The sequence below is a fragment of the Streptomyces sp. NPDC091682 genome, assembly GCF_044756625.1.
Lineage (GTDB): Bacteria > Actinomycetota > Actinomycetes > Streptomycetales > Streptomycetaceae > Streptomyces.
On sequence record NZ_JBIVTH010000018.1, the window covers coordinates 111,418 to 165,128 of the forward strand.

General features: G+C 71.7%; 47 protein-coding genes and 2 pseudogenes (1 of these 49 running past the window's edge). 18 read left to right on the plus strand and 31 right to left on the minus strand.

Translation table 11 applies throughout. The annotated features are described in order from the left end of the window. The 6 genes from efeU to ACIQK6_RS33170 all read right to left on the minus strand — a co-directional run. On the minus strand, positions 1–551 hold the 5' portion of the coding sequence (efeU, locus tag ACIQK6_RS33145; protein ID WP_329102567.1) for an iron uptake transporter permease EfeU. 307 nt of this gene lie to the left of the window's left edge; only the first 551 of its 858 coding nucleotides appear in the window; it begins with the start codon at positions 549–551; the stop codon falls past the left edge of the window. 26 nt (positions 552–577) lie between these two features. Next, the gene (efeB, locus tag ACIQK6_RS33150) at positions 578–1,891 is read right to left on the minus strand and encodes an iron uptake transporter deferrochelatase/peroxidase subunit (protein ID WP_402696323.1); all 1,314 of its coding nucleotides are present in this window, start codon (positions 1,889–1,891) and stop codon (positions 578–580) included. A gap of 32 nt (positions 1,892–1,923) precedes the next feature. After that, a complete protein-coding gene (efeO, locus tag ACIQK6_RS33155; protein ID WP_329102572.1) occupies positions 1,924–3,078 on the minus strand; it encodes an iron uptake system protein EfeO in 1,155 nt (384 codons plus the stop codon). 249 nt (positions 3,079–3,327) lie between these two features. Continuing rightward, positions 3,328–4,167 carry a heme ABC transporter ATP-binding protein gene (locus ACIQK6_RS33160; protein WP_402696353.1) on the minus strand — a complete coding sequence of 280 codons (840 nt, stop codon included), beginning with the start codon at positions 4,165–4,167 and terminating at the stop codon, positions 3,328–3,330. 8 nt (positions 4,168–4,175) lie between these two features. Continuing rightward, a complete protein-coding gene (locus ACIQK6_RS33165; protein WP_402696325.1) occupies positions 4,176–5,390 on the minus strand; it encodes a FecCD family ABC transporter permease in 1,215 nt (404 codons plus the stop codon). Positions 5,391–5,490: 100 nt separating this feature from the next. Next, on the minus strand, positions 5,491–6,504 hold the full coding sequence (locus tag ACIQK6_RS33170; protein WP_329102576.1) for an ABC transporter substrate-binding protein: 1,014 nt from the start codon (positions 6,502–6,504) through the stop codon (positions 5,491–5,493). Positions 6,505–6,619: 115 nt separating this feature from the next. Here ACIQK6_RS33170 and ACIQK6_RS33175 point away from each other — a divergent pair, with 115 nt between their 5' ends. The 5 genes from ACIQK6_RS33175 to ACIQK6_RS33195 all read left to right on the plus strand — a co-directional run bounded on the left by ACIQK6_RS33175 (position 6,620) and on the right by ACIQK6_RS33195 (position 11,443). Next, complete coding sequence (locus tag ACIQK6_RS33175) at positions 6,620–8,038, plus strand: HtaA domain-containing protein (protein ID WP_329102577.1); 1,419 nt, start codon at positions 6,620–6,622, stop codon at positions 8,036–8,038. 51 nt (positions 8,039–8,089) lie between these two features. Continuing rightward, a complete protein-coding gene (locus ACIQK6_RS33180; RefSeq protein WP_402696328.1) occupies positions 8,090–9,568 on the plus strand; it encodes an HtaA domain-containing protein in 1,479 nt (492 codons plus the stop codon). A 20-nt stretch (positions 9,569–9,588) separates the two neighbouring features. Beyond that, positions 9,589–10,254 (plus strand): PhzF family phenazine biosynthesis protein, encoded by a 666-nt coding sequence (locus tag ACIQK6_RS33185; RefSeq protein WP_329102579.1) that lies wholly within the window; start codon positions 9,589–9,591, stop codon positions 10,252–10,254. 86 nt (positions 10,255–10,340) lie between these two features. Next, on the plus strand, positions 10,341–10,667 hold the full coding sequence (locus ACIQK6_RS33190; RefSeq protein ID WP_329102581.1) for a hypothetical protein: 327 nt from the start codon (positions 10,341–10,343) through the stop codon (positions 10,665–10,667). Between the two features lie 128 nt (positions 10,668–10,795). Then, a complete protein-coding gene (locus ACIQK6_RS33195) occupies positions 10,796–11,443 on the plus strand; it encodes a heme oxygenase (biliverdin-producing) (protein ID WP_402696329.1) in 648 nt (215 codons plus the stop codon). A gap of 96 nt (positions 11,444–11,539) precedes the next feature. On the opposite strand, the gene map is transcribed toward ACIQK6_RS33195, so the two are convergent. Then, on the minus strand, positions 11,540–12,397 hold the full coding sequence (gene map, locus ACIQK6_RS33200) for a type I methionyl aminopeptidase (protein ID WP_329102586.1): 858 nt from the start codon (positions 12,395–12,397) through the stop codon (positions 11,540–11,542). Positions 12,398–12,468: 71 nt separating this feature from the next. On the opposite strand from map, the gene ACIQK6_RS33205 reads away from it, so the two are divergent. Continuing rightward, positions 12,469–12,717 carry a hypothetical protein gene (locus tag ACIQK6_RS33205; protein ID WP_329102587.1) on the plus strand — a complete coding sequence of 83 codons (249 nt, stop codon included), beginning with the start codon at positions 12,469–12,471 and terminating at the stop codon, positions 12,715–12,717. A gap of 15 nt (positions 12,718–12,732) precedes the next feature. On the opposite strand, the gene ACIQK6_RS33210 is transcribed toward ACIQK6_RS33205, so the two are convergent. Beyond that, positions 12,733–13,344: a hypothetical protein gene (locus ACIQK6_RS33210; RefSeq protein ID WP_329102589.1), complete on the minus strand. Its 612-nt coding sequence runs from the start codon at positions 13,342–13,344 to the stop codon at positions 12,733–12,735. A gap of 94 nt (positions 13,345–13,438) precedes the next feature. On the opposite strand from ACIQK6_RS33210, the gene npdG reads away from it, so the two are divergent. Further along, entirely contained in the window at positions 13,439–14,143 is a 705-nt protein-coding gene (npdG, locus tag ACIQK6_RS33215) for an NADPH-dependent F420 reductase (protein ID WP_329102591.1), read from the plus strand. 91 nt (positions 14,144–14,234) lie between these two features. Next, on the plus strand, positions 14,235–14,426 hold the full coding sequence (locus ACIQK6_RS33220) for a hypothetical protein (RefSeq protein WP_329102592.1): 192 nt from the start codon (positions 14,235–14,237) through the stop codon (positions 14,424–14,426). A gap of 46 nt (positions 14,427–14,472) precedes the next feature. On the opposite strand, the gene ACIQK6_RS33225 is transcribed toward ACIQK6_RS33220, so the two are convergent. Further along, positions 14,473–16,140, minus strand: a complete 1,668-nt coding sequence (locus tag ACIQK6_RS33225; protein ID WP_402696330.1) for a hypothetical protein — start codon at positions 16,138–16,140, stop codon at positions 14,473–14,475. A 129-nt stretch (positions 16,141–16,269) separates the two neighbouring features. Next, entirely contained in the window at positions 16,270–17,070 is an 801-nt protein-coding gene (locus ACIQK6_RS33230) for a site-2 protease family protein (RefSeq protein WP_329102597.1), read from the minus strand. Positions 17,071–17,142: 72 nt separating this feature from the next. Here ACIQK6_RS33230 and ACIQK6_RS33235 point away from each other — a divergent pair, with 72 nt between their 5' ends. Further along, positions 17,143–20,550, plus strand: coding sequence for an AfsR/SARP family transcriptional regulator (locus ACIQK6_RS33235; RefSeq protein WP_402696331.1), 3,408 nt, complete (start codon positions 17,143–17,145; stop codon positions 20,548–20,550). Between the two features lie 56 nt (positions 20,551–20,606). On the opposite strand, the gene ACIQK6_RS33240 is transcribed toward ACIQK6_RS33235, so the two are convergent. The 3 genes from ACIQK6_RS33240 to panB form a co-directional block, all read right to left on the minus strand. After that, positions 20,607–21,458 carry an ABC transporter permease gene (locus ACIQK6_RS33240; protein ID WP_329102600.1) on the minus strand — a complete coding sequence of 284 codons (852 nt, stop codon included), beginning with the start codon at positions 21,456–21,458 and terminating at the stop codon, positions 20,607–20,609. Further along, a complete protein-coding gene (locus ACIQK6_RS33245) occupies positions 21,455–22,480 on the minus strand; it encodes an ATP-binding cassette domain-containing protein (RefSeq protein ID WP_402696332.1) in 1,026 nt (341 codons plus the stop codon). Before ACIQK6_RS33245 ends, ACIQK6_RS33240 begins: the two co-directional genes overlap by 4 nt. A gap of 120 nt (positions 22,481–22,600) precedes the next feature. Next, positions 22,601–23,470, minus strand: coding sequence for a 3-methyl-2-oxobutanoate hydroxymethyltransferase (gene panB / locus ACIQK6_RS33250; RefSeq protein WP_329102603.1), 870 nt, complete (start codon positions 23,468–23,470; stop codon positions 22,601–22,603). A gap of 288 nt (positions 23,471–23,758) precedes the next feature. Here panB and ACIQK6_RS33255 point away from each other — a divergent pair, with 288 nt between their 5' ends. Then, positions 23,759–24,787 carry an endonuclease/exonuclease/phosphatase family protein gene (locus ACIQK6_RS33255; protein ID WP_329102605.1) on the plus strand — a complete coding sequence of 343 codons (1,029 nt, stop codon included), beginning with the start codon at positions 23,759–23,761 and terminating at the stop codon, positions 24,785–24,787. Between the two features lie 106 nt (positions 24,788–24,893). On the opposite strand, the gene ACIQK6_RS33260 is transcribed toward ACIQK6_RS33255, so the two are convergent. From ACIQK6_RS33260 to ACIQK6_RS33275, 4 genes are all read right to left on the minus strand, one after another. Then, on the minus strand, positions 24,894–26,648 hold the full coding sequence (locus tag ACIQK6_RS33260) for an NAD+ synthase (protein ID WP_402696334.1): 1,755 nt from the start codon (positions 26,646–26,648) through the stop codon (positions 24,894–24,896). Between the two features lie 71 nt (positions 26,649–26,719). Further along, on the minus strand, positions 26,720–28,129 hold the full coding sequence (locus ACIQK6_RS33265; protein WP_402696336.1) for a hypothetical protein: 1,410 nt from the start codon (positions 28,127–28,129) through the stop codon (positions 26,720–26,722). A 157-nt stretch (positions 28,130–28,286) separates the two neighbouring features. After that, a complete protein-coding gene (locus ACIQK6_RS33270; RefSeq protein WP_329102611.1) occupies positions 28,287–29,909 on the minus strand; it encodes a multicopper oxidase family protein in 1,623 nt (540 codons plus the stop codon). A 92-nt stretch (positions 29,910–30,001) separates the two neighbouring features. Next, on the minus strand, positions 30,002–30,460 hold the full coding sequence (locus ACIQK6_RS33275) for a hypothetical protein (RefSeq protein WP_329102613.1): 459 nt from the start codon (positions 30,458–30,460) through the stop codon (positions 30,002–30,004). Between the two features lie 72 nt (positions 30,461–30,532). Here ACIQK6_RS33275 and ACIQK6_RS33280 point away from each other — a divergent pair, with 72 nt between their 5' ends. Beyond that, complete coding sequence (locus tag ACIQK6_RS33280; protein WP_329102615.1) at positions 30,533–31,234, plus strand: DUF998 domain-containing protein; 702 nt, start codon at positions 30,533–30,535, stop codon at positions 31,232–31,234. A gap of 23 nt (positions 31,235–31,257) precedes the next feature. Next, positions 31,258–32,157 (plus strand): alpha/beta hydrolase, encoded by a 900-nt coding sequence (locus tag ACIQK6_RS33285; RefSeq protein ID WP_329107983.1) that lies wholly within the window; start codon positions 31,258–31,260, stop codon positions 32,155–32,157. Here ACIQK6_RS33285 and ACIQK6_RS33290 read toward each other — a convergent pair. The 4 genes from ACIQK6_RS33290 to ACIQK6_RS33305 all read right to left on the minus strand — a co-directional run bounded on the left by ACIQK6_RS33290 (position 32,142) and on the right by ACIQK6_RS33305 (position 34,706). Continuing rightward, entirely contained in the window at positions 32,142–32,561 is a 420-nt protein-coding gene (locus ACIQK6_RS33290; RefSeq protein WP_329102617.1) for a CBS domain-containing protein, read from the minus strand. The genes ACIQK6_RS33285 and ACIQK6_RS33290 overlap by 16 nt on opposite strands. A 252-nt stretch (positions 32,562–32,813) precedes the next feature. After that, positions 32,814–33,545 carry a DUF305 domain-containing protein gene (locus tag ACIQK6_RS33295; protein WP_329102620.1) on the minus strand — a complete coding sequence of 244 codons (732 nt, stop codon included), beginning with the start codon at positions 33,543–33,545 and terminating at the stop codon, positions 32,814–32,816. Further along, entirely contained in the window at positions 33,542–34,243 is a 702-nt protein-coding gene (locus ACIQK6_RS33300; protein WP_402696338.1) for a DUF3105 domain-containing protein, read from the minus strand. Before ACIQK6_RS33300 ends, ACIQK6_RS33295 begins: the two co-directional genes overlap by 4 nt. Positions 34,244–34,301: 58 nt before the next feature. Continuing rightward, positions 34,302–34,706 carry a hypothetical protein gene (locus tag ACIQK6_RS33305; RefSeq protein ID WP_402696340.1) on the minus strand — a complete coding sequence of 135 codons (405 nt, stop codon included), beginning with the start codon at positions 34,704–34,706 and terminating at the stop codon, positions 34,302–34,304. 172 nt (positions 34,707–34,878) lie between these two features. On the opposite strand from ACIQK6_RS33305, the gene ACIQK6_RS33310 reads away from it, so the two are divergent. From ACIQK6_RS33310 to ACIQK6_RS33320, 3 genes are all read left to right on the plus strand, one after another. Then, positions 34,879–36,240 (plus strand): glutamine synthetase family protein, encoded by a 1,362-nt coding sequence (locus ACIQK6_RS33310; protein WP_030717411.1) that lies wholly within the window; start codon positions 34,879–34,881, stop codon positions 36,238–36,240. Between the two features lie 175 nt (positions 36,241–36,415). Continuing rightward, positions 36,416–37,417: a hypothetical protein gene (locus ACIQK6_RS33315; RefSeq protein WP_329102624.1), complete on the plus strand. Its 1,002-nt coding sequence runs from the start codon at positions 36,416–36,418 to the stop codon at positions 37,415–37,417. Between the two features lie 157 nt (positions 37,418–37,574). Next, a complete protein-coding gene (locus ACIQK6_RS33320; protein WP_329102626.1) occupies positions 37,575–38,114 on the plus strand; it encodes a hypothetical protein in 540 nt (179 codons plus the stop codon). Between the two features lie 78 nt (positions 38,115–38,192). Here ACIQK6_RS33320 and ACIQK6_RS33325 read toward each other — a convergent pair whose 3' ends face one another. Together ACIQK6_RS33325 and ACIQK6_RS33330 are read right to left on the minus strand one after the other, a co-directional pair. After that, a complete protein-coding gene (locus ACIQK6_RS33325; RefSeq protein WP_402696341.1) occupies positions 38,193–40,268 on the minus strand; it encodes a PIG-L family deacetylase in 2,076 nt (691 codons plus the stop codon). Between the two features lie 163 nt (positions 40,269–40,431). After that, positions 40,432–43,038 (minus strand): PIG-L family deacetylase, encoded by a 2,607-nt coding sequence (locus ACIQK6_RS33330; RefSeq protein ID WP_402696342.1) that lies wholly within the window; start codon positions 43,036–43,038, stop codon positions 40,432–40,434. A 275-nt stretch (positions 43,039–43,313) separates the two neighbouring features. Here ACIQK6_RS33330 and ACIQK6_RS33335 point away from each other — a divergent pair, with 275 nt between their 5' ends. Then, positions 43,314–46,301 (plus strand): bifunctional [glutamine synthetase] adenylyltransferase/[glutamine synthetase]-adenylyl-L-tyrosine phosphorylase, encoded by a 2,988-nt coding sequence (locus tag ACIQK6_RS33335; RefSeq protein WP_329102634.1) that lies wholly within the window; start codon positions 43,314–43,316, stop codon positions 46,299–46,301. A 66-nt stretch (positions 46,302–46,367) separates the two neighbouring features. On the opposite strand, the gene ACIQK6_RS33340 is transcribed toward ACIQK6_RS33335, so the two are convergent. The 4 genes from ACIQK6_RS33340 to ACIQK6_RS33355 form a co-directional block, all read right to left on the minus strand. Continuing rightward, positions 46,368–47,159, minus strand: coding sequence for a CAP domain-containing protein (locus ACIQK6_RS33340; protein WP_402696343.1), 792 nt, complete (start codon positions 47,157–47,159; stop codon positions 46,368–46,370). A gap of 537 nt (positions 47,160–47,696) precedes the next feature. After that, positions 47,697–47,978, minus strand: a complete 282-nt coding sequence (locus tag ACIQK6_RS33345; RefSeq protein WP_329102637.1) for a hypothetical protein — start codon at positions 47,976–47,978, stop codon at positions 47,697–47,699. 39 nt (positions 47,979–48,017) lie between these two features. After that, complete coding sequence (locus ACIQK6_RS33350; protein WP_329102639.1) at positions 48,018–48,284, minus strand: hypothetical protein; 267 nt, start codon at positions 48,282–48,284, stop codon at positions 48,018–48,020. A 111-nt stretch (positions 48,285–48,395) separates the two neighbouring features. Continuing rightward, a complete protein-coding gene (locus tag ACIQK6_RS33355) occupies positions 48,396–48,923 on the minus strand; it encodes a CAP domain-containing protein (protein ID WP_329102641.1) in 528 nt (175 codons plus the stop codon). A 435-nt stretch (positions 48,924–49,358) separates the two neighbouring features. On the opposite strand from ACIQK6_RS33355, the gene ACIQK6_RS33360 reads away from it, so the two are divergent. After that, positions 49,359–49,832 carry a heavy metal-binding domain-containing protein gene (locus ACIQK6_RS33360; RefSeq protein ID WP_402696345.1) on the plus strand — a complete coding sequence of 158 codons (474 nt, stop codon included), beginning with the start codon at positions 49,359–49,361 and terminating at the stop codon, positions 49,830–49,832. A gap of 295 nt (positions 49,833–50,127) precedes the next feature. Here the strand turns inward: ACIQK6_RS33360 and ACIQK6_RS33365 are convergent, their stop codons facing one another. The 3 genes from ACIQK6_RS33365 to ACIQK6_RS33375 form a co-directional block, all read right to left on the minus strand. Continuing rightward, on the minus strand, positions 50,128–50,853 hold the full coding sequence (locus ACIQK6_RS33365; RefSeq protein WP_402696354.1) for a leucine-rich repeat domain-containing protein: 726 nt from the start codon (positions 50,851–50,853) through the stop codon (positions 50,128–50,130). Positions 50,854–51,197: 344 nt separating this feature from the next. Continuing rightward, positions 51,198–52,097 (minus strand): helix-turn-helix domain-containing protein, encoded by a 900-nt coding sequence (locus ACIQK6_RS33370; protein WP_329102644.1) that lies wholly within the window; start codon positions 52,095–52,097, stop codon positions 51,198–51,200. A 204-nt stretch (positions 52,098–52,301) separates the two neighbouring features. Next, on the minus strand, positions 52,302–52,778 hold the full coding sequence (locus tag ACIQK6_RS33375) for an ATP-binding protein (protein ID WP_402696347.1): 477 nt from the start codon (positions 52,776–52,778) through the stop codon (positions 52,302–52,304). A 115-nt stretch (positions 52,779–52,893) separates the two neighbouring features. On the opposite strand from ACIQK6_RS33375, the pseudogene ACIQK6_RS33380 reads away from it, so the two are divergent. Then, a pseudogene (locus ACIQK6_RS33380) lies at positions 52,894–53,619 on the plus strand (helix-turn-helix domain-containing protein); the annotation flags it as partial. Between the two features lie 5 nt (positions 53,620–53,624). On the opposite strand, the pseudogene ACIQK6_RS33385 reads toward ACIQK6_RS33380, so the two are convergent. Then, a pseudogene (locus ACIQK6_RS33385) lies at positions 53,625–53,711 on the minus strand (IS5/IS1182 family transposase); the annotation flags it as partial.

The following is a 53,711-nucleotide window of genomic DNA, read 5'->3' on the forward strand; positions in this document are numbered from 1 at the left end:
CCGGTCCACCGGAAGAACTTCGCCAGATTGATCTTCAGCGTGCCCCGGTAGAAGAGGTACCCCAGCGCGATCGCCGTGGCGATGCCCAGCAGCACACCGATCAGCGGAGCCGAGGAACCCTCGCCGCTGGCCCGTACCGACGCCCAAACGAAGAGCGCCGTCTCCAGGCCCTCCCGGCCGACGGCCAGGAAGGCGGTGGCCACCAGCGCCCCGGTGCCCATGGCCAGCGCCGTGTCGAGCTTGCCGTGCAGATCGGCCTTCAGATGCCGCGCGGTGCGCTTCATCCAGAAGACCATCCACGTCACCAGACCCACGGAGATGATCGACAGGGTGCCGCCGAGCAGCTCCTGCGCCTCGAAGGTCAGCTCCTGGGTGCCGAATTCGAGCATCGCGCCGAAGGCGAGGGAGATCCCGCAGGCGATCGCGATGCCCAGCCACACGGGACGCAGGGCGTCCCGGCGCTCGGTCTTCACCAGGTAGGCGACGAGGATGCAGACGACCAGGCTGGCCTCCAGCCCCTCGCGCAGGCCGATCAGATAGTTGCCGAACACGGCGGTTGTTCCTCTCCGGCGGATACTTACGCGAACAGCGTCCGGCCCCACCAGTCGTCCTTGTCACGGACGCCCGGCGGGACGGCGAAGACGGCCGAACCCACGTGCTGGATGTATTCGTTGAGGACGTCGGACCTGGCTAGATTGCGCTGGATCGGGATGAAGCCCTTGCGTATGTCGCGCTGGTAGGCGAGGAAGAACAGGCCCGCGTCCAGGCGGCCCAGTCCGTCCGTGCCGTCGGTGAAGGAGTAGCCGCGGCGCAGGATCGTCGCACCATTGTTGGTGTCCGGGTGCGCGAGGCGCACGTGCGCCTCCGGCTTCATCGCCTTCAGGAACGGCTCGTCGCGCTCCCTGGACTTGCCGACCGGGGCACCCTCGCCCTTGTCACGGCCGAAGATGTCCTCCTGCTCCTGGAGCGGGGTGCGGTCCCAGGTCTCGATGTTCATCCGGATCCGGCGCGCCACCAGGTACGAGCCACCGGTCAGCCAGTCGCTGCCGTCGCCCGCGCCGACCCACACGTGCTTGTCCAGGGCGGCCTTGTCGGTGCCGGAGACGTTCCGGGTGCCGTCCTTGAAGCCCATCATGTTGCGCGGGGTCTGCTCGTCGGGCGTCGTCGACGAGGTCTTGCCGAAGCCGAGCTGCGACCAGCGCATGGCGGTGCGGCCGAAGCCGATGCGGGCCAGCTGACGGATCGCGTGCACGGCGACCTGCGGGTCGTCGGCGCAGGCCTGGACGCAGAGGTCGCCGCCGGAGCGGGCCGGGTCCAGGTTGTCGCCGGGGAACAGCTCCAGGTCCACCAAGGCCTCGGGGCGCTTGCCCTCCAGCCCGAACCGGCCCTTGGCGAACAGGCCCGGACCGAAGCCGATGGTCAGGGTGAGCCGGGAGGCCTTCAGGCCCAGCGCCTCGCCCGTGTCGTCCGGCGGGGCCTCCGGGAGGCCGCCGAAGCCGCCCTCGCCGACCGGCAGACCGGCCGTCATCAGCCGGGCCGCCACCGTCCACTCCTTGAGGAGCTTGATCAGTTCCTCGCGGTCCTTCGTCTTCACGTCGAAGGCCGCGAAGTGCAGGCGGTCCTGCACGGCGCTCGCGATACCGGCCTGGTGTTCGCCGTGGAACGGCACGGACGCCCCGGAGGCCGCCGCCGACACCATGTCCGAGCTGCCGCCGAAGGCCGTCACCGCACCGCCGGCCGCGGCGGCGCCGAGCGCGAACCCGGCCCCGCCCCAGCCCAGCACCGCACGCCGCGAGGGCGCCGCGGCGGAAGACGTCGCCGAACCGTCACCGTCCTGCTGAGACTGCTGCTGCTGCTGCGGCTGCTGCGCAGCCGAGTCCGACTCGGTCATCGTCCTCTCCCGCCTGCTTTCGTCTCTGCCGGTTACTTGGTGACCGCGGCGGCGAGCTTGGAGAGCGGCTCGGCGAGCGCGTTCACGCCGTCCGAGAGCTCCTTGCGCTCCGGCTCGCCGACCTTCTCGTACGAGGTGAACTCGTAGGTGGCCTGGTCGGCGCGGTACTTGTCCAGAAGGGTGTTCAGGGCCGCGAACTGGGTGTCGAGCTGCTTGACCAGCTCCGGGTCGTTCTTCGCGGCGATCGGCTTGAGCAGCTCGAACGCCTTCTGCGCACCCTCGACGTTGGCCTTGAAGTCGACCAGGTCGGTGTGCGAGTAGCGCTCCTCCTCACCGGTGACCTTGCCGGTGGCGACCTCGTCGAGGAGCTCCTTGGCGCCGTTGGCGATCGAGGTCGGGGTGATCTCCGCCTGGCCGACCTTCTTCTGCCAGTCGGTCAGGTCCGCGATCAGGGTGTCGGCGAGCTGCTTCTCCCGGTCGCCGATCTTGTTGTCGACCCACAGGGCCTTCTCCAGGCGGTGCCAGCCGGTCCAGTCCTTCTCCAGGTCCTGGCCGGCCTCCAGGCCGTCCTCGCGGACGTCCACCTTCGGGTCGATGTCGCCGAAGGACTCGGCGACCGGCTCGGTGCGCTCCCAGCCGATGCGCGAGGCGGCGTACAGCTTCTTCGCGCCCTCGACGTCACCGGCCTTCACCGCGTCCGCGAAGGCCTGCGCCTTGGGGAGGGTCTCCTCGGCCTGCGTGACCACGTAGGCACGGTAGGCGGCGACCGCGGCGTCCATCTCGGGGCTGCGCTTCTCCTCGGCACCGCCCTTGCCGGTGGCCTTGACCTTCTTGGAGATGCCGTCGCCCTTCATGCCGGGCTTGCAGACGATCTCGTAGTCGCCCGCCTTGATCTCGGCGGTGATGGAGGCCTTGGTACCGGGGCCGATGTTCTCGCGCTCGGTCACGATGCGGGCGTCCGGGAAGAGGACGTAGACCTCGGTGACCTTGGAGCCCTTGTTCTCGACGTCGATCTGCACCTTGCCGGCCGGGAACTCCGTCTTCGACACGTCGCAGGCGCTGTCGGACGCCGCCACCTTGATCGCGTCGTCGCCGCCCGCGTCGCTCTTCTGGGAGCAGCCGGTGACGGCGGTCAGTGCGGCCGCCACGGAGGCCGCGGCGATGACAGTGAGGCGGGCGGGGCGCATATGGGGGCTCCTGGCGTCGGACGAAGGGGCCGTCCCGAGGAAGGAAAGGCCGATGAGGCGGACCTAACTTAACCGAGGCTTACCTCACCCATGCCCCCTCGTACCGTGATTCAGCTCATACGCTTGGGTCCCGGACACGGCCCTGTCACGAGGCCTCCACGGCAGCCCCATGGAGCGGTCAAGCGGAAGTCAAGAGGGAGGTCCGGCCCCGGTCCGGGCCCCGGTCCGCGCCGGAGGTCGAGCCGCGGGTCAAGCCCGTACCGGAACCACCAGCGGGGCCCCGGTACGGGGGTGCGGGAGGACCTCCACCGGCTGCCGGTAGACCCGGCTCAGCAGCCCGACCTCGAACACCTCGGCCGGCGGGCCGTCCGCGGCGATCCGCCCGTCGTGCAGGACGGCGGCCCGGTCCGCGTAGGCGGCGGCCAGCCCCAGGTCGTGCAGGACGACGACGACCGCGTCCCCGGCGGCCGCCCGCTCCCGGCAGATGCGCAGGACGAGCTCCTGGTGGCGCAGGTCGAGGGCGGCGGTCGGCTCGTCGAGCAGCAGCAGGGGGGCCCGCTGGGCCAGTACGCGGGCCAGGGCGACCCGGGCCCGTTCGCCGCCGGAGAGGGCGGAGAAGGGACGCGCGGCGAAGTCCGTGACCTCGGTGGCGGCCATGGCGACGGCCACCGCCTCCTCGTCGGCCTCGGCGAGGGGAGTGCCGGCCCAGGGCGCCCGGCCCATCCGTACGACGTCCTCCACCGGGAAGGGGAACGACAGTGCGGCGGACTGGGGTAGTACGGAGCGGCGCAGGGCGAGGTCCGGGGCGCTCCAGTCGCCCACCGGGCGGCCGTCGATCCGGATCACCCCGGAAGCGGCGGGCAGGTCGGCGGCGAGCGCGCCCAGCAGCGTGGACTTGCCGGCGCCGTTCGGGCCGACCAGCGCCAGCACCTCGCCGGCGCGGGCGGTCAGGTCGATTCCGGCGAGGACCTCGCGCTGCCCGAGCCGCAGGTGCAGGTCCACGGCCTCGGCGACCGCGTCGCCCGGGGCGGGGCGGGCGGGGACGGTCTTGCGCGAGCGGGTGAGCAGCCCGGTCAGTGACCCGGTCAGCTTGCTGGTCACGCCCAGCCTCCTTGCTTGCGGCGGGTGCGGCGCAGCAACCAGAAGAAGAACGGGCTGCCGAGCAGGGCGGTCAGCACCCCGAGCGGCAGCTCGGCGGGCTGGGCGAGGGTACGGGCGGCCAGGTCGCCCGCGACCAGGACGACGGCGCCGGCGAGGGCGCTGCCGGGGACCAGGAAGCGGTGGCCGGGGCCGTTGGCCATGCGCAGCAGGTGCGGGACGAGCAGGCCGATGAAGGTGATGACGCCGGCCACGGCGACGGCGGCGGCGGTGAGCAGCGCGACGACCAGGATGAGGGAGAGGCGCAGCCGCTCCACGTCGATGCCGAGGTGGCGGGCCGGGCGTTCGCCGAGGGAGAGGAGGTCGAGGCGGCGGGAGTAGAAGGGGGCGACCAGCAGTCCGGCCACGGCGCAGGGCAGGACGGCGAGGACCTTGGGCCAGGTGGCCTGGGCGAGGGAGCCGAGCTGCCAGAAGGTGATCTGGTTGACCTGGCCGCTGTCCGCGAAGAAGACGAACAGGCCGATGAGGGCGCCGGCGAAGGCGTTGACGGCGATGCCGGTGAGGATGAGGGTGACGACCTCGGTCTTCCCGCCGTTGCGGGAGAGGAGGTAGACGGAGCTGACGGTGATCAGGCCCGCGATGAACGCGCAGACGGTGATGGTCCAGTTGCCGAAGAAGCTGAGGCCGAGGCCGATGGCGGCGACCGCGCCGACGGCGGCGCCGGCCGAGATGCCGATGACGCCGGGCTCGGCGAGGGGGTTGCCGAAGACGCCCTGCATGAGCGCGCCCGCGCAGCCGAGGCTGGCGCCGACGAGCAGGGCGAGCACGACGCGGGGGAGGCGGACGTTCCACAGCACGCTCTCGCCGACCCGGTCGAGGGGGGCTCCACCGAGGCCGAGGTGGTGCTGGACGGAGGCGAGGACGTCCGTGAGGGGGATGTCGTAGGCGCCGATGCCTGCGGAGAGCAGGGCGAGGAGGGCGAGGGTCGCGACGAGGGCGGTGGTGAGGAGGGCGGGCCTGCCGGTGCCGCTGCCGCTGCGGAGCTTGGCCTTGTCCTTCGCCGAGGCGGCCGGGGTCGGCTCGGCGGTGGCGGGTGCGGGGGTTCCGCCGGGGCCGGGCGCGCGCCGGGGCGTCTCCTCGGGCGCCGAACGTGACGAGGGGTCGGAAAGCGCGGCGGCAGTGCGTTCGGCGCCCTGCGGGGATCGCCCCGACACGCTCCCGGCCCCGTCGGAACCGCGCAGGGGTGGCGCCGACGCAGTCCCGGATCCGTCGGTTTTGGGAGCGGTTCTTGCTTCCGGGTCGTGGAGGGTCATTTCAGGCGCCCTTGTTGTAGAGCTGGGTGACCAGGGAGGCGAGGACCTGGTCGGTGCGGGGGCCGTAGTTGAGGAGGACGCCGTCGTCGACCGTGACCACCCGGCGGTCCATGCCGGCCGGGGTCTGGGCGACGCCCGGGATCTTCACCAGGCCGTCGATGCCGCCGACCGATTCGAGCCCCTTGGACATGACGAGGATCGCGTCGGGCGCTGCGGCCGCCAGGGCCTCGCTGGTGATCGGGGTGAAGTCCTTGCCGAGTCCGGAGTCCTTGCCGGTGTCGACCGCGCCGGCCGCCTCCAGCAGTGAGGCGGCGCCGGAGTCCGAACCGCCCAGCAGGTAGACGGAGGCGGTGCCGCGCAGGTAGAGGAAGGCCACCCGGGGCTTCTTGCCGGAGGCGGCCGGGATGTCCTTGCGCACGGTGGCGATCCGGTCGGCGGTGCGCTGGTTCAGCTGCGTGCCGGCCTCCTTGACGCCGAGCGCGGCGGCCACGGCGTCGATGCGCTTCGGGACGTCCTCCAGTCCCTTGGCGGGGTCGAGGACCAGGAGCGGGACGCCGGCGTCGCGGATCTGCTGAATCGCTTCTCCGGGTCCGCTGGTCGTCTCCGCGATGACGAGGGTGGGGCGCAGCGATAGGACGCTCTCGGCGGAGACGTCGTGGCCGCGCGTCACCACCGGCAGTTGGGCGGCCTGTTCGAAGGTGGCCGTGATGTCCCGGGCGACGACCTGCTTGCCGAGGCCCAGCGTGTGGACGATCTCGTTGAGGCTGCCGCTCAGCGGGACGACCCGGTCCGCTGACGTGATCGTGACCTGGGTGCCGTCGGCCGAGGGCACGGTGACCGGCAGGGCGGGCTGTGGCGCCGGGAGCGGTTCCAGCCGGTCCGGGACCGCGGCTGCGCCGGGGGCGGATGAGCCCGAGGTGGTGGCCGTACCTCCGCAGGCCGTCAGCGCGAGTGCCAGTGCTGCTACGGCAACTGCGAGACGGGGAAAGCGGTGTGACGCGGCGGGCGTAGGCACGAAGGCACCGTCCTGATCGTCCGACTGAGGTTCTGGAGACCGGGGGGTGTTCATCCGGCCGTGGTTAGCTTAGGTTAGCCTAACCTTGCTCGCTAGACCTGAGGAGGGGGCATTCATGCCCACGAGACCCGTCCGTACGTTCGCCGTCGCCCTGTTGGCGGCCCTGCTGGGGGCACTGCTCCCGGCGACCGCCGCCCGGGCGGGCACCGTACAGGGGGGTCGGCTCGACTGGGGCATCAAATCGTCTTTCCAGAGTTATGTCACGGGTCCGGTGGCAAAAGGCAGTTTCAAGCTGAAGAGTGGCGCAGCCACGGTGGGCGGCAGCCTCTTCCGCTTCCACTCCGCGGCCGGCTCCTACGACCCCGACTCCGGAACCTTCGAGGCCTCCTACTCGGGCGGGGTGACCTTCCAGGGCCACCAGAAGCCCGACGGCGTCTACGAGCTGGACATGACCATCAGCCGCCCGACCGTCAAGATCTCCGGCGGCAAGGGCACGCTGTACGTGGACGTCTCCAGCAAGGCCAAGGACAGCGGCGTGGTCACCAACCAGTCGCAGGTCGCCTTCGCTTCGCTGGGCGTCGGCGGCATCCACATGAAGGGCGGCGCCAGCCCGCTGTCCCTCACGAACATCCCGACCACTCTTACCGGGGAGGGCGCCAAGGCCTTCGCCGGCTACTACGGCGCCGGCACCCAGCTCGACCCGATCTCGCTCTCCGCCGACGTCAAGGCCGCCCCGGCCGCCGAGCCCGCGCCGACCGCGACGGCGACGGCCGCGCAGCCGACCGCCACCGCGCAGACCCCGCAGGCGGCGGGTGCCTTCACCGACGCCGCCGTCGACTGGGGGGTGCGCCGCACCTTCCGCGAGTACGTCACCGGCTCGATCGGCCAGGGCAAGTGGGTCCTCGCCGAGGGCGCCCAGGACGGCGGCGCGCTGTTTCGCTTCCCGCAGGGCAAGGGCTCGTACGATGGCGAAAAAGGCACCCTCGATGCGGCCTTCGCCGGTACGGTCCAGTTCACCGGCGCCCACCTGGACCTCACGCTCGGCAAGATGAGCGTCAAGGTGGAGAACGGCAAGGGCGTCCTGTCCGCGGACGTGACCGCCGGCGGCGCCACGAAGAACGCCGTCCCGCTCGTGGAGTTCGACGCCAAGGGTCTGAAGACCGAGGGCAAGCTGGCCACCCTGACCGAAGCCCCGGCCACCCTCACCGAGGGCGGCTCGCAAGCCTTCAACTCCATGTACAAGGCCGGCACCGAGATGGATCCGGTCTCGCTCGCCGTCGCCCTGGACGCCACCGCCCAACTGCCCGCCCTGCCCGACCTGGGCTCGACGGCGTCGCCCGCCCCCGCGGCCGCGTCGCCGTCCGCCGAGCCCGCCCCCGCCCCCGCCGCGAAGGCCGCGGAGTCCTCGAACACCGGGCTCTTCGTCGCCCTCGCCGTGGCCGTCCTGGTCCTGGCCGGCGGCGCCACCTTCCTGGTCGTGCGCAAGCGCCGTACGGCAGCGGCCCCGCCGACGCCGACCGACGCGCCCCAGTAGGCACCCACCCCTTCCTCTTCCCCTCCCCTGTTCCTCCAGGAGTTCCCAGCCATGTCGTCCATCCGACGCCCGATTTCCCTCGCGGCCGCAGTCCTGACCGCCGCAGCGCTCGGCGCCACCGCCTTCGCCCTGCCGGCCACCGCTGCGGGCGGCCCGCCCACCGACCCGGTGAAGATCACCGGTGGCACCCTCGACTGGGGCGTGCTCGCGAGCTACCGCAACTACGTGACCGGCATGGCCAAGGGCACCATCACCGTCGCGGACGGCGCCCAGCAGAACGCGGACGGCACGCTGCGCTTCGTCGAGCCCACCGGCGCGTACGAGCCGGCCAACGGGCACGTGGTGAAGGCGGCCTTCAAGGGCAGCGTCACCTTCTCCTCGCCCGCCCCGCCGGCCGGCCACGGCTTCGAGGTCAAGCTCTCGGACATTCGCATCGACACCGGCACCAAGAAGCTCACCGCGGACGTCACCAAGGGCGGCACGACCACCCAGGACGTGCCCATGGCCACCGTGGCCTTCGCCGGCCAGGCGATGAACGGCCTGGCGACCACGCTCACCCAGGAGGCCGCGGACGCGCTCGGGTCGCCGGGCTACAAGGACAAGCCGGGCGACCCGCTCACCGCGAAGCTGGAGCTGGAGAAGAAGCCCGACCCCGAGCCCAGCCCGGACAACACCACCAAGAACCCGACCCCGCCGGCCGACGACGTGCAGAAGGTGCTCAGCGGCAAGCTGACGTGGGGCGTGAAGGAGTCCTTCCGCAAGTACGTGCTGAGCGCGGGGTCGATCACTCCGGCCGGCGGCGCCGCAAAGAACGGCGACACCTTCGACTTCGCCTTCGGCAAGGGCGACCTCGACGTCAAGAAGCAGAAGCTGAACGCCTCCTTCCAGGGCAACCTCCGTTTCCAGTACGTCGCCCACGGCATCGACATGACCTTCGGTAGCCCCCGCGTCGAGGCCACCGGCAAGACCGGCACCCTCTACGTGGACGTCAAGAACGCCTCCGGCACCAAGACGGGCCTCCGCTTCGCCACGCTCGACCTGTCGAAGACCGACTACAAGACCAAGGACGGCGTCCTGGCGCTGAACGCGGTCCCGGCGGTCTTCACCGCCGAGGGCGCGGCCGCCTTCGCCAATGACACCACCGGCTCCATGTACAAGGCGGGCGACGCGATCGACCCGCTCACCTTCGCCGTGGCGGTGGACAAGGACGCCACCCTGCCGAGCACCGGCGGTACGACGGGCGGCTCGACCGGCGGCACCACCGGCGGCACCACGGGCGGTTCGAACGGTGGAACCACGGGCGGTACGACCGGTGGAACCACGGGCGGTACGACCGGTGGAACCACGGGCGGTACGACCGGTGGTACGGGCGGCACCGTGGGCGGCGGCTCCTCCACCGTCGGCGGCAACCTCGCCAACACCGGCGCCGAGATCCCGACCGGGGCCCTGCTCACCACCTCCGGCGTGGTGATCGCGGCCGGCGCGGGCGCGGTGTACTTCGCGCGCAGGCGCCGTACGGCCCAGGTCTGAGCCGTGCTTCAATTTCCCGCGTGAACGATCTCGACGTGTTGAAGGTCTTCTGCGCGGGCGACGGCCGGTTCGGCAACCTGCTCGGTGTCGTACGCGACGGCCGGACCTGCCCCGACGATGCGTCGCGGCAGGCCCTGGCCGCCGAACTCGGCTACAGCGAAACGGTGTTCGTCGACGACCCCGAGCGCGGGGTCGTCGACATCCGCACCCCCGGCACGCGCATGTCCTTCGCGGGACATCCGCTGGTCGGGGCCGCGTGGCTGCTGGACATCGAAGAGCTCCAGCCGCCCGCCGGATCCGTATGGGCCCGGGACGACGGGGAGTTCACCTGGATCACGGCCCGCCCCGAGTGGGTCGAGGGCAAGCGCACCGAACAGTTCGGATCCGTCGCCGAGGTCGAGGCGCTGCCCGCCCCGCCGCCCGGCGAGGGCTGGTTGTACGCCTGGGCCTGGGAGGACGAGGCCGCGGGCCGCGTGCGCGCCCGGGGCTTTCCGCGCCGCCCCGACGGGATCATCACCGAGGACGAGGCCACCGGTTCGGCGGCGATCCTGCTGACGGCCCAGCTGAACCGCGCCCTGAACATCACCCAGGGCGCCGGCTCCCAGATCCTCACCGCTCCCGGCCCGGACGGCACCGTGGAGATCGGCGGTCGGGTCCGCTTCGCCCCGACCCCGGACGGGATCTGAGCCCCCCCACCCTGAGTACCCCGCGCAAGGGGAAATGAGTACGTCGGCGCTGACGGGGCCGCCGGTCGGCGCGGTGCAATGGCGCCATGACGAAGACTTCGGTGACCCCCCGCCCCGACGAGCGGCAGCGGCAGCGGTGGCTGCCGGTGGCCGCGCTCTTCACCGTGCTGGCCCCGGTGGCCGCCTGGTGCGGCCGGGCGAGCTCCTACCTGCCCGGCTTCCCGCCCGGAGTCTTCGCGCTCTTCTACGCCGTGCCGCTGGCGATGGTGGCCTTCACCTGGATCCCGCCCCGGACCGACGCGCAGCGCACGCGGCGTCTCGCGCTGGGGAGCATCGGCTGCCTGCTGGCCTTCTTCTACCCCCACGTGTTCCTCGTCGGGGTGCTCACGCTCTGGGCTTTCTCGGGCGGCTGAGCCGGGCGCAGGACCGGATTTTTTACCGACAAGACGTCGGGAACTCATTGACTTAGGCAAACCTAAGTAGGAGGATCGGGCGTGGCGGCGATGCCGTCACGCCTGTTTCCTCTTCCTGGAGGTCCGCCTTGGACGCCTTCTCTACGGTCATCCGCGTCGCCTCGCACGAGCAGCACACCGAGGCCGAGACGTCGACCTTCATGAGCGATCTGCTGGGTGGACGACTCGGCGTGGACGCGTACACGCGCTACACCGAGCAGTTGTGGTTCGTGTACCGGGCCCTGGAGGACGCGGCCGAATCCCTCAAGGACGACCCGGTGGCGGGCCCGTTCATCCAGCCCGAGCTCATGCGCGTCGCCGAGATCGAGCGCGACCTCGCCCACCTGGTGGGTCCGGACTGGCGCGAGAACGTGGTGCCCCTGCCCGCGACGCGTGCGTACGCCGACCGGGTGGCCCGGTGCGCGGCCGAGTGGCCGGGCGGCTACGTCGCCCACCACTACACCCGCTACCTGGGCGACCTCTCCGGCGGCCAGATCATCCGCGACAAGGCGGAGCGCACCTGGGGCTTCGAACGCAAGGGCGACGGCGTCCGGTTCTACGTCTTCGCGGACATCTCCAACCCGGCGGCCTTCAAGCGGACCTACCGCGAGCTGCTGGACGCCATCGCGGCGGACGACCTGGAGAAGCAGCGCATCATCGACGAGTGTAAGCGCGCCTTCGACTTCAACGGTGCGGTCTTCCGGGAGCTGGGCGAGGAGTTCCCGCTCAGCGCGTGACCCCCGGGAGCCCGCGGAAACAGGGCCGGGCCCGGTGCACAGGTGCACCGGGCCCGATCGCGGTCGCGGTCGCGGTCACGGAGGGACCGCCGAACGCTAGGGGAGGGTCAGGATCTCCGCGCCGGAGTCCGTGACCACCAGCGTGTGTTCGAACTGCGCCGTCCGCTTGCGGTCCTTCGTGACGACCGTCCAGCCGTCCTCCCACATGTCGTACTCGTGGGTGCCCAGCGTCAGCATCGGCTCGATGGTGAAGGTCATGCCGGGCTCGATGACGGTGGTGGCGTGCGGGCTGTCGTAGTGCGGGACGATCAGGCCGGAGTGGAAGGACGAGTTGATGCCGTGGCCGGTGAAGTCCCGGACCACGCCGTAGCCGAAACGCTTCGCGTACGACTCGATGACCCGACCGATGATGTTGATCTGGCGGCCCGGCTTGACGGCCTTGATGGCCCGGTTCAGTGCCTCCCGGGTGCGCTCCACCAGCAGCCGGGACTCCTCGTCCACCTCTCCGCACAGGTAGGTCGCGTTGTTGTCGCCGTGCACGCCACCGATGTACGCGGTCACGTCGAGGTTCACGATGTCGCCGTCGCGCAGGACGGTGGAATCGGGGATGCCGTGGCAGATGACCTCGTTCACGGAGGAGCACAGCGACTTCGGGAAGCCCCGGTAGCCGAGCGTCGACGGGTAGGCCCCGTGGTCACACATGTATGCGTGGGCGACCTTGTCGAGCTCGTCGGTGGTCACCCCCGGCGCGATCAGCTTCGCGGCCTCTTCCATCGCCTGGGCGGCGATCCGACCGGCGATGCGCATGGCCTCGATGGTCTCGGCCGTCTGCACCTCCGGTCCGGTGTACGGAGTCGGTGCGGGCTTGCCCACGTACTCGGGCCGACGGATGTTTCCGGGAACGGAACGGACGGGGGAGAGCTCGCCTGGTACGAGCAGCGACTGGCCAGACATGCGAACGAGTGTATCCAGCGAGGATGGGGCAGCATGGCGGGATAGAGCGGTACGAGAGGAGCCCGACGAGGATGGCCCTGTTCAAGAAGCGTCAGGTGGGCAAACCCGGCGAGTGGTACTACTGCCTGGTCCACAAGAAGGTCGAGGAAGGCCCCGACTGCCCGGCCAAGGACCGGTTCGGGCCCTACGGCACCCCGGAGGAGGCGAACCACGCCATGGAGACGGCGCAGGAACGCAACCTCGAATGGCAGAACGACCCCAAGTGGAACGACCGGACCCGCGAGGACGAAGAGGGCGCCGCCGGCACGGGCGGGGCGTAGGCCGTCCCTTTCGGATCACCAGCGGCTGGGCGGCGGCGCGGTCAGGTGGTCGGCCAGCCGCGCCAGCCGGTCCCTGAAGCGGCGCGGTCCGCGCCGCACCGGCACGGTGTTCTCCCCGGCCGCCGCGCTGACCAGGTGCTGCACGGTGTCCAGGTCCATCCCGTCGTCCGACGCCGGCGCCGGTACCGACAGCGCGTCGTGGGCGAGCGCGCCCAGGTCCGGGTCCCCGCCGTCCAGGGACAGGACGGTCGCCCCCGCGCGCCGCACGTCGTGGACGCGCTCCAGCAGCCCCTCACCCGGTGCTCCGGGCGCCACCACCAGCAGCGTGTGCCCGCGCCGGGCCGCCGCCAACCGGCCCAGCCCCACCGACAGGTGCGGCGGCTCCCCGGGCCGCACGTGGTGGCGTACGAGGGTGGGCGCTAGCTCCGGCAGACCCGACCAGGCGGCTTCGTCCACCAGGTGCGCCGCCAGGTGCCAGGGCTCGTAGCCCTCGGTCCCCACCAACAACAGGTGACCGCCGGCCGGTACGACGGACCGGCGCATCGAACCGGCGAAGCGGCGCGCGTCCCCCGGCCACTGCGTACCGGCGAGCACCTCGCGCAGCAGCGCGACCCTCACGGCGTCCATATCGGCATCCTGCACCATGAGGGCGACACGGGGAGCGGTTCCTTCCCCTTCGTCACCCTTCGACTGTGGGCTACCCGGCAGTACCCTCGCCCCCATGACTTCCTCAGACAACACGCAGAAGCCGCCGGTCAAGGACCCATGGGAGCTGCCGGACGTTTCCGGCCTCGTCGTCGGCGTCCTCGGCGGCACCGGCGACCAGGGCCGGGGGCTGGCCTACCGACTCGCCAGGGCCGGCCAGAAGGTGATCATCGGCTCCCGAGCCGCCGACCGCGCGCAGACCGCGGCCGACGAACTGGGCCTGGGCGTGGAAGGCGCGGACAACGCCGAGTGCGCGCGCCGCAGCGACATCGTCATCATCGCGGTGCCGTGGGAGGGCCATGCCAAGACCCTCGAAGCACTGCGCGAGGACCTCGCCGGCAAGCTCGTGGTGGACTGCGTCAACCCGCTCGGCTTTGACAAGCAGGGCGCCTACGCCCTCCAGGTCGAAGAGGGCAGCGCCGCCCAGCAGGCCGCCGCCCTGCTCCCGGACTCCCGAGTCACCGCCGCCTTCCACCACCTCTCGGCCGTCCTGCTCCAGGACGAGTCGATCGACGAGATCGACACCGACGTGATGGTCCTCGGCGAGGCCCGCGCCGACACGGACATCGTCCAGGCCCTGGCCGCACGCATCCCCGGCATGCGCGGCGTCTTCGCCGGCCGCCTGCGCAACGCCCACCAGGTCGAGTCCCTGGTGGCCAACCTGATCTCCACCAACCGCCGCTACAAGGCCCACGCGGGCCTGCGCGTCACGGACCTCTGACCCCGGTCCGACACCCTTACGGCAGCACTGCGGGGCATGGGGGACACTGGAGGGGCTCGACCCCGTTCAGTGTTTCCGAGGAGCTCTTCCCATGCCCCGCCTTGCCGTTTTCGCCATCGTCGTCTGCGTCTGTGCGGTGGCGGCGGCCGTCGTCGCCTTCGTCGAGGGCAGCTTCCTCGGGATCGTCTGGGTGCTGCTGGCCGGCCTCACGTCCAACATGGCCTGGTACTACCTGCGCAAGGCGAAGGCCGAGAAGGCTTCCGCCGCGCGCCAGGTCGGCTAGTCACCCCCGGGGAACCGCCCGGGCGCCCTCGGGGGTGTCCGGTGCGTCAGACGGCCGGGCCGAAGCCGGTGACCGTGGGGTGCGGGGCGGTCGTGCCCGTACCCGGGAAGACGGTCACCTTGCCGGTGGCGTCCGCGGACCACAGGTCCGGCAGGCCGTCGCCCGTGAGGTCGCCGTCGGAGCCGACGCGCGGGTGCGCCGCCGGGGTCAGCGTGGACAGGACCGGACCGGCGGCCGGGTTCGCGAAGGCGGAGAAGTCCGGTGCGTCCGCGGTGCCCTTGATGGAGAAGGCGCGGATCGTGCCGTCCGCCCGGGAGCGGGCCCACAGGGTCGGGAAGTCCGTGCCCTGCGCCCGGCCCGGGGCGAGCAGGTCGTAGCCGGCCCAGGAGGTGTCGTCGGCGGAGAGGAGCACGGCCGTCCGCAGTCGGATGCCGCCGAACTTCGCGAGCCACAGCCGGCCGTTCTCGACGAACAGCAGGGAGCTGCGGGGCAGGAGGCCGTCGACCGCGCTGTCGCCGGTGGGCGATCCGTACGCGGCGATCTGCGTGACCTTCGACCAGTCCGCACCGAACCCGTGCTGAGCGCAGTCGATGACGGAACCTGCCGGGTCCAGGCACTTGGCGGGCTTGCCCAAGTGGATCGGGGCCTGGTCCGTGAAGTGGCCCGCACCGTCGTTGTTGAACCGGTAGACGTACTCCCCACCGGGGGCATGGGCCAGCAGGTCGTCGACCGCAGTCTCGCCCAAGGCACCTCGGTGGGTGTACTGGACAGCGGCCCAGCTCCCGCCGTCGCCCGGGGCGGCCAGGTGGCGGGCGTTCGCGGGGTCCAGCGGGTTCGCGCCCGGCTTGCGGAGGTTGCCCGCCGCGTCCGGGACGAGGACGTCCGGCTTCCCGTCGGCGTCGATGTCGCCGAAGGCGGCGGGCTTGGTGGTGGGCTGCGCGTAGTAGTACGCCTGCGCCTCGCCGAGGTTGCCCGCGTTGTCCCGCGTCTGTAGGTACACCGCCTGGCTGCCCCAGGTGGCGGGCTTGACCTTGATGTCGGCCGAACCGTCGGTCAGCCGGACGACGCGCGAGTCGGTCGCCGCGTCCGCGCAGCTCCAGCCGACCGGGAAGGTGGGGCTCGTCTGCCAGCGGGCACAGGCGATCCCCGAGCCGCCGTCGGTGCCCTTCAGGGTGAAGGTGGCCTCCTCGCCGACCTTCTTGGGGGTCTCGTCCGTGGTGACCTCGGCGGTGGGCCGGGTGTGGTCGACGCGGAAGTAGCACCAGGCCGTGTACGGGCTGGTCAGCTTCCCGTCGGTGGCCCGGGCCCGCCATGCGTACTGGCCGCCGTCCTTCAGCAGGTCGCGGGAGAAGACCGTGGCGGCCTGGGGGTAGGTGGACCACGAGGTCGTGACGTCGGTGCGCGCGCCCCCGTACGAGGTGTCCCACAGCTGGAACGTCGTCTGCAGCTGGGCCTGGGACGCCGAGGTGGCGGTGACCTTGGTCGTGACGTCGTCCAGGCCGATCCAGCCGGCTCCGGACCCCGCGTACGGGTCGGTGTAGCAGTCGGAGTACTGCTCCTCGCCGGCGAACCCGGGGGCCGGGCTGGTGAGGGGCGCCGTGACCTTGGGGGCCGCCGGGTCGGCGGCGGCCGAGGCCGGCGCGGCGGCGGCCAGGCCGAGCGCCAGCGACAGGGCCGCCGCGGGCAGGGCGCGCAAGGGCGTTCTGGATGTCATGTGTGCGAAATCCCCCCTGGGATTAATGCTGTTGATCGGTCGGATCGGTCGCAGTCTTTCCGAAAGGGATAGCGGCTCGCACTGACATTTCAGCGGACGGGCGACTCGGGCCGGGCCGGGTCGGCCGGGTCAGTCCTGCGGGACGGCGCAGTAGCCGTCGGAGTCCCGCCAGAAGCTGTAGAGGTCGCGGCCGCAGTACGTCTCCAGGTCCGTCACGCCGAGTGCAGACATCAGGCCGTCCACCGCGCCGAAGAAGAACGCGTTGACCCCCGGGATCCACAGCAGCGCGAACACGGCCAGCAGGCCGAACTGTGCCAGCGGCTCCATCTCGCGGCGCACCCGGTACGACAGCCAGGGCTCGATGACCCCGTAGCCGTCCAGGCCCGGTACCGGCAGGAAGTTCAAGATCGCTGCCGAGACCTGCAGCATGGCGAGGAAGGCGAGCGCGTAGCGGAACGCCAGCGGCACCCCGTCGAGGGCGTCCAGCCAGAACGGGGCCGTGCACACCGCGGCGAAGGCCACGTTGGTCAGCGGGCCCGCCGCCGAGATGAGGCTGTGCTTCCAGCGGCCCCGGATCCGGCTCCGCTCGATGAACACCGCGCCGCCGGGCAGGCCGATGCCGCCCAGGATCACGAAGATCACCGGCAGCACGATGCTGAGCAGTGCGTGCGTGTACTTGAGCGGATTCAGCGTCAGGTAGCCCTTGGCGCCCACCGTGAGGTCACCGCCGTGCAGGGCGGTGCGGGCGTGCGCGTACTCGTGCAGGCACAGCGAGACGATCCACGCCGACGTCACGAAGAGGAAAACGGCCAGTCCGGGGCTCGCCGCGTACCCCGTCCACACCGCCCAGCCGGTGACGGCCATGATCGCGAAGATGCCGAGGAATACCGAACTGATCTGCCGCTCTCCGCGGCTGCCCTGATGACCCATGCGGGCAACCTATCCCGCAGGCCGAACGGAAAACGGTGCGGGTCCCGGGCCGGGTACGGGGACAATGGGCCGGTGCGTTACGCGATCCTCGGAACCGCCCAGGCCATCCACGACGACGGGAGCCCCGTCGCCGTCGGCGGAGCACGCCTGCGGGCGCTCCTGACGGCGCTCGCGCTGCGACCGGGGCGGGTGGTGCCCGCTCCGCTGCTCGTCGCCGAGGTGTGGGACGGCGATCCGCCGGCCGACGCGGTGGCGGCCCTGCAGGCGCTGGTCGCCCGGATGCGGCGGGCGCTCGGGCACACGGCCGTGCGGTCCGCCGAAGGCGGCTACCAACTGGTCGCCGAGCGGGAGGACGTCGACCTGTACCGCTTCGAGCGGCTGGTCCGGGCCGGCGGCCGGGCGCCGGACCCGGCCGAGGCCGCGGCCCTGTACGAGGAGGCCCTCGCCCTGTGGCGCGGACCGGCCCTCGCCGACCTGCCGGACCCGGCTGCGGAGGCCGCGCGCTGGGAGGCCGTACGGATGGATGCGCGCCGGGGTCGGCTCGCGGCGGCCCTGGCCATGGGCGAGGCGGAGCGGTGCCTTCCGGAGCTGACCGCACTGTGCGCGCAGCAGCCGCTGGACGAGTCGTTGCACGCCCTGCGCATCCGGGCCCTGCGCGACGCGGGCCGCCCGGCGGAGGCGCTGGCCGAGTACGACAGCCTGCGCCGGGAGCTGTCCGACCGGCTCGGCACCGACCCGGGCCCGGAACTGCGGGCCCTACACGCCGAACTGCTGACCTCGGACGCGCAGCCGCCGACCACCGCGGCCACCGCCGCTACCGCCACGGCCAGCGCGGCTACCACCGCGGCCGTCGGCGGCGCGCCCCCGGCCGCCCCCGCCCCCGTCCCCGCCCCCACCCCCGCGTCCGCGGGAAACCTTCGGGCGCGCCTGACCACCTTCGTCGGCCGTGAGGACGACATCCGCACCATCGGGGACGACCTCGCGCGGGCCCGCCTCGTCACGCTCCTCGGACCCGGCGGCGCCGGCAAGACACGGCTGTGCCAGGAGGCCGCCGAAGCCCAGGACGAGAGCGCCTGGCCCGATGGCGTCTGGCTCGTCGAGCTCGCTCCCATCGACGGCCCCGGCGACCCGGAAGACGTCGCCGAAGCCGCCCTCGCCGCGCTCGGGGCCCGGGAGACCAAGCTGCGCGGCGCCGCCGCCGACGAACTGCGCGCCTTCACCGAACGCGCCGGGGACGACCCCCTCGACCGGCTCGCCGAGCACTGCGCACGACGCCGGCTCCTGCTGCTGCTCGACAACTGCGAGCACGTCATCGACGCGGCCGCCGCCCTCGCGGAACGCCTCCTCACGCACTGCCCCGACGTCCGGATCCTGGCCACCAGCCGCGAACCCCTCGGCGTCCCGGGGGAGTCCCTGCGCCCGGTGGAACCGCTGCCCGATCCGATCGCGCTGCGGCTGCTCGGTGACCGGGGGGCCGCAGCCCGCGCCGGGTTCACCATCGAGGAGGACCCGGCCGCGGCCGCCGAGATCTGCACCCGCCTCGACGGTCTGCCGCTGGCCATCGAGCTGGCCGCCGCCCGGCTGCGGCTGCTCACCCCGCGCCAGATCGCCGACCGCCTCGACGACCGCTTCCGCCTCCTGACCAGCGGTGCCCGTACCGTCCTGCCCCGCCAGCAGACCCTGCGCGCGGTCGTCGACTGGTCCTGGGAGCTGCTCGACGAAGCCGAACGCACCGTCCTGCGCCGGCTGTCCGTCTTCGCCGGCGGCTGCGACCTCGCCGCCGCCGAGGCCGTCTGCGCCGACCCCGCCCGCGAAGCCTCTTACGACCCCGCCGGCCCCGCCCGCGACGCCTCGTACGACCCCGCCGACGTCCTCGGCTCCCTCGTCGACAAGTCCCTCGTCGTGGCCACCCCCGGATCCGACGGCCGCGGCATGCGCTACCGCCTGCTGGAGACGGTCGGCGAGTACGCCGCCGAACGCCTCGCCGAGGCCGGCGGCGACCGCGAGGCCACCGAGCACCGCCACCTCGTCCACTACCGGGAGCTCGCCCGCACCACCGAGCCGCTGCTGCGCGGCCACGGCCAGCGGGCGGCCACCGACCGGCTCGACACCGAGTACGAGAACGTGCGCACCGCCCTGCGCCGGGCCGTCGCCGTCCGCGACACCGACGAGGTCCTGTGCCTGGTCCACGCGCTCGGCTGGTACTGGCACATGCACGACCTGCGCTCCGAGTCCCGGCACTGGGCCGAGGCCGCCGCCGCCCTCGGCCCCAACCCCTTCGAACCGCCCTTCGTCCCCGCCGAGCCCGTCTACGAACGGCTCGTCGACACGCCGCCGCCCTACTCCGCCGAAACGCGGACCGAGGGCTGGCGCGCCCTCAACCTGGTTCTGCTGGCTTCCCGCGACCAGACCAACGAGACCTGGAACACCCCCTCGGTCCGCGCCCTGATCGACGGGGTCCTCGCCACCTACCGGCCCGGACTGCCGCAGACCTGCCGGACCCCCGCCTCCCTGTGGATCTACGCCGTCATGATCGCCGGCGACCCCGGGTTGCTCCAGCGGGTCGTCGACGCGACCGTCGCGACCGCCCGCGAGCTCGGCTACCGCTGGGAACTGGCCTCCGCGCTCCAGCTGCGCGCCAACATCCTCGCGAACCGGGCCGACTGGGCCGGGGACGCCTCGCGCGACGCCGACGAGAGCCTGGCCCTGTTCCGCGAACTCGGCGATGCCTGGGGCTGCGCCGAGGCGCTGTCCGCCCGCGCCGAGGCCCGGGAGAAGCGCGGCGAGTATGCACTGGCCGCCCGCGACTACCAGGAGGCCATCGCCTACGCCGAACGCCTCGGCGCCATGGCCCAGGTGACGGTGCTGCGCGTACGGATGGCCGGGACGCTGACCGAGGCCGGCCGGATCGAGGAGGCCGAGCAGATCCTCACCGAGATCACCGCGACGGTGCAGCGGTACGGCAACGAGGCCATGCCCGCCGCCCGGATGTTCTTCGCGGGCATCCTCGGCCGTACGGGACGGATCTCCGAGGCGCGCGACCAGCTGCAGATGCTGCGGGACGAGTTCGCCTTCGGCGCGTTCGCCATCTTCGACGGCTTCCTGCTCGCCACGATGGCCTGGCTCGACAACCGGCAGGGGCTGCACGAGGACGCCCTCGACCGGCTGCGCCGGGGCATGGTCACCGTCATGGACCCGATGGCGCGGATGGTGGCCCCGCAGATGCCCGCCGTCTACCTGCTGATAGCGGCCCTCTCGCTGGTCTCGCTCGGCGGCCCGCGCCGGGAGTACGACGCCGCCAGGCTGTTGGGCGCCTACCGGGCGCAGCTGCCGCCCGCGCACTTCCCGGTCACGACGGAGCGCGAGGACCACGCCCTCGCGCAGGAGCTGGCCCGGGCCGCGCTGGGCGACGCCGGCTATGAGAAGGCGTACGCCGAAGGCGGTGGCCTCTCCCTGGAGGAGGCCACCGCCCTCATCTGATCCGGCCCCCGGCCGGTGCCCGTCCGGGACGCGATCCGAACGGATCGGTCCGCGGATCAGGTCTTCTGGCGGAACTTCCGTACCGCGAGCGGCATGGTGACCGCGGTGATGGCCAGCGACCAGATCAGGGTCATCCACACCGAGTCGCCGACCGGAAGGCCGTTGATCAGGGCGCGGGCCGCGTCGGCCAGGTTCGACAGCGGGTTGTAGTCCGTGAAGGACTGCAGCCAGCCCGGCATCGTGGTGGGCGGGGCGAAGATCGAACTGCCGAACTGCAGCGGCATCAGGACCATCATCGCCATGCCCTGGACGGCCTGCGGGGTCTTCAGGGTGAGGCCGAGGAGGACGAAGATCCACATCAGCGAGGCGCCGAAGACGGCCGACAGCCCGATGGCGAGGAACAGGCCCAGCACCGGACCCTTGATCGACAGGCCGAGCAGGAAGCCCACGGCGAGCAGGATGGCGATGGCCACCATCATCCGGCCGAGCTCGACGACGATCTTGGCGATGAGCACCGACGACCGGGCGATGGGCATCGACCGGAACCGGTCCATGACGCCCTTTTTGAAGTCGTCGTTGACCCCGGTGCCGACACCCATGGCGATGTTCATGCCCATCATGGCCATGAGGCCCGGGACCACGTAGTTGACGTACTCCGCCTGGTTCCCCTTGCCGGAGATCGCGCCGCCGAAGACGAACACGAACAGCAGCGTGAAGATGATCGGCATGAACACGACGTCGAACATCGACTCGGGATCCTGCTTGATCTGCAGGGCGTTGCGGCGCACCAGGGCGCCGATGTGCCGCAGGTTGCCCCGCAGGCCGATCCGGCCCTCGCCGTGCGGGGCGGCCACCGGGGCCGGACCGGGCGCGGTGGGGGCGGGCTTCGTCGTGGTTACGGTGCTCATGCCGCGACCTCCTCGGTCTTCTCGGTGGGAACGCCCGCAGGTGTCGTCGCCTCGACGGAGACGGGCTTCTGGCCGGTGATGGCCAGGAACACCTCGTCGAGGCTGGGCAGGTAGGTGCCGAGGTCGGCGATGGCGTACCCGCGGGCGGCCAGCAGGCCGACGACGGCCGTCAGCTGCTCGTCGCTCAGGATCGGGACCAGCAGCACGCCCTCGTCCGGTACGGCCTGGCTGCCGGCCACTCCGTCCAGTCCGGTCTCGGCCAGCGCGCGGGCCATGCCCGGCAGGTCCGAGGCGTCCACGGGGCGGATCCTCAGGGTGCGGCCGCCGACGCGCGCCTTCAGCTCGTCGACCTTGCCGTTGGCGATGACCTTGCCGCGGTCGATGACCGTCAGCTCGCTGGCGAGCTGCTCGGCCTCCTCCATGTACTGGGTGGTGAGCAGCACCGTGGCGCCCTCGGCGACCAGGCGCTGGACCTCGTCCCACACCTCGTTGCGGGTGCGGGGGTCGAGACCGGTGGTCGGCTCGTCCAGGTACAGAACGGCCGGATTGCCGATCAGCGAGGCGGCGAGGTCGAGCCGGCGGCGCATGCCTCCGGAGTAGTTCGCGGCGGCCTTCTTGGCCGCCTCGGTCAGCGAGAACCGCTCCAGCATCTCGTCCGCGCGGCGGCGGGCGTCCTTGCGGGAGAGGTCGAGCAGCCGCCCGATCATGTAGAGGTTCTCCCAGCCGGAGAGCTTCTCGTCGACCGAGGCGTACTGACCGGTGAGGCCGATGGTGCGGCGCAGCTGCCGTGGCTGGCGGACCACGTCGAAGCCGGCGACGGTCGCCGTGCCGGCGTCCGGGACGATCAGGGTGGAGAGGCAGCGCACCAGCGTGGTCTTGCCGGCACCGTTGGGGCCGAGGACCCCGAGGACCGTGCCCTCCGGTACGTCCAGGTCGACACCGTCGAGGGCCTTGGTCTCGCCGTAGTGCTTGACGAGCCCCCGTACCTCCACGGCGTTGGGCTTGTTGTCGTTTCGCGTCATGTCCTCATGGGACCAGCCGCCACTGACAAAGCACCGACAGCCGACCGACAAACGTACGACAGACGTACGACAGCCCGCCGACACGCGGTCGGCGGGCCGTCGGTCCGGCGCTCACTCCCATCAGTGGAAGGCGTGCTCCGCCTGGGGGAACGATCCACCGATCACGTCCTCGGCGAAGGCCTTCGCCGCGTCGGTCATGGTCTCGCGGAGCTTCGCGTACTGCTTGACGAACTTCGGCATCTTCCCGCCGGTCAGGCCCATCATGTCGGTCCACACCAGCACCTGCGCGTCGCACTCCGCGCCCGCGCCGATGCCGACCGTCGGGATGTGCAGGGACCGGGTGACCTCGGCGGCCAGCTCGGCCGGGACCAGCTCCAGCACCACCGCGAACGCTCCCGCGTCCTGAGCGGCCTTCGCGTCGCGCAGCAGCTGGTGCGCGGCCTCGTCGCCGCGGCCCTGCACCCGGTAGCCCATGGCGTTGACGGACTGCGGGGTCAGGCCCAGGTGGGACATGACGGGGATGCCGGACTGCACGATCAGCTCGGTCTGGGCCAGCGAGCGCTCGCCGCCCTCCAGCTTCACCGCGCCGACCCCGGCCTCCTTGACGAGGCGGGTGGCGCTGCGCAGGGCCTGCACCGCGCCCTCCTGGTACGAGCCGAACGGCATGTCGCCGATGACCAGCGCACGGCTCGTGCCGCGCACGACGGCCGCCGAGAGCATGGACATCTGGTCCATCGTCACCGGGACGGTGGAGTCGTAGCCGAGGTGGCAATTGCCCATGGAGTCGCCGACGAGGATGACCGGGATGCCGGCCTCGTCGAAGACGGACGCGGTCATCGCGTCGTAGGCGGTGAGCATGGGCCACTTCTCACCGCGTTCCTTGGCGAGGGCCAGGTCGCGGACGGTGATGCGCCGGGTGCCCGTGCCCCCGTACAGGGTGGCGGAGGCCGCGGATGCGGGTTCGCGGGCAGGCGAAACGGCAGGCGTCATTGCAACTGCTCCTTGTGTCATCTCGAGGCGCCCTTACGACGTCCCCGGACTCACCCCCCATGGTGGCATCCACGCGGGCAAAGGCGGTAGTGGTCCGTGGCGCGAGCCCGGCCACGGGGTCCAATGTGCGCGTTTCGTGACAAGCGGAACCCTCTGCGCACGGCCGTTCGTCCTCCCGGACGTACGACCGTGACCGACGGTCGTGACGTACGGCACGGAAGGCTCCGGTTCATCGCCTAGGGTCAAGGGGCGGGGACGGAGCGCGAGCGCGGCAGTGAGGGCAGTGGTATGGCACAGGCGTACATGACGGATTCGGGGAACGGCGGCTCGGAGTCCGAGCCCTCCGGGACCCGCCTCCGGCGCCGGCTGACCGTACTGCGCAAGGACCCCGGAACCTGGCGGCGGGGCTGGGTCCTCGCCGGGATCGCCGTACTGATCTCGCTCGTCATGATCTTCCATGCGGAGCTGCCCAACGACGTGGGCAACCTCGGCAGCCTCACCGAGACCTTCCTGCCCTGGCTGGGTCTGGTCGTCCCGTTCCTGCTGGCCGGGGCCGTCTACCGGAAGTCCGCCACCGCGCTCCTCGCGGTACTGCTGACGGCCGCGGTCTGGGCGAACCTCTTCGGCGGCCTGATCAGCGACAAGTCCGGCTCCGGCGGCAACCTGGTGGTGGCCACCCACAACGTCGACGCCGACAACGCCGACCCGCGCGGCACCGCCGATTCGGTCGCCCGGTCCGGGGCCGACGTCCTGGCCCTGACCGAGCTCAAGGGCAGCGCCGTGCCCGTCTACGAGAAGTCCCTCGGGGCCGTGTACAAGTACCACTCCGTCGAGGGCACCGTCGGCCTGTGGAGCAAGTACCCGATCACCGCGAGTGCGCCCGTCGACATCCGGATGGGCTGGACCAGGGCCATGCGCGCCACCGTCACCACCCCCCAGGGGGAGGTCGCCGCCTTCGTCGCCCACCTGCCCTCCGTCCGGGTCAAGCTGAACGCCGGCTTCACCGCCAACCAGCGCGACGACAGCGCCGGCGCGCTGGGCGCCGCGCTCGCCGCCGAACGGCTGAAGAGGGTCATCCTGCTCGGCGACCTCAACGGAACCATGAACGACCGCGCCCTGTCCGAGGTCACCTCGCAGATGCGCTCCACCCAGGGCGCGGCCGGCGATGGCTTCGGCTTCAGCTGGCCGGCGGAGTTCCCCATGGCCCGGATCGACCAGATCATGGTCCGCGGCATCCGGCCGGAGGCCTCCTGGACCCTGCCCCGCACCGGCAGCGACCACCTTCCCGTCGCGGCCCGGGTCACCGTGAAGCCCTGACGGACGCGGTCGGGCGAAGGCCCCGGTCGCTCTCCTCGGAGAGCGACCGGGGCCGCGCCGTGTCCGCCGGGGGCGTCCCCGCGCGTTCGGGGGCGTCCCGTGGCGGCTACGCCCGCTCGCGCCAGCCGTTCGTGATGGGCAGCCGGCGGTCCTTGCCGAAGCCCTTCGCGGAGATCTTCGTGCCCGGCGGGTACTGGCGGCGCTTGTACTCCGCCGTGTCCACCATCCGCAGGGTCTTGGCCACCAGCTCCGGATCGAAGCCGGCCGCCACGATCGCGTCCAGGCCCTGGTCGCGGTCCACGTACATGGCCAGGACCGCGTCGAGCACCGGGTAGTCGGGCAGCGAGTCCGTGTCCACCTGGCCCGGGCGTAGTTCGGCGCTCGGCGGCTTCACGATCGAGTTCTCCGGGATCGGCGGGACCTCACCGCGCTCGGCGGCGGCCCGGTTGCGGTATTCCGCGAGCCGGAAGACGTCCGACTTGTAGACGTCCTTGATCGGGCCGTACGCGCCCACCGAATCGCCGTACAGGGTGGAGTAGCCGACGGCCAGCTCCGACTTGTTGCCCGGGGCCAGCACGATGTGGCCCTCCTGGTTGGACAGGGCCATCAGCAGGGTGCCGCGCAGTCGGGACTGGAGGTTCTCCTCGGCCAGGCCGGTCAGGCCCAACGAGCCCATGTAGGCGTCGAACATCGGCTCGATGGGGACGGTCCGGAAGTTCAGCCCGGTGCGCTCGGCCAGGTCGGCCGCGTCGCTGCGGGAGTGGTCCGAGGAGTACTTCGAGGGCATCGAGACGCCGTGGACGTTCTGCGCGCCGATCGCGTCGCAGGCGATCGCGGCGACGAGCGCGGAGTCGATGCCGCCGGAGAGCCCGATCAGGACGGAGCGGAACCCGTTCTTCTTGACGTAGGCGCGCAGTCCCACGACCAGCGCGTCGTAGACCTCCTCGTCGTCGTCGAGCCGGTCGGCGTAACCGCCGGTGACCACCGGCTCGTACGGCTCCACGGGCTCCTCGGAGAGGATCACGCGCTCGATGCGCAGCCCGTCGTCCACGACGCCCTCGGGTGCGTCGGGGTGGGCGGCCGGCAGGTCGAGGTCGACCAGGACGCAGCCCTCGGAGAACTGCGGGGCGCGGGCGATGACCTGTCCGTCGGCGTCGACGACGATCGAGTCGCCGTCGAAGACCAGCTCGTCCTGGCCGCCGATCATCGCCAGGTAGGCGAGGGTACAGCCGGCCTCCTGGGCCCGCTTCTGGACCAGTTCGAGCCGCAGGTCGTCCTTGTTGCGCTCGTACGGGGACGCGTTCACGGAGATCAGCAGCCCGGCCCCGGCGGAGCGGGTGGCCGGGACCCGGCCGCCCTCCTGCCAGAGGTCTTCGCAGATGGCCAGGGCCACGTCGATCCCGCCCACCCGGATCACCGGCTGCGTGTCGCCCGGCACGAAGTACCGGAACTCGTCGAACACGCCGTAGTTGGGGAGGTGGTGCTTGGCGAAGCGCAGGACGACCTGCCCGCGGTGCAGCACGGCGGCCGCGTTCTCGGGGGAGCCCGCCGGGCGGCCCAGGCGGGGCACGGCCCGCTCGGTGCGGTCGAGGTAGCCGACGACGACCGGCAGCTCGCCGAGGCCTTCGGCGGCCAGCCGCTCCGCGAGCTCGCGCAGCGCGGTACGGGAGGCCTCCACGAAGGAACCGCGCAGGGCGAGGTCCTCGACGGGGTACCCGGTCAGCATCATCTCCGGGAACGCCACCAGGTGGGCGCCCTGCTCGGCGGAGTGCCGGGTCCAGTGGACGACCGAGTCGGCGTTGGCGGCGATGTCGCCGACGTGCGAGTCGATCTGATTCAGAGCGAGTCGAAGTTGAGGCACGGGGCCCAGTGTAATCGTCTTTCTGACGCGATGTCCTGGGCCCCGTCTGTTTCCCGTCCGGTGACGTTCCGTCAGCGGATCGGGCCCGCGTACTTCACGTTGTCGAGCATGACCCCGGGGGAGATGTCCGCGGTGATGCTCTTGGTGCCCTTGGGGACCTCGAAGGCCAGGATCCCGCTGGCGGTTTCGCCCGGCAGGATCGAGCCCCTGATCATCTTCGGCACGTTGCCGGAGTCGTAGGCCATCTCGGCGGCCATGCCCTGGTCGTCGCGGACGTTGGGCACGGCGTAGATCACTTCGTGCGGTGAGGACGAACCGTTGGTGATGGTGACGGTGAGCTGGACCGCGTTCTTGATCCTCTCGCGGGAGTACTCGCCCTTCGCCTCGTACTTCGTCGGGGTCGAGAGGCTCACCTTGATGCCGTTCGGGTAGGTGAAGGTCTCGCCGAACGGCAGCGCGCTGGTCAGGCCGGGCACCTGGGTGGGTGACGGGGACTTGGAGGGCCAGGGCTCACTGCTGGGGTAGTCGCCGTCCGGCCCCCACTCCTCCTCGATCTGCCGGTCGATGTGGTGGTCGGCCCGGTCGACGACGAGTGCCGTGAGGAAGAAGCCGCCGACCGAGGCGAACAGGCCGAGCGCCGCGAGGACGGTGCCGACGACGGCCATCGACTTCCTCGGGGCGCCCTTGTTGGCACGGACGATACCGCCGATGCCGAGGCCCGCGCCGACGGCGGCGAGCAGGGTGCCGAGCCAGAAGAGGAACGGGATGATGCCGAAGAAGAGGCCGAAGCCGCCGGTGATGACGGCGGCGACCGCCAGGCCGTTGTTGTTCGGGGCGGCCTGGGGGTATCCGGGGTATCCGGGGTATCCGGCATACCCCGGGTATCCCGGGTGCGTGGTTCCGGGGAAGCCCGGGGTGGGCTCGCCCCACGTGTGGCCAGGTGCGCCGGGTGCGGCAGGTGTGCCGAAGGCGGCCGCCGGGGCGGGAGCGGGAGCGGGCGGCGACGGCGGGGCGAACGACGACGGGGCGGGAGCCGGCTCCGGGGCGGCTGCGGCGGGCGCCTCGGGTGCCCGGGCCGCCTCTGGAGCCTCAGGAGTTGCCGGGGTCTTCTCCGGCGAGGGCGTCTGCGCCGGAGCCTCGGGGGTTGCCGGGGCGGTCGGGGTCTTGTCCAGTGAGAGCGGCTGCGCGGGTGTTTCGAGGGTCGCCGGGGTCTCGTCCCGTGAGAGTTGCTCCGTGGGTGCCTCGGAGGTTTCCGGTGCCTCGGGTGTTGCCGGGGCGGTCGGGGTCTTGTCGAGCGAGAGCGGCTCGGTGGGTGCCTCGGAGGTTTCCGGTGCCTCGGGGGTTGCCGGGGCGGCCAGGGTCTTGTCGAGCGAGAGCGGCTGCGCGGGTGCCGGTATGGATTCCGTCTCGGGTGTCGGGCTGCCCGCCGGCTCGGTCGGCGGACCGACGGGAGTGCTGGGCGGGTTCGGCGGGGTGCTCATACCGGCGGGGGCGTCCTTTTGTCGCGGCAGTCGTGATCACCGCAAGGGTGTCATGTTCGCGCCCGGGGCCGCCCCGAATTCCTGCCCGCGTGCCCGCGTGCCCGCTTCCCCGCCCCGCCCGGCCCGGGGCCGGGGGTCGGGCGGGGCCGGCCGTGATCTACAGCTGGTAGCCGAGCACCGTCATCATCCCGGACTCCGAGTGGTAGACGTTGTGGCAGTGCGTCATCCACAACCCGGGGTTGTCCGCGTCGAAGTCCACCGTCAGCCTGCGCCCCGGCAGGAGGATCGCGGTGTCCTTGCGCGCCCCGCCCTCTTGCCCGCCCAGCGCGAAGGTGTGCCCGTGCAGGTGGACCGGGTGCCACATGGGCGTCGCGTTGGCGAACTCCAGCCGGACCCGCTCGCCCGCCCTCACCGGGTGCCGCTGGTCGGGCGTGTACGGCTTGCCGTCGAAGGCCCAGTTGTAGTTGGTCATGCTGCCGGTCAGTCGGAGCTGCACCGTACGGTCCGGGTCGCGCGGGGCCAGCGCGACCGATTCGGCAGCCCTGAGCGCGTCCGCCATCAGCGGCGGCGCGTCCAGTTCGGCCGGCCGGGTCGCGGCCGTCGGCGCCGTTCCCGACCCGGTGCGCAGCACGGCGAGCGCCGAACCCTCCTTGCCCTCGGCGAGTGCGGTGAGGGGGAACACCCCGTCCTTGGCCGTGACCAGGACGTCGTACCGCTCGCCCATGCCCAGCAGCAGTGACCCCGTCCTCGTCTGCTCCACCGGGTAGCCGTCGGTGTGGGTGACCGTCAGTTCGTGGTCGCCGAGGGCGATCCGGAAGGCGGTGTCCCCGCCGGCGTTGATGATCCGCAGCCGGATCCGGTCGCCGGGTTCGGCCGTGAGGACCGAAGGGTCGTCCGCCACCCGCCCGTTGATCAGGTAGTACGCGTAGACGACGTCGCCCGCGTCCCCGCCGAGGTAGTCGCTGTGGCCGCCCATGGCGACGTAGGAGCGCTTCTTGGCGCCGCCGGAGGAGAGGGAGGGCGAGGGGGAGGCGCTCCGGCCGCGGGCCGCGTGGGCTCCGCCGTTGCCGTTCATGCCCTTGCGGAGCTCGGCGAGGACGGCGTCCGGAGTGGCTCCGTCCACCCCGTCGATCCAGTCGTCCAGGACCACCACCCACTCCTTGTCGTAGGAGAGGGGCTCCTTGGGGTCCTCGATGATCAGCGGGCCGTACAGGCCGCGGTCCTGCTGGACCCCGGTGTGCGGGTGGAACCAGTACGTGCCCGGGTTCGGGACGGCGAACCTGTACGGGAAGGACGCGCCCGGGGCGATGTCCCGCTGGGTCAGCCCCGGGACCCCGTCCATGTCGTTGCGCAGGGTGAGGCCGTGCCAGTGCAGGGAAGTGGCCTCGGGGAGGTTGTTGGCCAGCGTGAGGGCGAGCGTGCCGCCCGCGGTGGCCCGGACCTCCTGGCCCGGCACCCTGTCCCCGTACGCCCAGGAGCGGACGGTGATGCCGGCGCCGAGGTCGAGCGGGGTGGCGGTGGCGGTCACCTTGACCTCGGTGAGCGGGCCGGTGGCCTTGCGGGCGGCCTCGGCGGCCTGCACTTCGGGTCCGGCCGGGTCCACGTACCCCTCGGGCACGTTCCCGGCGGAGCCGCCGTGGTTCATTGAGCCGTGGCCGGAGCCGGCGGAGCCCCCGGAGCCGGCTGCTCCGGGGGAACCGGAGCAGGCGGTGAGCAGACCGGTGCCGAGGACGGCCGCGGATGCGCCGAGCACGGTGCGACGGGTGGGAAGAGAGCGCATGGGAGCACCTCATGGGTGTGGTGTTACGGATGCATGGGCACGGATCGGCGCCGCCCCGGGCATGCGCGGGCATGCGGGGCGGCGGCGTCGGCCTACACCCGCAGGACCGCCAGCCGGGTGAGGAGCTCGCGGGGCGAGGGCGGGTCCGGACCACTGCCGGACCGGACCGGTATGCGGGCCGCGCCCCCGAGCGGCGCGGCGCGTCGGGATCCGGTCCGACCGGTGCCGATGAGCAGTACGACGAGCCCCGCGAGCACGGCGAGGCAGACCGACGTCGGGTCCATCTCGGTCGCGGGCACCGCGTGCCCCCACCAGGGGGTGGTGGGGGAGGGCGCGTCGGCGGCCGCCGGTGCCGAGGTGTGGCGCGCGCCACCCGACCCGACCGGGACGGGCTGCCCCGCCGAGGCAACGGAGTGGGCCGCAGACACGTCTTGCACGGCGTGGGACTCAGTCGGATGGCCCAGGGTGTGCATCGTGACGATGCCCAGCAGTAGCGCGGCGAGCAGCAGCAACCGGTCCCCCGGGGCGGCTCGCTGAGCGCTGCGCGTCATGCCGGGAACCCTACCGGGGGTGGGTATCCGATCGGAGGACCGACCCCGCGTCTGCTTAGGATTAGTCACACTATGTCCCCACATGGGCTCTCGCCGCGGAGCGCGTGGCCGGTCGCCACGCTGATCGGTCTTGCCGCGGCCGCCTACACCGCGTGGGTGCTCGAAGTCGTCCTCTCCACGGGCCTCAACCCCATCGAGACGTACGTCAGCGAACTCGCCGCCCAGGACCAGCCGCTCGGCGGCCTCTTCCGGGCCACCGACTTCACCGCCGGGCTGCTCGCCTTCTCCGGGGGGCTCCTGGCCCTCTTCCGGCTGCTGAAGTACGCGGAGTCCCGCCGCGCCTGGGCGGTCATCGGATGGGCCGGGGTCGCCCTCTTCGGCGCGGCCACCGCCGCCGACGCCTGGTTGCCGCTGAGCTGCCAGCCCACCGTGGACCCCGAATGCGCCGCCCTGGAGACCGCCGGACTGGTCCCCGCGACCCACCAGGCCCACGCCGTCAGCAGCAGCCTCGCCATGACCGGGGCCCTGGTCGGCCTGGTGGCCCTCACCGTTGCCGCCCGCCGCTACCGCTGGTTCGCCCCGCTCGCCCGCTACGGCCCCGCCCTCGTCGCCCTCGAACTGCTGGCCACCGTCTGGACCCTGTCCGCGATCGCCCTGTTCACGGCCGGGCGCGGGACCTGGGCCCTCGGCGCCGGTCAGCGGCTCCAGGTGCTCCTCGTCGCGCTCTGGCTGGGCCTGCTCGCCCACTCCGTCCACAAGGAAGGCCGTACGTGAGCGCCACCGGCCGGTTCGTCCGCATCGACCGCGTCGAAGGGGTCGGCGGGGGCAACGGCGCCCACCGCGTCGACGGGGTTCCGCTGCACGTCGTCGTCGAAGGCCGGGGGCCCGTGTGCGTCCTCAGTGCCGGGCTCGCCATGGCCTGGTTCGACTGGGACCCGGTCGTCGCACCGCTCGTCGCCGCGGGCCGCACCGTCGTCCGCTTCGACCGCCCCGGACACGGCCTCAGCGGCCCCGCCACCGAGCCGCCCACCACCGCCGGGGAGGCCCACCGCATCGCCGGGCTGCTGGACGCGCTGGGGCTCGGCGCCCGCGCGGCCGGGCCCGTCACCGTCGTCGGGCACTCCATCGCCGCCTTCCACGCCGAAGCCTTCGCCCGCCTGTACCCGGAGCGCACCGCCGGGCTCGTCCTGGTCGACGGCAGCACCGAGGAGGCCCCGCACGCGGCCCTGCCCGTCGCACTGCGCACCGGGGCCGCCCGGTCGCTCGGCCGGGCCGTGACCGCCGCCGGACTGCCGGCCGCGCTGGGACCGCTGCTCCGCCGCGTCACCGTACGGGCCTCCCGCACCGGCGGCTCCGACCCGGCCGCACGGGACCTCGTACGCCGCTGCTACCGCACCGGCCGGGTCTGGCGCGGCGCCCTGTTGGAGAACTCCCGCTACCTGGACATGGCCGCCGAGCTGCAGGTCCTGCGGGGCACGCACCCGCTGGCCGCCCCCACCACCGTCCTGGCCGGTCACGACGGCTCGGCCGGACGCTCGGCCCTGCGCTGGCTGTCCCGGCAGGCGGACCTCGCCGACCTGCTCGGCGCCCGCTTCGAGGTCGCCGAACCCGCCGGCCACCTGGTCATGCTGGACCGCCCGGGCCAGGTGGCCCGGGCGGTCCTGGCAACGGCCGGGCAGGATCAGACCCGCGCGTAGACCTTCTCCACGAAGGTGGCCATCTGGTCGTCGGAGAGGTGCTGGGCGAGGTCGGCCTCGCTGATCATGCCCACCAGCTTCTTGTTCCGGATCACGGGCAGCCGGCGGATCTGGTGGCTCTGCATCTCCTCCAGCACGTCACCGACGTCCGCGCCCGCGTCGATCCAGCGCGGGGTGCCCCGGGCCATGTCGCCGCAGGTGACCTTCGCCGGGTCGTGGCCCTTCGCCACACAGTTCACGACGATGTCGCGGTCGGTGATGATGCCGCACAGCCGCTCCTCGGCGTCGCTGATGGGCAGGGCACCCACATTGAGCCGGGCCATCAGCTGGGCGGCCCGGTCGAGGGTCTCGGTGGCGGGAATCCACTGGGCCCCGGGGTGCATGATGTCTGCGGCAGTGGTCATCGCTGAACCTCCTGAGCACGCCGTTCGACACCGGGCGCGGGCGCGTCCGGTGCGGCGGTCTCCCACGGGCCGGTACGGGTCCCACAAGCGGTCCACACGGCGGTCCACACGGCGGTCCACACGGCGGTCCACACGGCGGTCCACACGGCGGTTCACACGGTGGTCCACAGGGCCGTCCCACCGCCGTCCACACGGTGGAGCACGCCCGTACGGGTGAGAGGGCGCCTCTCACCACGGTACGGGCGTGTCCCGTCACCCGCGCGGCGCGGCTCCGCGCTGCCGCAGCATGTCCGCCATCAAGGTGAGCTCCGAGCGCTGCGCGTCGACCATGCCCTGCGCCAGCGCCCGCTCGACCGGGGTCTCGCACTGCTGCGCACAGCCCTCGGCCATCGCGACGCCGCCCTTGTGGTGGTCGGTCATGAGCTGGAGGAAGAGCACCTCCGCGTCCCTGCCCGAGGCGGCACCCAGCTGGTCCAACTCCTCCTTGGTGGCCATGCCCGGCATCAACGCACCGGGCTTGGCGGCGTCCGCGCCGCCACCGTGCCCCGCATGCCCGCCGCTACCGCCGTGGCCGCCCGAGGTTCCCATCCAGGACATCGGCGGTTCGCCGGCCACCACCTTCGGCAGCCCCCACAGGTCCAGCCAGCCGAGCAGCATGCCCCGCTGGTTGGCCTGGGTGTTGGCGATGTCGTAGGCGAGCGTGCGCACCGCCTCGTCCTGGGTGCGGTCGCGGACGATGAAGGACATCTCCACCGCCTGCTGGTGGTGCACCGCCATGTCCCGGGCGAAGCCCGCGTCCGGCGACCGGAGCCCCGGAGTGCGGGGCGCCGCCGTACGGTCCGACGGACCGGGATGCGCGGAACCACCGCCGTTCGCGGCGGCCACCGTGGCGGCAGCCGCGAACAGCAGGGCCAGCAGGACGGCCGTGCCCGCGACCCAGTACGTACGGGGGACGGGGCGGTCGGCGCCGGCCGGCCGGCTCACTTGCCGGCCAGCCCGCTCGTGCAGGCCGCGCCCGGCTCCGGGGTCTGCTCGCCCTGCACGTACTTCGTGAAGAACTGCGACACCCGCGGATCGTCCGCGCTGTCCACGGTCACCTGCTTGCCCCACGCGCTGAGCATGATCGAGCCGGTCTGCTCCTTGACCGGGCTCATCAGCGTGTACGGGGTCTTGCCCACGGTCGCGGCGAGCTTGTCCACGTCGGCCTTGGGGGCCTTCTCGTTGTACGTCACCCAGACCGCGCCGTGCTCCAGCGAGTGCACGGCGTTCACCTCCGGCACCGGGTTCTTGTAGACGTCACCGTTGCAGTTCATCCAGCGGGGGTGGTGGTCGCCGCCGACCGGCGGGTTCATCTCGTACTTCACCGGGGTCTCGACGTGGTTGCGGCCCAGCGTCTTCGCGTCCCAGAGCTGCTCGCCCGAGACCGGCTGCTTGCGGATCTCCTCGGCCTCCTTGCGGATCTTCTCCGCGGCCGCCTGCTTGCGCTGCTCTTCCTGCTTCTGGCCGATCAGCACCCAGGCGCCGAAGCCGACGAGGCCCACGACGACGGCCGATGCGGTCGTGATCGCGATGGCCTTGTTGCGCCGCTCCTTGATCTGGTCGGCGCGGCGCATCTCGGCTATGCGTGCTTGACGGGAGTTCGGGTCGGTGTGCTGGTTGGTCCTGCCGGACTTGCTGGCCATGTGCCCTGGTTTCCTTCTGCTGAGGGGGGTGGATGAACGCGAAACCGAACCGGACCACTCAGGTCCGCAGCACCTGGAGGGCATACAGGTCAGGGGCGCGCGGCGGAGCCCCGTACAGCCGGATCCGCGATGCCCCGGAGGCGATCGCGGCGGGCGCCGGCGCACCCACGGAGCCGGTCACGGCGGGCGGCGGCACGGGCAGCACACCCGGCGTGACGCGCGTGCGCGGCGAGCAGCCGGGCAGGTCGTACGGAGACACGCAAACGGCGTGTGCCGGTGCCTGCGCCCCTCCACCCGCCGCCGCCTGCTGTACCTGCGCACCGGGCCACGGGACGTGCGACTCGCCGGACCGCGCGCACAGCAGCACCGTGCCGGCCAGCACCGCGAAGACGACCAGCAGGACGGCACGCCGAACCCCGGGACGTCCGCGACGCCCCGACTGCATGTGCTGCCGGCCCCCCATGGGCGCAGATGGTAATGCTCATGACGGCTCCCAGGTCAGTGCGGGGGTGCCGCGAGCTTTCCCGGGTGCGTAATGTGGCGGAAACCACGACTGGCGATACTGGGCGCGCCCGACTGTGCCCCAACGGTCGAGGCGGTGGTGCACGGGCCGTCTGAACTGCGAGGATGAAGGCATGGACAAGCAGCAGGAATTCGTCCTCCGGACGCTTGAGGAGCGCGACATCCGCTTCGTGCGCCTGTGGTTCACCGACGTACTGGGCTTCCTCAAGTCCGTCGCGGTCGCGCCGGCGGAGCTGGAGCAGGCCTTCGACGAGGGCATCGGTTTCGACGGCTCCGCGATCGAGGGCTTCGCGCGGGTCTACGAGTCCGACATGATCGCCAAGCCGGACCCGAGCACGTTCCAGATACTGCCGTGGCGCGCGGAGGCCCCCGGGACCGCCCGGATGTTCTGCGACATCCTGATGCCGGACGGCTCGCCGTCCTTCGCGGACCCGCGCTACGTCCTCAAGCGCATCCTGGCCAAGACCTCCGACCTGGGCTTCACCTTCTACACCCACCCGGAGATCGAGTTCTTCCTGCTGAAGGACAAGCCGCTGGACGGCACCCGCCCGGTCCCGGCCGACAACTCCGGCTACTTCGACCACACCCCGCAGAACGTGGGCATGGACTTCCGCCGCCAGGCGATCACCATGCTCGAATCGATGGGCATCTCGGTCGAGTTCAGCCACCACGAGGGCGCCCCCGGCCAGCAGGAGATCGACCTCCGCTACGCCGACGCGCTCTCCACGGCCGACAACATCATGACCTTCCGCCTGGTCATGAAGCAGGTGGCCCTCGAACAGGGCGTCCAGGCCACCTTCATGCCGAAGCCGTTCTCCGAATACCCCGGCTCGGGCATGCACACCCACCTCTCCCTCTTCGAGGGCGACCGCAACGCCTTCTACGAGTCGGGTGCCGAGTACCAGCTCTCCAAGGTCGGCCGCTCCTTCATCGCGGGCCTGCTGAAGCACGCCGCCGAGACGGCGGCGGTCACCAACCAGTGGGTCAACTCCTACAAGCGCATCTGGGGCGGCTCCTCCCGCAGCGCGGGCGCGGGCGGCGAGGCCCCCTCGTACATCTGCTGGGGCCACAACAACCGCTCGGCCCTGATCCGGGTCCCGATGTACAAGCCGGGCAAGACGGGCTCCTCGCGCGTCGAGGTCCGCTCGATCGACTCGGGCGCCAACCCGTACCTCACCTACGCGGTCCTCCTCGCGGCCGGCCTCAAGGGCATCGAGGAGGGCTACGAACTCCCGGCGGGCGCCGACGACGACGTCTGGGCCCTCTCCGACGCCGAACGCCGCGCGATGGGCATCGAACCCCTCCCGCAGAACCTCGGCGAGGCCATCTCCCTGATGGAACGCAGCGAACTGGTCGCCGAAACCCTCGGCGAGCACGTCTTCGACTTCTTCCTCCGCAACAAGAAGCAGGAGTGGGAGGAATACCGCTCGGAGGTCACGGCCTTCGAGCTCCGCAAGAACCTCCCGGTCCTGTAAGGCCAGGTCAGCGCCCTTGCGGGCCACGTACGACACTCCGGGCCGGTGGTCGACGACCACCGGCCCGGAGCCGTCTCACTGACCCTGGGCCGGCGGACCGAGAGGGGGTCATCCGATTGCGTGGTCCTGGAAATGCGGTGCCGGGGTGCCGTTGGGGCTGCTTATGGTCGTGACCATGACGACGACGTTTGAGCTTGTGCCCGGGAGGATCACCACGCGTGATGAGGTCGTGGCTGCGTTCGGCGGTGGGAAGTACCAGGGCATCGAGCCGGCCAACGAGGCGAAGAAGGTGTTCGTCTACTCCGACCCTTCCGCGGGCGAGGAGTACGGCTACACCTTCGACGGCCGCGCCGAGGACGACGAGTACGGTCCGCTGTACCTGTACACCGGCTACGGCGCCAACGGTGACCAGGAGATGAAGAGCCGCAACAAGTCCCTGCGGTACCACGTCGAGGACGGTCGTGAACTGCACCTGTTCGTCGCGCACGGCAAGGTGCCGGGTGGTAGCGGCGCCATGCGCCAGAGGTACATCGGGCAGATGACCGTGGACCCGATCAACCCCGTCGTGATTCGCCGCGGCCCGGGCCAGGACCACAAGATGCGCAACGCTCTGGTGTTCCGGCTTCGGCCGGTTCCGGGGTCGTCGCCGGCATGGAAGGAAGAGGACTGGCTCAAGCCGGCGGCCGGCAACGACGTGGAGGACGTGGACACGGTCCCGGTGATTCCCGCGCAGACCAGCGTGAAGGACAAGAAGTCCGAGCAGCACACCACCTCGGAGACGATCGCTGACGTTCCCGGAGGGCCTCGTACCGTTCTACGTCGTGAGGGCCTGCTGATGGAGGCGTTCAAGAAGGACCTCGAGGCCGCTGGGCACCTGCACAAGTCCTTCCAGATCACCATCGCCGGTGAGGTGGGCGCCCTCACCCCTGACCTGTACGACATGACCGATCACGTGCTGTACGAGGCCAAGGGGCTGACCACCCGCACCAACATCCGCATGGCGATCGGTCAGCTTGCCGACTACCGCAGGCACCTCCCCGACCCGGAGGGCCTGAGGGTGGCCGTGCTGCTGCCCAGCGAGCCGAGCAAGGACGTGAAGGACCTGCTGGCATCGCAGAACGTGTACCTCGTCCACCAGACCGAGGACGGCTTCGCCGGATTCCCCTTGGCCCACTGAGGGGCGGTGTTCGGCCCAGCGGCCTTTGCCGCGACGGCTCCGGCCGGTGTGATGGCCCCCCAGTACGAGTCGGGGTCGAGGGATCAGGGGCCGGCAGCACCTAGCATGTTGCTCCCGTCCGGGCAGGCGACGGTCATACGGGTGTGGGAGAAGTGGTTTGAGTAGGCGCAAGGGCTGGGGTGTGGGGGCGGCCGTCGTGGGCGTTGCGGTGTTCGCCGGGGTGCTCGGGGTCGGCGGGGCCGTGCTGGCTTCGCCCGAGGAGGACGGGCTCGACGGCAGTTGGGTTCGGGAGCCCGCCGGGGCGGAGGTTGCGGCCCGCGCCGGGGGAGATCCTTCGCGGGCCACGGTCGCGGCGGAGCTCGCCGCCGCCGCGGCTGCGGCCGGGCTCACCCCGGGCGCCCCGTACCCCGCGGAGCAGGGGGAGCTCGCCGACTGCATCGCGGACTGGACGGGCGACGGCCCCGCCGACGACGGACGGCTGGCGGCTCTCGAAACCGCTCTGGAGGAACGCGGCTGGCAGGTCACGGCCCGCCGGGGCGGGCCGGCTCCGGGGGTGGCGCTCAAGAGCGGACCCTGGCGCCTGCACTTCACCAACGGCGGCCTCATCGACACCCTTTCGCTGACGGCCACCCACTCCGGCCGCACCTGCGAAGAAGCCTTCCGCCGCGCCGAAGCGACCCGCGGCCCGCACGGTTAGGTCGCCCCTTTCGGGCCCTGCCGGTCGAGCCAGCATCCTTTGGCGCCGAGCGTCCCTCCAGCCACCGCCAGGACGGCGTCAGTGGACCGCGCGGTGCCAGGTGGGGCGGTTGGGGGTGGTGGGGGTGGTGGGGGTCGTCGTCGTGTGGAGTTCGGCGTCCAGGCCCAGCACCGCCGTCGTGATGGTGCCCGAGGGTTCGAGGACGGCCGACGGGGCGCCCGCGAAGAGCATGCCGGATTCGACCCATGCCGGGGGGCCGCCGAGGCCGGTGGTGCTGATGGTGCCGCTGTCCGCGCGGCCCACCATGAGGCGGCCCGCAGCGCCGACCGCGCCGTAGCCCGCGCGCCCGCCCGCCTCCGTGACGCTGGAGACCTGGGGCCGGACCGAAGGGCCCGCCGTGACCAGCGCGGTGCGGACGACACCCGAGTCCGGGCGGCGGAAGAAGAGGCGGACGCCCGCGCCGTCCGGGGCGGCCGAGAGGGGGACCGTGGTGGCGGGCAGGCCCGTCGGTGCGGGGCCGAGCAGCGGGGTGTCCGGGGTGCGCTGGGTCCAGGCCAGGACGGACGTCGTGGTGGTCGCGTACACGTGGCGCCGCCCGGCCGCGTCGATCGCCGTCACCGGGTCGCTCTGCAGGTCCTCGCCGCCGAGCCGCTCCCACGCCGAGAAGCTGCCGTCCGGCTGCTGGGTGCTCGCGCGCAGGGTGCGGCGCGAGTCGCGGAGGTAGACGGTGAGGAGGCCCCGCGCGTCCACGGACACCGCGGGCGCGCTGATCGCCGAGGTGCCCTCGTCGTCGGTGCGCTCCGGGGTGCCGAGCGACTGCCACGGGCCGAACGGGCCGTCGGGCACGGGCTGGACGGCGTACACGACCTCGCGCCGGTACTCCGCGGGCGTGGGGCCGAAGGTGGTGCGGGTGGCGAGGACGGCGATGCGGCCGCCGGGGAGGCGGGCGGCGGTGGCCCCCGGGTCGATGCCCGTGCCCGGGAGGAACACCGGGCCCGCCCAGTCGCCGCCGGCGTTGCGCGTCCAGTACGCGCTCTGGCCGTCCAGCGTCGCGAAGGCCCACAGGCGGCCGGGCGTTCCCTCCGTCAGCCAGGAGGTGTGGTCGGCGCGGGTGTAGCGCAGCGACTGGGCCCAGTTGCGCCCGGTCGGGTTGCCCGCGACCTTGCGGTCGCCGCAGCCCGACGGGCTGCCGCAGTAGTCCTGGTGGTCCTGCCAGGCGTAGGTCTTCAGGAAGCCGGTCTTGGTCTCGGCGGTCTGCGGGTCCAGCGCGTGCGGGAGGGTGCTGTTGTGGTAGCCGAGGTAGCTCTGGACCGTGAAGTGCGGGCGCCTGCTGACCTGGGCGGCGTAGGCGGCGGTGGCGGCCTGTGCGAAGCGGGCCCCGTACATGTGGTCCTGGTGGTCGGTGTAGCGGCCGGTCCCGTTCTCGCCGTACCGGTTCGGCGTCGGGTCCTGCATCCGTATCGTCGTCGGCCGGTAGCGGTCCAGGACCTCGACCACCGCCTGGACGAGCTGGTCCTTCGTGTAGGTGAACGGCCGTTTCACCGGGGTGCCGGAGGTGAGCTGGGCGTCCAGCGCGGGTATCCGGCCGTTCCACAGGCCGCGCAGGCTCTCCGGGGTGTCCCCGCCGGTGCTGCGGGCCTCCCGGAGCATCAGCCACACCAGGTTGACCTGCGGCTTCGCTATGAGGACGTCGAGCTCGGCCTGCCCGCCCCCGGCGGTGGGTATGACCGTACGCTTCCACGCGCTGGTGCGGTCCCCGGTGGCCATCTGCGCGTACGCGGAGCGGATGCCGTTCTGCCGGGCTTCTGCGTAGTGGGCGCGGTCGGCGGGCTGTTCGGGGTCGGAGGCGGCGCCGCCGTGGGCTTCGTTGCGGCCGTCGGACTCGCCGGAGGTGAGGTAGGCGGTGGTGACCTGGGTGCCGGACAGCAGGGACCGGCTGAGGTCCGGGTTCATGAAGAACAGGTCGTCGTCGGGGTGGGCGACGATCTGGACGACCGAACCGGCGGTGACGCTCGCGGGCCGGGCCGCGGCCGGGTGCCTCTCCTGGGTGGCTTGGGCGGTGGTCTGCTGGCCGCCGGCCACGGAGAGCACGCCGGTGGTGCCGGCTGTCAGCACGGTGAGCAGGGCCGCGAAGCGGCGACGGGTCACGGGCATCGGGTCACGCCTCGGGCTCGTTCTGGTCGGGAGAAAGCGTCGAACAGTCAGAGAGAGGGCACAACGGCGGATTTGGTTCACCGAATTCGCGGATGACCCGCGCAATTCAGGAACTAAATGCGGACGTTGTTCGTCCGCCTACGGACTTGGCGTATGGGACCCCTTAGGGGAACGGGGGCGCGTTGCGCGGGCCCACCGGCTGCCACGGCGCCAGGTGCGCGTTCGGCACGTCGGCCGAGGAGGTCACGTACAGCCGCGCGTCGAGTCCCACCACCGCCAGGCTGACCAGGCCCTTGCCGGTCATCGTGGAGGAGGGCGCGCCGACGAACATCAGCGGGGACCGTTCCCACGGCCGGCCCGGCCCGGCCTCCGAGCCCAGTTGGCCGCCCGCCGTGCGGCCCGCCAGTACGTGCCCGCTCGCCGTCACCGAGCCGAAGCCCTGGAGGCCGCCGAGGTCGGTCATCTGGCTCACCTTCAGCCCGCCCTCACCCGTGATCAGGGCGGTACGGACGTTGCCGGAGCCGGGCTTGCGGAACCACAGCCGTACCCCGCCCTCGCGGCCGTCCGCGGTCAGCGGGAGCGTGGTGTCCGGCAGCCCGGTCGCCGTGACCTGGCCCAGCGGGTCACCCGGCTTCGGCTGCACCCAGCCCACCACCGATGTGGAGGTGGCGGAGAACACCATGCGCCGACCGGCGCCGTCGGTCGCGGTGGCCGGGGAGCCGTGCAGGTCGGTGCCGCCGTACTTCTCCCAGGGCCCCCAGCTGCCGTCCGCCCGCTGCACCCGGCCGCGCAGGCTGGACGCGCCGTCGCGGACGTACGCCGCCAACTGCCCGGTGCCGTCGACCGATACGGCCGGGGCGCTGATGTCGGAGGTCCAGGTCTCGTCGGCGGTCTCGGGGGTGCCGAGCGACTGCCACTCCGTGAACTCCTCGGACCCCGGCTGCTTCTGGACGACGTAGACGACCTCGCGCTTGTAGTCGGTGGGCTTCGCGCCGAAGGAGGTGCGGGTGCCGAAGGCGGCCGTCCGGCCGTCCGCCAGGGTCACGGTGCTCACGCCCGGGTCCATGCCGGTGCCGGGGAGTAGGTCCGGGCCCTTCCAGCGGCCGACGGGGCCGGGCCGGTGCCAGAGCGCCACCTGGCCGTCGAGCACCTTGAAGGCCCACAGTCCGTGCTCCGCGTCGGAGGTCAGCCAACTGGTGCCGGTGCCGCGGGTGTAGTTGATGGAGTTCGACCACCGGTTGCCGCCCGGCTGGTCGGAGATCTTGAGGTCGCCGCAGCCGGCGGGGCTGTTGCAGTGGTTCTGCTGGTCGAGCCAGGCGTAGGTGCCCAGGATGTCCAGCTTCTCCTTGGCCTCGTTCGGGTCCAGGGTGCTGGGGAGCGAGCCGTTTATGTAGCCGGCGTAGTTCTGCACCGCGAAGTGCGGGCGGTCCGTGACGCTCTCGGCGTAGGCGGCGGTGGCCATTTGTACGAACCGGGCGCCGTAGAAGTGGTCCTGGTGGTCGGCGTACCGCTTGGTGCCGGGATCCCGGCCGGGGGTCGGGTCCTGGAAGCGGACGGTGGTCGGCCGGTACTGCTCCAGGATGCCGATGAGGGTCTGGACGACCTGGTCCTTGGTGTACGAGAACTTCTGCGTGACCGGGGTGCCGGACGCGAGCATGGAGTCCAGACGGGGAATCTTGCCGTCCCACAGGCCGTGCAGGCTGTCCGGGGCGTTGCCGTAGACGGTGCCGGCCTCGCGGAGCTGCAACCAGACGAGGTTGACCTGGGGTTTGGCGACCAGGACGTCGACCTCGGCGTGTCCGCCGCCCCTGGTCGGAACGACGGTGCGCGTCCAGGGGCTGCCGCGGTCGCCGGTGGCCATCTTGGCGTAGGCGGCGCGGATGCCGTTCTGGCGGGCCTCGGCATAGGCGGGCTTGTCGGGCTTGGTGGTGGCCGCCTTGGCGGAGCCGGCGTTGATGCCGTCGGCCTCGCCGGAGGTCAGGTAGACCGTGGTCACGGGGTGGCCGGCGGATATGGAGTACCGCAGGTCCGGGTTCATGAAGTACAGGTCGTCGTCGGGGTGCGCGATGACCTGGAGCACCCGGCCGGGGTCGGGCGGCTCGGGGGCGGGGGTGGGAGCGGGGGTGTCGGCCGCCTTGTCGGGGACGGCGGTGGAGCCGAGGCGGTCGAGGAGTTCGTTGCCCCGGAGGAGGAGAAGGCTGCCGGCGGCGGTGACCACGCAGAAGGCGACGACCTTGACGAGGCGGGCCCGGCCGCGGCGAGGCGGGCGGGCCCCGCCCTTGCCGCGGGCGGGGCGGCGCGCCGGACGGCGGCCGTCGGCGGCTCCGTCGGCCTCGGAGGCGGCGGAGGCCGCGGGAGCCTCCGGGGCCCCGGAGGCTCCCGCGGCCTCGGTCGCTTCGGCTGCTTCCGCCGCTCCGGCGGCTTCGGCGGACTCGGCCACGGCGAGCGGGTCGACCGGCTCGGCCGGGGCAGTCGGTCCGGCCGCATCGGTCAAGTCGGCGTGCGGCGCGGTCTGGTGGATCCGCCAGGACGGGTGCGGGTGCGGGTGCGGGTACGCATGCTGCTGCGGGTGCTGCGGGTGCTGCGGGTGCTGCGGGTGCTGCTGCGGGTATGCGTGCTGCGGGTAGTCCTGGTGCGGCTCTTGTGCCGCGTGGTGTCCCTCGTACTCCTGGTGCGCGGGCTCGGACGGCCGGGCCCGCTGCCCCCTGGCGGATCCGGTCGGCGCGCCCTGCGGGTCCCGGGCCCCGGGGCCCTGCCAGGAGTCGGACATGGTGCTCCTTCTGGCAGGACGGCGGGGTGTACCCCGATCATGCGCCGAATATTCAGATGATCGGAGAATTCTTGGCATCGTATGCGCGTTGAGTCGAACATTTGATCCGGACACGCCCAAACCTACGTCGCGGCCCGGGCGGGACTCCGCCGACAGGTCCCAGGGCCTAGGCTCAGGAGCAGAGCCCGCCAGGGCGGCGCAAGGCCGGACAAGCCCGGGCACGCACTGGCGAGCACGGACAGGCAGTGGCGGAAACAACCGCGGGAGGCGGCGGGATGACGGTCCCGGGACGCAGGAGCAGCACCTTCATCCGGCTGCTCCGCAGCGGTTTCACCGACCCCTCCGCCGCCGCCCGGCTGCTCGACGCCGACGCGCTGGCGGCCGTACGCGCCGATCCCGTGCTGCTCGACGCCCTCGGCGCGACCGCCGACCCCGACCTCGCCCTCCTTGGGCTCGTCCGGCTCGCCGAGGCCCAGCCCGACGGCGAGCTGCCCGGGCTCCTCGACACCCTCGTCAGCGCCAAGCCGCTGCGCGACCGGCTGCTCGGCGTGCTGGGCGCCTCCGAAGCCCTGGGCGACCACCTCGCCCGCCACCCCCGCGACTGGCTCGGCCTCGTCACCTACGAGGCCGCCGACCTGCACCCCGGACTCGCCGAGTTCGAGCGCGGCCTCGCCGACGCGCACGACCCCGTCGGCCTGCGCGTCGCCTACCGCCGCTGCCTGCTCTCCATCTCCGCCCGCGACGTCTGCGGCACCATCGACGTCGCCCAGACCGCCGCCGAGCTCGCCGACCTGGCCACCGCCACCCTCCGCGCGGCCCTGCGGATCGCCTCCGCCGCCGCCCCCGAGGACGCCGCCCTGTGCCGCCTCGCCGTCATCGCGATGGGCAAGTGCGGCGGCAACGAGCTGAACTACGTCTCCGACGTCGACGTCATCTTCGTCGGCGACGCGGCCCCCGGCGCCGACGAGGGCAAGGCCCTCCAGGCCGCCACCCGCCTCGCCTCGCACCTCATGCGGATCTGCTCGGAGACCACCGTCGAGGGCACCATCTGGCCCGTCGACGCCAATCTCCGCCCCGAAGGCCGCAACGGCCCCCTCGTCCGCACCCTCGCCTCCCACCTGGCCTACTACCAGCGCTGGGCCAAGACCTGGGAGTTCCAGGCCCTCCTCAAGGCCCGTGCCGTGGCCGGCGACGAGGCCCTGGGCGCCGAGTACATCGCCGCCATAAGCCCGTTGGTGTGGCAGGCCGCCGAACGCGAGAACTTCGTCGCCGACGTCCAGAAGATGCGCCGCCGCGTCGTCGACAACATCCCCGCCGCCCAAGTCGACCGCGAGCTGAAGCTCGGCCCCGGCGGCCTGCGCGACGTCGAGTTCGCCGTCCAGCTGCTCCAGCTCGTGCACGGCCGCAGCGACGCCACCCTGCACTCCGGCACCACCCTCGACGCCCTGCACGCCCTCGCCGCCGGCGGCTACGTCGGCCGCGCCGACGCCGCCCAACTGCATGACGCGTACCGCTTCCTGCGCGCCATGGAGCACCGCATCCAGCTCTACCGGCTGCGCCGCACCCATCTCGTCCCCGAGGACGAGAACGACCTGCGGCGCCTGGGCCGTTCCATGGGCCTGCGCACCGAACCCGTCGCCGAACTCAACAAGGCCTGGCGCCGGCACGCCTCCGTGGTCCGGCGCCTGCACGAGAAGCTCTTCTACCGGCCGCTGCTCGACGCCGTCGCCCAGCTCACCCCCGGCGAGACCCGGCTCTCCCCGCGCGCCGCCGGCCAGCGCCTCGAAGCCCTCGGCTACGCCGACCCGGCCTCGGCCCTGCGCCACCTCGAAGCCCTCGCCTCCGGCGTCACCCGCAAGGCCGCCATCCAGCGCACCCTGTTGCCGGTGATGCTCGGCTGGTTCGCCGACTCCGCCGACCCGGACGCCGGCCTGCTGAACTTCCGCAAGGTCTCCGACGCCCTCGGCAAGACCCCCTGGTACCTGCGCCTGTTGCGCGACGAGGGCGCCGCCGCCGAGAACCTCGCCCGCGTTCTGTCCGCCGGCCGCCTCGCCCCCGACCTGCTGATGCGCGCCCCCGAGGCCGTGGCCCTGCTCGGTGACCCCGAAGGCCTGCAGCCCCGTACGCACGAGGCCCTGGAGCAGGAGGTCCTCGCCGCCGTCGGCCGCGCCGAGAACCCCGAGGCCGCCGTCGCCGCCGCCCGCGGCGTGCGCCGCCGCGAGCTCTTCCGCACCACCGCGGCCGACATCATCGGCTCGTACGGTACGGAGGACAACCCGGCCGAGGAGGACCACGGAGCCCTCGTCGACCGGGTCGGCGGAGCCGTCTCCGACCTCACCGCCGCCACCGTCGCCGGGGCCCTGCGCGCCGCCGTCCACAGCCACTACGGCGACACGCTGCCCACCCGCTTCGCCGTCATCGGCGTCGGCCGCTTCGGCGGCCACGAACTCGGCTACGGCTCCGACGCCGACGTCCTGTTCGTCCACGAACCCCGCGAGGGCGTCGACGAACAGGAAGCCGCCAAGGCCGCCCAGACCGTCATCGCTGAAATGCGCAGGCTGCTCCAGCTGCCCACCACCGACCCGCCGCTGCTCATCGACGCCGACCTGCGCCCCGAAGGCCGCTCCGGCCCGCTGGTGCGCACGCTGGCCTCCTACGCCGCCTACTACCGGCGCTGGTCCCTGACCTGGGAGAGCCAGGCCCTGCTGCGCGCCGAACCGGTGGCGGGCGACGCCGACATCGGCGCCCGCTTCATCGAGCTGATCGATCCGCTGCGCTACCCGATGGAGGGGCTCGGCGAGGACGCCGTGCGCGAGATCCGCCGGCTCAAGGCCCGCATGGAATCTGAGCGACTGCCCCGCGGGGCCGACCCGACCCTGCACACCAAGCTCGGCCGCGGCGGCCTCAGCGACGTGGAGTGGACCGTCCAGCTGATCCAGATGCGGCACGCCTGGGCCGAACCGGGCCTGCGCACCACCCGTACCCGGGAGGCCCTGGCGGCCGCGCACGCGGCCGGCCTGATCCCGACCGAGGAGGCGCAGATCCTGGACGAGGCCTGGGTCCTGGCGACCCGGGTCCGCAACGCCGTGATGCTGGTGCGCGGCCGAGCCGGGGACACCTTCCCGAGCGAGGCCCGGGAGCTGGCGGCCGTGGGCCGCTACCTCGGCTACGCGGAGGGTACGGTCGGGGAGCTGCTGGACGACTACCGCCGCATCACCCGCCGTGCCCGGGCCGTGGTGGACGAACTCTTCTACGGCGCATAGCCGGAAGCCGGAAGCCGGAAGCCGTTGTCCGGCTCCCGGCTCCCGGCTGACCGGGGTGGCACGGGGTCAGCGCGCCGTGCCGAAGTCCTGCGTCCAGTAGTAGCCGGGCTGCGCCAGGCCGATGCCGATCTCCTTGAAGGAGCAGTTCAGGATGTTCTCCCGGTGGCCCTGGCTGTTCATCCAGCCCTCCATGACCTTCGCGGGGGTGCTGTAGCCGTAGGCGACGTTCTCGCCGTACGTGCTCCAGGTGTATCCGGCGCGGGTGATCCGCGCGCCCGGGTCCGAGCCGTCGGAGCCGGTGTGGGACATGTTGCTGTGGGCGGCCATGTCGGCGCTGTGGTCCTGCGCGGCCTTCGTCAGCTTCGCGTTGAGGGAGACGGCCTGGCAGCCGGCGGCGGCGCGTTCCTGGTTGACGAGCGCGAGGACCTGGGCGACGTCGCCGGAGGCCGGCGGGGCGGCCGGCTTCGACGGCTCGGGCGCCTGCGGCTTCTTCGTGGCGACCGGCGGCTTCGCGGGCTTGGGCTGCGCGGGCGGCGTGGTCTGCACCACGGGCGGCGTGGTCGCGGCGGGGCTGCTGGGGGAGGCCTCGGAAGGGCTGCTGCTCGGCGTCTCGCTCGGGAGCGGTGCCTCCACGGGCGCCTGGGTGGTCGGAGCGGCCGACGGCGTCTGCTGCCACTGCCACGGGCGCTGCTGCTGGTGGCTCGCGGTCCGCGCCCAGCCGTTGCCGTTGCCGTTGCTGCGGCCGTTGTCCTGGCCGTCGAAGCAGGCCATGGCGGCGGTGGGAACACCCACGATGGCGAGCGCGCCGACACCGATGACTATCTTCTTGTAGGACGTCTTCTTCCGATGCTTCTGCATGCCTGACCTCATTCAGTGATCGCGAAGCTTCCGGCGCCGGAATCACAGTGCGCCGAAGAGGCCGCCATTCTTAAAAGCCTCTGAATGGCCTGGCAAGTTTCCGCTGATCACGAGCCTGCGGCGGTCGGCACACGGCTTGAATCGGGACCGTGATCGTGCATCATCACGATTTGGTCACTCCCGCAACCGTCTGAGGAGCGGTCAGAAACGGCTGTGACCTGGCCGGTCGGGGACGGGCCTAGCGGTATCGCAGATTCCGTTTCCGGCGGAGAGGGGAATGTCGATTCCAAAAGGGACAAATATCGAAATGTCGGCGGGTTAACGCCCCGTCAAGAAAGCCCACCAGTGACGGATGTGCCGTGACGCATGTCACTGTTTCCCGGTCGGGCTGCCTGGGGCGCCAGGGCGGCCGGGGTGTCACGACAGCCGATGGGCGAAATCGACCCGAAAAGACCGAGGCGGCGCAAAGCGTCCGTTTCCCCCGAAGGGAAAACGGACGCTACGGGCGTTACGTTCGTTGCCGGTACCCCGCGGGCCCTACCGCGGTTCCAGGGCCGCCGTCCGGCAGGCGCCGTTGGCGGCGCCACCGGGCACGCCGGCCGCGGTCAGGCCGCTCACGCAGCCCTGGAGATCGCCGCTCACGCCCTGCCGGCAGGACGCCGTGACGGCGTCGGTGACCTCGGCGCCCGCCTGCGCGGCCATGTTCGTGCAGGCGGGGATGTCCGCGTGGGCGGCCGGGGCGACGAGGGCCGCGCCGCCGAGCGCGAGGGTCAGGCCGGTGAGCACACCGGCGATACGGATCGACGTGGACGTGCGCATGGGGCACACACCTGCTCTCGGAAACGAGTGGTGGAACTCCTACTCGGGGGCCACCCGGCAGGCGCTCACGGCGGTCCCGTTGGTGACACCTGCACCGGTCAGGCCGGACACGCACTGCTCGTGGTCGCCGGTGAGGCCGACGTAGCAGGCCATGCGGACGGAGTCCGGGGCCTCGCCGCCCTGCAGTTCGCGCTCGACCTGGTTGATGCAGGCCGTGACGTCGGCGTGGGCGGCGGGGGCCGCGAAGGCGGCGCCGCCGAGGGCGAGGGCCAGGCCGGTGAGGACACCGGCGACTCGGGTCGACATGTGCATGGGGACGTACCTGCTCTCCGAATTCGTCGCCGGCGGGTCCGGTCTCCCCGTACCGGACCGCTCGGCAAGGCTTTCCCCTCGGTCGGTGCCGGATCAGCGGTGCGGCTACCTCGACTGGACGGCGAAGAGCTGGACGGCGTACTCACCGTTCGTGCCGATCCCGGTCTGCTTGTACGTGCAGTTCAAGATGGCGGCCCGGTGGCCCCTGGTGCTGGCCATCCAGCCGTCGACGTGGGACTTCGAGGAGGCGTGGCCCGGTCCGGAGACGTTCTCCGAGGACGGGCCGGCGGGCGAGTAGCCGGCCTTCTCCATGCGGGACAGGTCGCTGGACCCGTCCGAGCCGGTGTGCGCGGTCAGCCCGTTCGCGGCCATGTCGTCGGCGTGGGCCTGGGCGGCCGCCGCGAGCCGCGGGTCCACCGTCAGGGGCTCGCAACCTGCCTTCTCCCGTTCGGCGTTGACCAGCGCGAGGATCTCGTCCGGCGTGGACTGCTGCACGCTGCGGGTGACGGAGGTCGACGCCGCCGTGGCGGTCGCCGGGACGGCGATCGCGGTGGCCGCGCCGCCGAGCAGGAGCAGCGGGACGGTACAGGCGGCGGCGCACACGCGACGGATCCGGCTGTTCTTGGTACGCATCAGAGTTTTCCCCTCGTCGGGGGTCGTGGGGAGCCGCCCGTGGCACCCGCCCCTCGGGGTCGGGGTGCAGCGCGGCCAGTGCGGGCACGTGCACCGCCGCGGGCTGCTGCGGGGGGCGCGCGCCTCCATCCACCGTACGACCGGTGGCGCGTCCCGACGACCGGACGCCTGTGGGTGCGGCATCGGAGAAGGTGTGCGGGGCGACCGCGAGGGCCGCGAGGACGGGTCGGGCCGAGCCGCTGCGCGCATGCGGGGGCCGGGTAGGGCGTGCAGCATGGGGCCACGGCTGTCCTCGGGCCGACGGCGAGCCGTGCGCCGGAGCGGAGGGGCAGGAACGGCGCTCGTAGTCACCTCGCCGCCGAGGGCCGCTGCCGACCGCTCACCTTCGTCCTCACACGAGGCCAGGCCGGTGACGCACCTGCATCCCCACAGGTCATGGCCCGCTCGATGGCGCCCCGGCGGATCGGCCGCCCCAGTGGCTTTGTTCATCTGCAGTGGCTCTGGCTCACATTCCGTGAAGCGTGCACCGTGAGTGATGGCGCCGGGCATCAGTTGCCAAGGGGCCTGATGTCGATCGCGCGTTCAGGGGCGCGAGAGGATGGCGCGATGGATAGAAAGCAGAAGAAGGAATTCGAGGCACGCCAGGAACGGGAGTGGGCTGCCCGGGAAGCCAGCCTTGGCTTCTACAGCGTGACTGTGCCTGCACCGCCCCACCCGCACACCGCTCTCGGCATCGTCGCCGGATACCGGCGGCAAAGTGTGATGGAAGCGGTGGAAAGCATGCAGAGCGAGGCCCGCGGGCTTGGTGCCGACGGTGTGCTCGGTGTGTCGATCGTCCCGGACGTCGGCCAGTTCAGTACGCACTTCGTCGCATACGGCACTGCCGTCCGGTGGACGCCATCCGAGTAACGGGAGGGCACGCCGTACGGCTTCGCCAAATCCGGTTCCGCCGCGTGGGCAACGCCAACGGCTTCCGGGCCCGGAGGTCTTCGCAGCCCTGACTTCTCATCTGCTGCGGATGACGGCTCGACCACACGGCCGCCGGACTCAACAACCGAACCCCTCTCCTCGCCTCGGCACAGTTCCCCACACACCTTCATCAGTGCCGTCTCGCTTCGAAGATCTGACTGTCAGTGAGTACTTCACAGAAGTTGAGCCAGAGCCCGAGAAGTAACGGGACTGCGGCGCGAGCGGGTCGTCGCTGTCAGGTCAGGACGACGCACCCCAGCCGCTCCAGCTCGCTGATGAGCGGTAGGGAGGGATCGACCCCGTTCCATCGCAGATCCAGCTTCTCCAACGATGGCATCAGGGCGAGCCAGTCGGGCAGCTGGCCGAGACTGTTGCTCCGCAGGTCGATCTGACGCAGTCGAGGGAGGCCGGCAAGTGACTCCGGCACCTCGGTCAGGGAGTTCTCGCGTAGGTCCAGGTGACGCAGTTCGTGCAGCTTGGCTGCTGACGACGGCAAACGCTCGATCGCGTTCCCTCGGAGCCACAGCTCACGCAGGCAGCGGAGCTGGCCGATGGAGTCGGGCAGGCTGGTGAGCCGGTTGTGCTGCGCCCTGAACTCGATGAGACCGCTCATCCCACCAATGGTCTCTGGCAGGGTGGTGAGCGCGTTCTCGCCGACGTTGAGGTAACGCAACCGGGTCAGGTTTCCCAGAGAGTCGGGGATCCGAGACAGCTGGTTGTCGTGCAAGTAGAGGCAGTCGCTGAGCTCGGTCAGCTTGCCGAGTTCTTCGGGCGCCGACGTCAGCGCATTGTGACCCAAGTCCAGGGTCTTCAGCTGGTGGAGCTGCCCGATGTCCGGCGGGAGGGCTGTGAGTCCGTTGTCAGCGAGGATCAGCACGGCGAGCTCGGTCCGCCGCCAGACCGACTCGGGCACCTCTCCGAGCTCTTGACGCCACAAGTTCAGTGTGTTCCTCACAGCGATCTCCCCTTCGTCAGGCAGTCTGGTCTCCGATTCTCGTCCGGGACCTCCTTCGGCGGCGATGGGCCGTCAGACGGTTAGGGCAAGATCAACTCGCCTCGGCGTGTTCGGCGCGGGCGCGGGTGCTGGCGAGGCGGTAGGCACGGCCGTGCGGAGCGAGCCGAAGACCGAGAGCGGGCTGTCGTGCCAACCGGACGCGGGGAAGTCGGTACCTTCCAGCCGCAGCCACACCACGCCAGCCGCGAACAACGGCCCCCGTACTTCCAGTGTCTCGACGGGCAGATTCAACTCGAACACTCTTCACGGCCTCCCTCGAGTCAACCCGACATCGCGCGGCACATCAAAGCCTAAGCAGCGGCTGCCGCCGCGGCTTGCGTCGGGGTGCAGCCGGTGCAGAGGCCCGGGGCGGGGGAGCGGAAGGCGCGGTCGCACTCTTCGCAGGAGCGGAGCGGATGGACTTCGCGGTCGGGGTGTGCGGGGTGTGCGGGGTGTGCCGCCCAGGGGTCCGGGAGGCGGGGCGGCAGTTGTTCGCGCAGGCGGTGGGCGAGCAGTGCGGCCGGGGAGTGGATCACCGTCTGGGGCAGCGCGCGCGTCAGCGCGGCGGTGACGGCGCCCGGTACGAGCCCGCGCTCCAGCCAGAGCGCCGCGGCGGGCGCCAGCCGCACCGTGTCGCGCTCGGACAGCACCAGCCGGGGATCACGCAGCCGCAGGCGGGCCAGTAGCTCCCTCGCCTGGAGCTCGGCTTCCGGGACGTCCGCCAGCTCCTCATCCGGGGCGGGGTCGGGAGCATGCTCCGGGGCGGGAGCGGGTTCCGGATCGGGTTCCGGGTTGGGATCGGGAGCAGGCTCGGGCTCGGGGTCCGGGGACGGCTCCGGCGTGCGGCGCTCGCGCGCCGTTTCCGCCGACCTGGCCGGCGGGTTGTTGTACGAGACCGTGCAGGTCACGACACGCCCGGACGGGAGCCGCTCCTGGAAACGGGCCAGGTAGCCGTGTGCCTCCAGCTCGCGCAGGGCGGCGGCGATGCGGACCTCGCCCTCCGGGAAGCGCTCGGCAAGGTCCTTGATGGTGACCTTGCTGCCCGCCGGGACGGACTGGACGTGCGTGGCCAGGCCGATCGCGGTCAGGCTCAGCTCGCGGTGCTGGGCGAGATGGTTGCCGATCTTGACGTAGCCGCGGCGGTGGTCGTGGTTGATGTGTCGGATGCCCGACGGGACGCGCGCAGGGGCGCTAAGCTGCTGGTCAGCCATGGGGAAGGTTCGTTCTTCCGCTGTGGTCAGGCCCTCGCTCGGGATGCCAGTCCCGTACGAGGGCCGTACGCGTTTTATGGGGTTGTCGGGAGTCAGAGTGCCCGGCGAATTGTCATATGCGCTAGCTCGGTTGGGGTGATTCACCCGACCGAGTGAGAGGGGAGGGGGAGGTATGGAGAGGTTATTTCCCCCGGTTATCTATCTTTAGATGTCGTGCGGAACCGGTCGCTGCCCCACCGGGTCGTGGAAACCTCGATCCGGTGAAATCGGACTCCCCAAATCCATTTCCGCCCATACGGTTTTCAGCGGCGCGGGCCCGTGATCGATTCCCCAGCGCGAGGCGAACGCGGCGACGAGGACGAGCCCCCGCCCCGATTCCGCCCCGGGCCCCGCCGGCGCTGCGAGCGGTGTGAACTCCCGCCTGGTGTCCGACACTTCGATACGCAGCGTAGGCCCGTCCGTGATCCGCAACGCGAGCCGGAAGCTCCGCCCGGGTACACGGCCGTGTGTCACGGCGTTTGCGGCGAGCTCGGCGACGACCTGCGCGGCTCCCTCGAACGGAAGTCCTTGATCCGCGAGTTGGTCGACCGTGAGGGTGCGGGCGGCGCGTGCTCCGCGCGGGGTGGACGGGAGCATGGCGACGAGGCGGGTTTCCTGATTCACGTGACTCAGCGTGTCCATCCGTGCGTAACCTGAACAGAGTTGAGGGCGCTGTGTACGACGGCTGTCCAAGGTCGTCCCGTCGTGTCCTCCCGGTCCCGCGGAGGTGGCAGTGAGCACGGACGGCACGGACGGCATGGACGAGTCGAGCTGGGAACTCGACCCGGAGGACGAATCGGGGGCGGTCATCGCCGCGGTGGGACGCCAGTTGAAAATGTGGCGAGAGGCGAGCGGGCTCGACCGTTCCAAGTTCGGCGAACGGATGGGTTACGGCGCCAATCTGATCTACAAGATCGAGCGAGGTGCGCGCATTCCGCGTCCGGAGTTCTTGGACAAGGCGGACGAGGTCCTGGGGGCGGGTGGGAAAATCGCTGCGATGAAGGAGGACATTCAGCGGGCGCGGTATCCGAAGAAGGTTCGGGATCTCGCCAAATTGGAATCCCAGGCGGTGGAGATCGGGTCGTACGACAACGGAGTGGTGCCGGGCCTGCTCCAGACCGAGGAGTACACGCGCGCTCTGTATGCAGTGCGGCGCCCAGTCTACTCGGAGGACGAGACCGAGCGTCTGGTTGCGGCGAGGCTGGCACGTCAAGACATCCTTCGGCAGAACCCCGCCCCCTTGCTGACCGTCGTCCAGGACGAGGCTGTCCTTCGTCGGCCCATCGGGGGCAAGATGGTTATGCGCCGCCAACTGGAACACTTGCTGGAGGTTGGCCAGTTGCGCAACGTGGAAATCCAGGTGATGCCCACCCTCGTCGAGGAGCATGCTGGGCTCGCAGGGTCCCTCACGGTCATGAGACTCAGGGACGGAACAACCGTCGGGCACAACGAAGTTCAGCTGGTCAGCCGCTTGATTACTGAGCTTCTTCAGCGTTGCAGCTCCAGTGTGAGGACGGCCTTGGCGATTGACGTCATGCGGTTGGGACTGCATCGGGACCTGCGGAAGATCCGCCA

What these genes read in the sequence shown, in the direction of transcription:
- efeB (WP_402696323.1), bottom strand. Translation starts at nt 1,891, where the DNA reads ATGACCGAGTCGGACTCGGCTGCGCAGCAGCCGCAGCAGCAGCAGCAG.
- efeO (WP_329102572.1), bottom strand. Translation starts at nt 3,078, where the DNA reads ATGCGCCCCGCCCGCCTCACTGTCATCGCCGCGGCCTCCGTGGCGGCC.
- ACIQK6_RS33175 (WP_329102577.1), top strand. Translation starts at nt 6,620, where the DNA reads ATGCCCACGAGACCCGTCCGTACGTTCGCCGTCGCCCTGTTGGCGGCC.
- ACIQK6_RS33180 (WP_402696328.1), top strand. Translation starts at nt 8,090, where the DNA reads ATGTCGTCCATCCGACGCCCGATTTCCCTCGCGGCCGCAGTCCTGACC.
- ACIQK6_RS33190 (WP_329102581.1), top strand. Translation starts at nt 10,341, where the DNA reads ATGACGAAGACTTCGGTGACCCCCCGCCCCGACGAGCGGCAGCGGCAG.
- map (WP_329102586.1), bottom strand. Translation starts at nt 12,397, where the DNA reads ATGTCTGGCCAGTCGCTGCTCGTACCAGGCGAGCTCTCCCCCGTCCGT.
- ACIQK6_RS33205 (WP_329102587.1), top strand. Translation starts at nt 12,469, where the DNA reads ATGGCCCTGTTCAAGAAGCGTCAGGTGGGCAAACCCGGCGAGTGGTAC.
- ACIQK6_RS33210 (WP_329102589.1), bottom strand. Translation starts at nt 13,344, where the DNA reads ATGGACGCCGTGAGGGTCGCGCTGCTGCGCGAGGTGCTCGCCGGTACG.
- npdG (WP_329102591.1), top strand. Translation starts at nt 13,439, where the DNA reads ATGACTTCCTCAGACAACACGCAGAAGCCGCCGGTCAAGGACCCATGG.
- ACIQK6_RS33220 (WP_329102592.1), top strand. Translation starts at nt 14,235, where the DNA reads ATGCCCCGCCTTGCCGTTTTCGCCATCGTCGTCTGCGTCTGTGCGGTG.
- ACIQK6_RS33225 (WP_402696330.1), bottom strand. Translation starts at nt 16,140, where the DNA reads ATGACATCCAGAACGCCCTTGCGCGCCCTGCCCGCGGCGGCCCTGTCG.
- ACIQK6_RS33230 (WP_329102597.1), bottom strand. Translation starts at nt 17,070, where the DNA reads ATGGGTCATCAGGGCAGCCGCGGAGAGCGGCAGATCAGTTCGGTATTC.
- ACIQK6_RS33240 (WP_329102600.1), bottom strand. Translation starts at nt 21,458, where the DNA reads ATGAGCACCGTAACCACGACGAAGCCCGCCCCCACCGCGCCCGGTCCG.
- ACIQK6_RS33245 (WP_402696332.1), bottom strand. Translation starts at nt 22,480, where the DNA reads ATGACGCGAAACGACAACAAGCCCAACGCCGTGGAGGTACGGGGGCTC.
- panB (WP_329102603.1), bottom strand. Translation starts at nt 23,470, where the DNA reads ATGACGCCTGCCGTTTCGCCTGCCCGCGAACCCGCATCCGCGGCCTCC.
- ACIQK6_RS33255 (WP_329102605.1), top strand. Translation starts at nt 23,759, where the DNA reads ATGGCACAGGCGTACATGACGGATTCGGGGAACGGCGGCTCGGAGTCC.
- ACIQK6_RS33265 (WP_402696336.1), bottom strand. Translation starts at nt 28,129, where the DNA reads ATGAGCACCCCGCCGAACCCGCCCAGCACTCCCGTCGGTCCGCCGACC.
- ACIQK6_RS33270 (WP_329102611.1), bottom strand. Translation starts at nt 29,909, where the DNA reads ATGCGCTCTCTTCCCACCCGTCGCACCGTGCTCGGCGCATCCGCGGCC.
- ACIQK6_RS33275 (WP_329102613.1), bottom strand. Translation starts at nt 30,460, where the DNA reads ATGACGCGCAGCGCTCAGCGAGCCGCCCCGGGGGACCGGTTGCTGCTG.
- ACIQK6_RS33280 (WP_329102615.1), top strand. Translation starts at nt 30,533, where the DNA reads ATGTCCCCACATGGGCTCTCGCCGCGGAGCGCGTGGCCGGTCGCCACG.
- ACIQK6_RS33290 (WP_329102617.1), bottom strand. Translation starts at nt 32,561, where the DNA reads ATGACCACTGCCGCAGACATCATGCACCCCGGGGCCCAGTGGATTCCC.
- ACIQK6_RS33300 (WP_402696338.1), bottom strand. Translation starts at nt 34,243, where the DNA reads ATGGCCAGCAAGTCCGGCAGGACCAACCAGCACACCGACCCGAACTCC.
- ACIQK6_RS33305 (WP_402696340.1), bottom strand. Translation starts at nt 34,706, where the DNA reads ATGGGGGGCCGGCAGCACATGCAGTCGGGGCGTCGCGGACGTCCCGGG.
- ACIQK6_RS33310 (WP_030717411.1), top strand. Translation starts at nt 34,879, where the DNA reads ATGGACAAGCAGCAGGAATTCGTCCTCCGGACGCTTGAGGAGCGCGAC.
- ACIQK6_RS33315 (WP_329102624.1), top strand. Translation starts at nt 36,416, where the DNA reads ATGACGACGACGTTTGAGCTTGTGCCCGGGAGGATCACCACGCGTGAT.
- ACIQK6_RS33325 (WP_402696341.1), bottom strand. Translation starts at nt 40,268, where the DNA reads ATGCCCGTGACCCGTCGCCGCTTCGCGGCCCTGCTCACCGTGCTGACA.
- ACIQK6_RS33330 (WP_402696342.1), bottom strand. Translation starts at nt 43,038, where the DNA reads ATGTCCGACTCCTGGCAGGGCCCCGGGGCCCGGGACCCGCAGGGCGCG.
- ACIQK6_RS33335 (WP_329102634.1), top strand. Translation starts at nt 43,314, where the DNA reads ATGACGGTCCCGGGACGCAGGAGCAGCACCTTCATCCGGCTGCTCCGC.
- ACIQK6_RS33340 (WP_402696343.1), bottom strand. Translation starts at nt 47,159, where the DNA reads ATGCAGAAGCATCGGAAGAAGACGTCCTACAAGAAGATAGTCATCGGT.
- ACIQK6_RS33345 (WP_329102637.1), bottom strand. Translation starts at nt 47,978, where the DNA reads ATGCGCACGTCCACGTCGATCCGTATCGCCGGTGTGCTCACCGGCCTG.
- ACIQK6_RS33350 (WP_329102639.1), bottom strand. Translation starts at nt 48,284, where the DNA reads ATGTCGACCCGAGTCGCCGGTGTCCTCACCGGCCTGGCCCTCGCCCTC.
- ACIQK6_RS33355 (WP_329102641.1), bottom strand. Translation starts at nt 48,923, where the DNA reads ATGCGTACCAAGAACAGCCGGATCCGTCGCGTGTGCGCCGCCGCCTGT.
- ACIQK6_RS33360 (WP_402696345.1), top strand. Translation starts at nt 49,359, where the DNA reads ATGGCCCGCTCGATGGCGCCCCGGCGGATCGGCCGCCCCAGTGGCTTT.
- ACIQK6_RS33370 (WP_329102644.1), bottom strand. Translation starts at nt 52,097, where the DNA reads ATGGCTGACCAGCAGCTTAGCGCCCCTGCGCGCGTCCCGTCGGGCATC.
- ACIQK6_RS33375 (WP_402696347.1), bottom strand. Translation starts at nt 52,778, where the DNA reads ATGGACACGCTGAGTCACGTGAATCAGGAAACCCGCCTCGTCGCCATG.